The 57,671-nt window shown below is 72.2% G+C and carries 33 protein-coding genes (1 of these 33 running past the window's edge); 15 read left to right on the top strand and 18 right to left on the bottom strand.

Annotated elements, in window-relative coordinates; translation table 11 throughout:
* A protein-coding gene (locus Plo01_RS33055; protein ID WP_203894681.1) for a TetR/AcrR family transcriptional regulator C-terminal domain-containing protein crosses the window boundary here: on the bottom strand, nucleotides 1-381 show its 5' portion. Its footprint begins 258 nt before the window's first position; 381 of the gene's 639 nt are visible here — the first part of the coding sequence; it begins with the start codon at nucleotides 379-381; its stop codon lies off the left edge, out of view.
* A gap of 54 nt (nucleotides 382-435) precedes the next feature.
* Here Plo01_RS33055 and Plo01_RS33050 point away from each other — a divergent pair, with 54 nt between their 5' ends.
* The gene (locus tag Plo01_RS33050) at nucleotides 436-1,290 is read left to right on the top strand and encodes an alpha/beta fold hydrolase (protein ID WP_203894680.1); all 855 of its coding nucleotides are present in this window, start codon (nucleotides 436-438) and stop codon (nucleotides 1,288-1,290) included.
* Here the strand turns inward: Plo01_RS33050 and Plo01_RS33045 are convergent.
* The 4 genes from Plo01_RS33045 to Plo01_RS33030 form a co-directional block, all read right to left on the bottom strand.
* Nucleotides 1,228-2,076 carry an ABC transporter permease gene (locus Plo01_RS33045; RefSeq protein WP_203894679.1) on the bottom strand — a complete coding sequence of 283 codons (849 nt, stop codon included), beginning with the start codon at nucleotides 2,074-2,076 and terminating at the stop codon, nucleotides 1,228-1,230. The two genes, Plo01_RS33050 and Plo01_RS33045, sit on opposite strands and share 63 nt — an antisense overlap.
* Nucleotides 2,073-3,107: an ATP-binding cassette domain-containing protein gene (locus Plo01_RS33040; protein WP_203894678.1), complete on the bottom strand. Its 1,035-nt coding sequence runs from the start codon at nucleotides 3,105-3,107 to the stop codon at nucleotides 2,073-2,075. The genes Plo01_RS33045 and Plo01_RS33040 overlap by 4 nt, the downstream gene beginning before the upstream one ends.
* A gap of 45 nt (nucleotides 3,108-3,152) precedes the next feature.
* Nucleotides 3,153-3,995, bottom strand: coding sequence for a helix-turn-helix domain-containing protein (locus Plo01_RS33035; protein ID WP_203894677.1), 843 nt, complete (start codon nucleotides 3,993-3,995; stop codon nucleotides 3,153-3,155).
* A gap of 458 nt (nucleotides 3,996-4,453) precedes the next feature.
* Nucleotides 4,454-5,803, bottom strand: a complete 1,350-nt coding sequence (locus Plo01_RS33030) for a serine hydrolase domain-containing protein (RefSeq protein WP_203894676.1) — start codon at nucleotides 5,801-5,803, stop codon at nucleotides 4,454-4,456.
* A 111-nt stretch (nucleotides 5,804-5,914) separates the two neighbouring features.
* Between Plo01_RS33030 and Plo01_RS33025 the strand changes: the two genes are divergently transcribed.
* Together Plo01_RS33025 and Plo01_RS33020 are read left to right on the top strand one after the other, a co-directional pair.
* On the top strand, nucleotides 5,915-6,463 hold the full coding sequence (locus tag Plo01_RS33025; protein WP_203894675.1) for a TspO/MBR family protein: 549 nt from the start codon (nucleotides 5,915-5,917) through the stop codon (nucleotides 6,461-6,463).
* Nucleotides 6,464-6,467: 4 nt separating this feature from the next.
* Nucleotides 6,468-7,949, top strand: coding sequence for an amidohydrolase family protein (locus Plo01_RS33020; protein ID WP_203894674.1), 1,482 nt, complete (start codon nucleotides 6,468-6,470; stop codon nucleotides 7,947-7,949).
* A gap of 5 nt (nucleotides 7,950-7,954) precedes the next feature.
* Here the strand turns inward: Plo01_RS33020 and Plo01_RS33015 are convergent, their stop codons facing one another.
* The 3 genes from Plo01_RS33015 to Plo01_RS41455 form a co-directional block, all read right to left on the bottom strand.
* Nucleotides 7,955-8,422: a cupin domain-containing protein gene (locus Plo01_RS33015; RefSeq protein ID WP_203894673.1), complete on the bottom strand. Its 468-nt coding sequence runs from the start codon at nucleotides 8,420-8,422 to the stop codon at nucleotides 7,955-7,957.
* A gap of 83 nt (nucleotides 8,423-8,505) precedes the next feature.
* Entirely contained in the window at nucleotides 8,506-8,997 is a 492-nt protein-coding gene (locus Plo01_RS33010; protein ID WP_203894672.1) for a low molecular weight protein-tyrosine-phosphatase, read from the bottom strand.
* 367 nt (nucleotides 8,998-9,364) lie between these two features.
* On the bottom strand, nucleotides 9,365-9,733 hold the full coding sequence (locus tag Plo01_RS41455; protein ID WP_203894671.1) for a hypothetical protein: 369 nt from the start codon (nucleotides 9,731-9,733) through the stop codon (nucleotides 9,365-9,367).
* A gap of 176 nt (nucleotides 9,734-9,909) precedes the next feature.
* Between Plo01_RS41455 and Plo01_RS41450 the strand changes: the two genes are divergently transcribed.
* On the top strand, nucleotides 9,910-10,320 hold the full coding sequence (locus Plo01_RS41450; RefSeq protein ID WP_203894670.1) for a helix-turn-helix domain-containing protein: 411 nt from the start codon (nucleotides 9,910-9,912) through the stop codon (nucleotides 10,318-10,320).
* Here the strand turns inward: Plo01_RS41450 and Plo01_RS32995 are convergent.
* Together Plo01_RS32995 and Plo01_RS32990 are read right to left on the bottom strand one after the other, a co-directional pair.
* Nucleotides 10,262-11,233 carry an alpha/beta hydrolase gene (locus Plo01_RS32995; RefSeq protein WP_203894669.1) on the bottom strand — a complete coding sequence of 324 codons (972 nt, stop codon included), beginning with the start codon at nucleotides 11,231-11,233 and terminating at the stop codon, nucleotides 10,262-10,264. The two genes, Plo01_RS41450 and Plo01_RS32995, sit on opposite strands and share 59 nt — an antisense overlap.
* Nucleotides 11,234-11,415: 182 nt before the next feature.
* Nucleotides 11,416-12,300, bottom strand: a complete 885-nt coding sequence (locus Plo01_RS32990) for a DMT family transporter (protein ID WP_203894668.1) — start codon at nucleotides 12,298-12,300, stop codon at nucleotides 11,416-11,418.
* Nucleotides 12,301-12,435: 135 nt separating this feature from the next.
* Between Plo01_RS32990 and Plo01_RS32985 the strand changes: the two genes are divergently transcribed.
* Entirely contained in the window at nucleotides 12,436-13,881 is a 1,446-nt protein-coding gene (locus Plo01_RS32985; protein WP_239317537.1) for a dihydrolipoyl dehydrogenase family protein, read from the top strand.
* 397 nt (nucleotides 13,882-14,278) lie between these two features.
* Here Plo01_RS32985 and Plo01_RS32980 read toward each other — a convergent pair whose 3' ends face one another.
* Together Plo01_RS32980 and Plo01_RS32975 are read right to left on the bottom strand one after the other, a co-directional pair.
* A complete protein-coding gene (locus Plo01_RS32980; protein ID WP_203894667.1) occupies nucleotides 14,279-16,264 on the bottom strand; it encodes a tetratricopeptide repeat protein in 1,986 nt (661 codons plus the stop codon).
* A 17-nt stretch (nucleotides 16,265-16,281) separates the two neighbouring features.
* Nucleotides 16,282-17,178, bottom strand: coding sequence for an SIR2 family NAD-dependent protein deacylase (locus tag Plo01_RS32975; RefSeq protein WP_203894666.1), 897 nt, complete (start codon nucleotides 17,176-17,178; stop codon nucleotides 16,282-16,284).
* A gap of 541 nt (nucleotides 17,179-17,719) precedes the next feature.
* Here Plo01_RS32975 and fxsT (Plo01_RS32970) point away from each other — a divergent pair.
* Nucleotides 17,720-20,248: an FxSxx-COOH system tetratricopeptide repeat protein gene (gene fxsT / locus Plo01_RS32970; RefSeq protein ID WP_203894665.1), complete on the top strand. Its 2,529-nt coding sequence runs from the start codon at nucleotides 17,720-17,722 to the stop codon at nucleotides 20,246-20,248.
* Here fxsT (Plo01_RS32970) and Plo01_RS32965 read toward each other — a convergent pair.
* Together Plo01_RS32965 and Plo01_RS32960 are read right to left on the bottom strand one after the other, a co-directional pair.
* Nucleotides 20,200-21,561, bottom strand: coding sequence for an HEXXH motif domain-containing protein (locus tag Plo01_RS32965; protein WP_203894664.1), 1,362 nt, complete (start codon nucleotides 21,559-21,561; stop codon nucleotides 20,200-20,202). The two genes, fxsT (Plo01_RS32970) and Plo01_RS32965, sit on opposite strands and share 49 nt — an antisense overlap.
* Complete coding sequence (locus Plo01_RS32960) at nucleotides 21,558-22,796, bottom strand: FxsB family cyclophane-forming radical SAM/SPASM peptide maturase (RefSeq protein ID WP_239317562.1); 1,239 nt, start codon at nucleotides 22,794-22,796, stop codon at nucleotides 21,558-21,560. The genes Plo01_RS32965 and Plo01_RS32960 overlap by 4 nt, the downstream gene beginning before the upstream one ends.
* A gap of 681 nt (nucleotides 22,797-23,477) precedes the next feature.
* Here Plo01_RS32960 and Plo01_RS32955 point away from each other — a divergent pair.
* On the top strand, nucleotides 23,478-26,048 hold the full coding sequence (locus Plo01_RS32955; protein WP_203894663.1) for an FxsB family cyclophane-forming radical SAM/SPASM peptide maturase: 2,571 nt from the start codon (nucleotides 23,478-23,480) through the stop codon (nucleotides 26,046-26,048).
* A gap of 50 nt (nucleotides 26,049-26,098) precedes the next feature.
* Here the strand turns inward: Plo01_RS32955 and fxsT (Plo01_RS32950) are convergent, their stop codons facing one another.
* Nucleotides 26,099-28,666, bottom strand: coding sequence for an FxSxx-COOH system tetratricopeptide repeat protein (gene fxsT, locus Plo01_RS32950; protein ID WP_203894662.1), 2,568 nt, complete (start codon nucleotides 28,664-28,666; stop codon nucleotides 26,099-26,101).
* 262 nt (nucleotides 28,667-28,928) lie between these two features.
* Here fxsT (Plo01_RS32950) and Plo01_RS32945 point away from each other — a divergent pair, with 262 nt between their 5' ends.
* The 4 genes from Plo01_RS32945 to Plo01_RS32930 all read left to right on the top strand — a co-directional run bounded on the left by Plo01_RS32945 (nucleotide 28,929) and on the right by Plo01_RS32930 (nucleotide 33,289).
* A complete protein-coding gene (locus Plo01_RS32945; protein WP_203894661.1) occupies nucleotides 28,929-29,105 on the top strand; it encodes an FxSxx-COOH-like cyclophane-containing RiPP peptide in 177 nt (58 codons plus the stop codon).
* Between the two features lie 76 nt (nucleotides 29,106-29,181).
* Nucleotides 29,182-30,096, top strand: coding sequence for an SIR2 family NAD-dependent protein deacylase (locus Plo01_RS32940; RefSeq protein WP_203894660.1), 915 nt, complete (start codon nucleotides 29,182-29,184; stop codon nucleotides 30,094-30,096).
* 5 nt (nucleotides 30,097-30,101) lie between these two features.
* Entirely contained in the window at nucleotides 30,102-32,090 is a 1,989-nt protein-coding gene (locus tag Plo01_RS32935) for an nSTAND1 domain-containing NTPase (protein WP_203894659.1), read from the top strand.
* Nucleotides 32,091-32,251: 161 nt separating this feature from the next.
* On the top strand, nucleotides 32,252-33,289 hold the full coding sequence (locus Plo01_RS32930; protein WP_203894658.1) for an LLM class F420-dependent oxidoreductase: 1,038 nt from the start codon (nucleotides 32,252-32,254) through the stop codon (nucleotides 33,287-33,289).
* Nucleotides 33,290-33,464: 175 nt separating this feature from the next.
* On the opposite strand, the gene Plo01_RS32925 is transcribed toward Plo01_RS32930, so the two are convergent.
* From Plo01_RS32925 to Plo01_RS32915, 3 genes are read right to left on the bottom strand one after another with little or no spacing between them, the layout of a single operon-like run.
* Entirely contained in the window at nucleotides 33,465-39,020 is a 5,556-nt protein-coding gene (locus tag Plo01_RS32925) for a type I polyketide synthase (RefSeq protein WP_203894657.1), read from the bottom strand.
* Nucleotides 39,017-44,566, bottom strand: coding sequence for a non-ribosomal peptide synthetase (locus Plo01_RS40655; RefSeq protein WP_239317535.1), 5,550 nt, complete (start codon nucleotides 44,564-44,566; stop codon nucleotides 39,017-39,019). Before Plo01_RS40655 ends, Plo01_RS32925 begins: the two co-directional genes overlap by 4 nt.
* 27 nt (nucleotides 44,567-44,593) lie before the next feature.
* Nucleotides 44,594-45,904 (bottom strand): thioesterase II family protein, encoded by a 1,311-nt coding sequence (locus tag Plo01_RS32915; protein ID WP_203894656.1) that lies wholly within the window; start codon nucleotides 45,902-45,904, stop codon nucleotides 44,594-44,596.
* Nucleotides 45,905-46,195: 291 nt separating this feature from the next.
* Between Plo01_RS32915 and Plo01_RS32910 the strand changes: the two genes are divergently transcribed.
* The 4 genes from Plo01_RS32910 to Plo01_RS32895 form a co-directional block, all read left to right on the top strand.
* Nucleotides 46,196-52,948 carry a non-ribosomal peptide synthetase gene (locus Plo01_RS32910; protein WP_239317533.1) on the top strand — a complete coding sequence of 2,251 codons (6,753 nt, stop codon included), beginning with the start codon at nucleotides 46,196-46,198 and terminating at the stop codon, nucleotides 52,946-52,948.
* Nucleotides 52,945-56,124: a non-ribosomal peptide synthetase gene (locus tag Plo01_RS32905; protein ID WP_203894654.1), complete on the top strand. Its 3,180-nt coding sequence runs from the start codon at nucleotides 52,945-52,947 to the stop codon at nucleotides 56,122-56,124. Before Plo01_RS32910 ends, Plo01_RS32905 begins: the two co-directional genes overlap by 4 nt.
* A 51-nt stretch (nucleotides 56,125-56,175) precedes the next feature.
* Nucleotides 56,176-57,069 (top strand): hypothetical protein, encoded by an 894-nt coding sequence (locus Plo01_RS32900; RefSeq protein WP_203894653.1) that lies wholly within the window; start codon nucleotides 56,176-56,178, stop codon nucleotides 57,067-57,069.
* Between the two features lie 120 nt (nucleotides 57,070-57,189).
* On the top strand, nucleotides 57,190-57,671 hold a 482-nt coding region (locus Plo01_RS32895; protein WP_373871746.1), incomplete at its 3' end, for a HAMP domain-containing protein.

Below are 57,671 nucleotides of genomic sequence, written 5' to 3'. Positions count from 1 at the left end.
GGTGAGCATCGCCGCCATCTCCGCGTCGAGGCTCCTGACCACCTCGGGGCCCAGGTCGGTGGCGGTGGCGACGAGCCGGGCGCCGTCGCGGTGGGCCAGGAGCGCCCGCCGGTAGGAGCGGGCCCGGCGGTCCAGCCAGTCCTGCCAGGATTCGCCTTCACGCGGGGGGCCCATCCCTGCCGACAGCACGATGACACCCGCCATGCCGTTCAAAAGCTCCTGCTTGGTACGGAAATGCCAGTACAGGGCGGGTGACTGCACGCCCAGTTCCGCGGCCAGGCGTCGGACCGTCAGCCCTTCCAATCCGGCCTCGTCCAGCAGGCGGAGCGCCGCGTCGACGATGATCTGCCGGGTCAGCCCCGGTCGCCTGTTCTCACCCATCGACTCACCAACTTAGCAGTGATAAATTCCATTTAGCACTGCTAAGGAGGAAGCATGATCGTCGCAACGTCCGCGGACGGCGTGCAGGTCCGGGCGGCGGACGAGGGCCAAGGGCCGGCCGTCGTGGTGCTGCACGGAGGGCTCGACGACGGCTCGCAGTGGAGGAAGGTCGCCGGACGGCTCACGCCCCGGCTGCGGGTCGTGCGCATCCACCGCCGTCAGTACCGGCTGGACCTGACGCCGTCGAGCACGATCGCCCAGGAGGTCGAGGACGTGCGGACCGTCGTGGCCGCCCTCGGCGGCGGGCCGGTGCTGCTCGTCGGACACTCCTCCGGCGGCGTGGTCGCCCTCGAGGCCGCGCTCGCCCTGCCCGGGGCCTTCACCGGGCTGGTCCTCTACGAGCCGCCCGTCGTGGTGGGATCGTCCCTGGGCGGCGCGGCGACCGCGGCGGCCAGGGCCGCTCTGGCGCGCGGGCGCCGGGGCAAGGCACTGGAGATCTTCATCCGGGACGTCGTGCGGCTGCCGCCCTGGCAGGCGTGGCTCGTCGGAGCGGTCACCTGCGTCCATCCGGAGCTGCGGGCCTTCGTGCCCCGCCAGATCGACGACCTGCAGGCCATCGACCAGCTGGGCGAACGCCTGGACGCCTACCGGGCCGTCGGGATCCCCACCGTGCTGCTGGGCGGGGAGACCAGCCCCGCGCACCTGGGCGAACGGCTCGACGCGCTGGCCCGGGTGCTGCCGGCGGCCGAGCGGGTGACCCTCCCCCGGGAGGGCCACGGCGGCCACATGCGCTCCCCCGGCCGGGTGGCCCGGGTCGTGGCGGCCGCCGCGGCCCCCCGGGACCGCTCAGGCCCTGCGGTTGTAGAGCCGGAGCGCGATCGGGGCGAACACGAGCGTCATGCCCCCTGAGAGCGCGAGGACGAGCGCGACGTCCCCGGCGTCGGGCACGCCGTCGAGGAGACCGCGCGCCGCCTCGACGAGAAGCGTCACCGGGTTGACCGCCACGAACTCCCGCACCAGGGCCGGCATGGTCTCCGGCGGCGCGAACGCCGGGCTCACGAAGGTCAGCGGGAAGAGGATCATGGTGGACACCCCCATGACGGCGGCCGGGGTCCGCGCGGTGAGACCGATGATCAGCCAGAGCCAGCTCAGCGCGGAGCAGAAGACCAGCAGCAGCGCGACGGCCCCGGCGACGCCCCCGGGGCCTCCCGGCGCCCGGTATCCGATCAGCGTCGCGATGCCGAGCACGAGCGCGGAGGCGAGGCCGTAGCGCAACGTGTCGCCCAGCAGCGCGCCGGCGAGCGGCGCCGGACGCCAGATCGGCTGCGAGCGGAAACGGTCGAAGGAGCCCCGCTCGATGTCGGTGTTGAGGGTCACGGCTGTGTACATCGTCATGAAGACGACCGTCTGGGCGAGGATCCCCGGCAGCGCGTAGCGCAGATACGCCTCCGGCGATCCGATCATGGCCCCGCCGAACACGTACGTGAACATCAGCGTGAACATGATCGGGAACAGCGTGGCGTCGAGGAGTTGCTCGGGGACGTGCCTGATCTTCAGCAGGGCGCGCCACGCGAAGGTCAGCGTCGCGCGGAGCGCGCCCGCGCCCGTCGCCGGCGGCGGCGCGCCGGCGACGGCGGAGATCAGTCTGGGGTCGAGCTCGAACGCCGGACCTTCGGCGGCCTGGTGGACGCTCACGCCGGCACCTCCTCGCGGCCCGGCGCGGGGCCGTCGGCCGGTTTCCCGGTCAGGGCCAGGAACACCTCGTCGAGACTCGGCTGGGCCAGCGCGTACTCGCCGATGCCGAGCCCGCGTTCGGTGACGGCCGCGAGCGCGCCCGCGACCGCGGCCAGCTCGTCCACCCGCAGGGAGAGCGCGACGGGATCCGGCTCCAGGACGGGGACGGCGCCGAGCATCGCCGCCAGGAGCCGGGCGACCTCCGGGCGGTCGGCGCGATCGGCGACCCGCACGCGCAGCGCGCTCGCACCGACCAGGGCCTTGAGCCGGCCGCTCGTGCCCTCGGCGATGACGCGGCCGTGATTGACGACGGCGATGCGGTCGGCGAGCTGGTCGGCCTCCTCGAGGTACTGGGTGGTCAGCAGAACGGTCGTGCCGGCGCCGACGAGCGCTCGCACGCTCTCCCACACCTGGCCCCGGCTGCGCGGATCCAGGCCGGTCGTCGGCTCGTCGAGCATCAGCAGGTCGGGACGGACGACGAGGGAGCCGGCGATGTCGAGCCGGCGCCGCATGCCGCCGGAGTAGGTCTTCACCTCCCGCCTGGCGGCCGCGGTCAGGTCGAAGGCCTCCAGCAGGTCGGCGGCGCGCTTCCCGGCCGCCCTGCCCCGGTGTCCGCGCAGGCGGGCGAGCAGGGTGAGGTTCTCCAACCCCGTCAGGTCCTCGTCGAGGGAGGCGAACTGCCCGGTCAGCGCGAGACGCGCCCTGACCCGGGCCGCCTCGGCGACGACGTCGTGGCCCAGCACGCGGGCGGTGCCGCCGTCGGGACGGATCAGCGTGGCGATCATCCGGATCAGGGTCGTCTTCCCCGCCCCGTTGGGCCCGAGCACGGAATAGACGCATCCCGCGGGCACCGTGAGATCGACGCCGTCGACCGCCCGGTCGGCGCCGAACGCCTTGACCAGGCCGCGGGTTTCGATCGCCCATATCTCGTGGCCCGTGCCCGGCGGGGTGCGCCCCGGCCGGTGCGCCGGTCTTTCGGTCAGCGATGTCATGAGGGCAGCGTGTCCGAGACCGGAGCCGCCGTCTTGGACGAATGTTCAGGCGGTGCGCGCGGGCGTCCAGGCCATGCTGTCGACCGTCCACAGCGGGTCGGAGGCGATCGCGCCCGGGGTCCGGCCGGTGAACTTGAGCACCTCGCGGTGGAGGTGGGACTGGTCGGAATAGCCGATCTCCGCGGCGACCTCGGCGACGCTGGCGGCCGTGCCGAGCCGCCGGAGCGCCCGGTCGAACCTGACGATCGTCGCCGCCCGCTTCGGCGTGACGCCGATCTGCGACTTGAACCGGTTCCAGAACGTCGTGCGGCTCCAGCCGTACCGGCCGGGCAGATCGCCGATGGGCACCCGCCCGTGGCCGGCCACGATCCGCCGCCACGCGTCGGCCACCTCGGGGTCGATGCGGAACGAGGAACGGCGGTGCCGGGTGAACGCCTCGCGGACCAGCGCGAACCGGTCGTCCCAGGACCGCGCCTCGATCAGCCGCGCGCGCAGCCGGCCGGCGTCGCGTCCCCAGACCTCGGCCAGGTCCAGCGGCGCGCCGTTGAGCTCCGCCGGCGGCACGCCGAGAAGACCCGGCGCCGCCAGCGGATCCACCTGCAGTTCGACGCAGTCGACGGCGCGCCCGGCCATCCGGGTGGCCGCCGGGGAGATGCCGGAGACGATGCCGCCCTCGATGGCGCCGCTCCCGAGGGGTTCGAGGCTGCCCGGGGCGCAGTCGATCACGATCGCGATCGCCGGACCCGGGGGAACGCGCTCCTCGAACGTCCCGCCGGAGCGATCGCGGAAGCCGGCCATCGTGACGCCCGGGATCGCGCGCCCCCCGGCGGGGACCGCCACCTCCCAGGCGCCGTGGCCCCGGGTCGTCGGCACGGTGTCCGCTCGCATGCCCGCGAGCATATCCCCGCCCGCACGTCCCTTCACCGGCCGGGAGCGCTGTACCCGAGGTCGATCGGCGAATCAGCCGTGATCCGCCCATCACAACTCTGTCAGGAGTCGAAACAGCACGGTCGCTCGTGGGCGGGCGAGGAGACACGCGACGACTCCGTCGACGGCCCGAGCGCCCATGCCCGCCGGCTCGTGGCGGACGTGCGGGTGATGCGGCAGCGCTGCCACGACCTCATCCGACAGAGCGGACAGGCGCGCTACAGGGCTGTGACGGTTCGACGTCAGGTCAGACGGACGCTTCAGCGCCTGCTGGAGATCCGGCGTCAGCAGGCTTCGATCGGCTCGCGCGGACGGGGCGCCTCGCGGCCGGGCGGCGGTTCGCGGTCCGGCCCGGCGACGCCGTCAAGCTGACCCCGGCCTGATCACGCTCCGACCGGGGTGCGCCGGAGGTCTGCCGATCATGCGACCTTGGGTGTGGCCCGGACGCCGAAGTGGACGTACGGTGAGCCGTCGGCCAGCTCGTAGAAGACCACCGGGATCCAGCTCGGCTCGTCCTCGGGACGGCCCACGAACGTCGTCTCGTCCACCGGGACGAGCTCGAACTCCATCGGCGGGCGGAGCCCGGCGAGCGCCCCCGTGGCCTCGCTGTGCAGGTGGAGCCGGCCCTCGCGGACCGTCAGCGTCAGCCGGTTCCCGGTGCGCTCGTAGACGCCGGCGTACCGCGCGACGTCCACCTCGACGGACGTGCCGGGCGGGCCCAGCGGCGCCGGGACCTCCAGGCCGAGCAGCTCGGCGAAGAGCTCGGCGGCCAGGGCCTGCTGGAAGGCCGCGGTGTGCCCCCCGTTGGCCAGCACGCACACGACGGTCTCGGCGTCCGGCACCATCCAGAGCATGGCGGCCTGGCCGATGGTGTTGCCGCCGTGGGAGAGGATCCGGCGGCCGCCCCACTCGTCCAGGATCCATCCGATCCCCCACTGCCTGCCCACGGTGTACGGGTTGGGGACGTCCACCTGCGGCTCCCACATCGCCTTCGGGTCGGCGAGCAGCGCCGTGCCGAGGTGGGCGCGGGCGAAGGCGACGACGTCGGCGGGGCTCGAGCAGATCAGCCCGGCCGGGCCGACGGAGCGCATCAGCCCCCACATCGAGGTGGGCTCGCCGTCGAAGTGGCCGGTGGCGGCGCGGAAGCGGATCACGTCCTCCGGCAGGGTCCAGGTGTGGGTCAGGCCGAGCGGTTCGATGATCTGCTCGCGCAGCGCGGCGTCCCACACCTTCCCGGTCAGGCGCTCGATGACGCGGCCGGCGATGACGAACCCGGAGTTGCCGTACGACTGGGTGACGCCGAGCGGGTGGTTGCGGGTGAGGTCCGCGCAGGCCGCGACGTACTTCTCCACGCAGTCGTCGCCGCGGCCGGTGTCGAGGAACAGGTCGCCGTCGATCCCGGAGGTGTGCGACAGCAGGTGCCGGAGCGTGACCTGCCGGGTCAGTTCGGCGTCGGCGACCCGGAACTCCGGCAGGATCTCGGCCACCAGAGTGTCCAGGGTGAGCCTGCCCTGCTCCACCAGGAGCATGATCTGGGTCGCGGTCCACACCTTGGTGATCGACCCGATCTGGAACAGCGAGTCCGTGGTGGCCTCGACCCCTGTCGCGGTGCTGAGCACCCCGGCGGCGAACTCGTGGACCTGTCCCCCGTGCAGGAAGGCGAGGTTCGCACCCGGGATCTCGAACTCGGTGATCAACTCGGCGAGCCTGGCCTGCCAACGGGCGGGGTCAGCCGCTCCGGTTCCCTTTCCAGCGGTCGTTCCGGCCACGCGGGACTCCTCTCCTCCGGTCCGATCTCCCCTTGGACCCGGCTATGAGAACGATCATCCATTGGGACGGGGAGGAAGGGAACCCGCCGTTTTCCGGGGTAGGGGCGAGCCATGGAGACCACGACCCCGGCCGTCCCCCACGGGGACGCCCGCACGGAGACCGCGGAGAATCCCCGCCGGAAGACCCGCCCCAAGACCCTCGCCACGACGCTGCTCGCCGTGACCGCGACCGCCGTCACCGGGAGCCTGGCGACCAGGAGCGTCTCCTCCCTGTGGTACCGGAGGCTGCGCAAGCCGTCCTGGCAGCCGCCTTCCCCGGTGTTCGGCCTCGTGTGGACCCCGCTGTACGGCCTGATCGCCGTGGGTGCGGCCCGCGCCCTGGACCGCCGGGAGGGCGCCGCCCGCACGGCGTTCGCCGGCCGGTTCGCGGCCAATCTCGTCCTCAACGCCGGATGGAGCCTGGCCTTCTTCGGGGCCCGCTCCCCCCGGCTGGCGCTCGGCGAGATCTTCCTGCTCAACGCCTCGAACGCGGCGCTGATCCGGCAGGCGTGGCGCACCGACAGGACCGCCGGGGCGATCCTGCTGCCCTACGGCGCGTGGACGCTGTTCGCCACCGCCCTCAACACCGCGATCGTCCGCCGCAACCCCGCCGGCGGCTGACCCCGTGGAGGAAACCCCGCAGACGCACGATCTGGTGTTCGCCGGCGCCCGGGTGCTCGACCCGGAGACGGGCCTGGACGCGGTCGCGAACGTCGGCGTCACGGGCGGCGTCATCGCCGCGGTGAGCACCGGCCCGCTGACGGGGCGGCGCACCGCCGACGTGAGCGGGCTCGCGCTCGCTCCGGGCTGGATCGACCTGCACAGTCACGCGGGCGGCGTCGCGGGCCACCGCCTGCAGGCGCTCGACGGCGTGACCACGGCGCTGGAACTGGAGGCCGGGGCCGCCCCGGTCGCCGAGGCGTACGCAGTCGCCGCAGCCGAAGGCCGTCCCCTCAACTACGGCTTCTCCGCCTCCTGGGGCCAGACCAGGATGACGGCCGTCGGCGGCCTCCCCCTCGGCGGCGGCATCGCCGTCGCGCTGCGCAACCTGGGAAACCCGGCCTGGCAGCGCGAGGCGTCCGCGCGCGAGCTCGGCGCGCTGTTCGACCTCCTCCGGCGGGAGCTCGCGGACGGCGCGCTCGGCATCGGCGTGCTGGCCGGCTACGCCCCGCGCGTCGCGCCCGAGGAGTATCTCGCCGTGGCCGCGATGGCCGCGGAGGCCGGGGTCCCGGTCTACACCCACGCCCGCGACCTCGTCGAGCAGACGCCGGACATCCCGATCGACGGGGCCGAGGAGCTGGTCCGGGCCGCCTCCGCCACCGGCGCCCACATGCACTACTGCCACGTCAACAGCACGTCCCTGCGCCGGCTGGACCGGGTGCTCGGGCTCGTGGACGCGGTCCGCGCCGAGGGCGCCCGGGTCTCGACCGAGGCCTACCCGTACGGCGCGGGAATGACCGGCATCGGCGCCTCCTTCCTCGCCCCCGAACGGCTGCCCGCCCGGGGGCTGGAGCCCCGCTCGATCGTCTACGCGCCGACCGGGGAGCGGGTGGCGGACGCCGCGCGCCTGCGCGAGCTGCGGGCCGCCGACCCCGGCGGACTGGCGATCGTGCACTTCTTCGACGAGGACGACCCCGGCGACATGGCCTTCGTCGACCGGGCGCTGCTGGCCCCGGAGACGGTCGTCGGATCCGACGCGATGCCGTTGACCTGGACGGGCGGACGCCCCGACGAGACGGCCTGGCCGCTGCCGCCCGGGGTCGTCACCCACCCGCGCACGGCGGGCGCCTTCTCCAAGGTCCTGCGCCGGTACGTGCGGGAGACCGGGGCGCTGACCCTGCTGGAGGCCGTACGGCGGTGCAGCCTGGCCCCCGCGCTGGTGCTCCAGGACGCGGTGCCCGCGATGCGCCGCAAGGGCCGTGTCCGGCCGGGCTGCGACGCGGATCTGGTGGTCTTCGACCCGGACGCGGTCAGCGACCAGGCGACCTACGCCGCCAGCACCCGGCCCTCGACCGGCTACGTCCACGTCCTGGTCGGCGGCGAGCACGTGGTCAGGGACGGCGAGCCGGTCCTCGGCGCGTTCCCCGGCCGCCCGATCAGGCGCTAGGAAGATCAGTACGACGTGGTGCGATAGCGGGCGCGGAACTCGGCCAGCAGCTCGTCGGTCACCTCCGCGCCCGCGGCCACGGCGGCGTGCACCTCACGGAAATACCCCTCGTATCCCGCGGGGGTGTACAGGCACAGGCCGCGTACCGTACCCGCGCTCGCGTTGCGGAACCCGTGCGGTGTGCCGCGCACCGCAGACAGCAGGTGCCCCGGCCCCGCGGTCACCTCCCCGTCGCCGTCGTGCAGGGTCAGTTCGCCTTCCAGGACGTAGAAGTACTCATCGTGCCCGCGGTGGACATGCGGCCGGGCCCCGACGACGCCCGGGGCCAGGGTGAACTCCTCGAACGCGAACCGGCCGCCGGTGTGCTCACCGGTCAGCCGGAAGAAGTGCTCCACTCCCGCGACATCGATCAGCTCGCCGTCCTCGGGGCGGCGCAGCAGCGGACGAGAACCCGTTTCCCTCGGCTTGATCATCGCTGCATTCTGGCAGAGCGACGGCCGGGGCCCCTTCACCGGATGCTCCCGGCGCCGCGGCCGAGGTCGTCCCGTCAGGATCCTCAAGGCGTTCCCGGCGCCGCCAGGTTCTTGCGGATCTCCGCCAGCAGGCCGGGGACGGCGGCCTCGACCAGGTCGCGGACGTGCTCGAAGTCGGCCTTGCCGCCGTAGTACGGATCGGGCACGTCCAGATCGTCGGCCTCGGCGTCCGGGTCGAACTCGCGGAGCAGGCGGACCTTCTCCCTGGCCTCCCCGTCGGGCGCCATCCCGCGCAGGTCCCGGTAGTGGCCCCGGTCGAGGGCGATGATCAGGTCGTAACGGTCGAACCACAGCGCCTGGAACTGCTGGGCGGCGTGCGCGGAGGTGTAGCCGTAGCGGCGCAGGGTCGCGACCGTGCGATGGTCGGCCGCGTCGCCGATGTGCCACCCGCCGGTTCCCGAGCTGTCCACCTCGACGTCCAGCCCCTCCTCGTCGACGTGCCGCCGGAGGATGTGCTCCGCCATCGGCGATCGGCAGATGTTCCCCGTGCATACAAAGGTCACCCGGTAGCTCATGCGCTCAAGTTTCCCGTATCGGCCGGTGCCGGGATGCCACGCGGGCTTCACCCGTCGCGCGGGCTTCCTATCGTGGAGCGATGCAGGAACTGTTGCTGCGCCTGTCGGCCCTGGACGCCGACGCCGAGGGGGCCGTCCGCGTCATCGCCTACTTCGACTCGCTGGTGCGGGACCGGGTGAGCGTCCCCGGGCTGCTGCGGGCGACGGCGCGGCTGGCCCGCTGCCGGGCGGGCCTGTCCGACGCGGCGACCGGGACGCACCTGAGTGTGTCGCCCACCGGTGCCGTGGACCGCTCCGCCCCTCCGCCCGCGGCGCCCCGGCGGACGCTCGGCTCGGACCTCGGCACGGCCTGGGTGGAGCACTTCGATCAGACCGGTGGCCTCGGGGAGATCCTGCTGGACCGCTTCGCCCAGGCGGCGGAGGTCGTTCTGGAGCGGGCCGCCGCCCGGTCCGGGCCGGGAGACGACCCCGCCCTGGTCGAGCTGGCCCTGTCGGCGGCCGCCGGGGAGGCCGAGCGGAGCCGGGCCCTGCGGCTGCTCGGCTTCGGGCCCGCGATCCGGCTGCGGGTGCTGGCCGTACCGGACGGGGAGCGCGGCGCGGCCGGAGGCGGGGACGCGGCCGGGCACGACGGCGCGACCGGAGGCAACGGCGCGACCGGGGGCGACGGCGCGGAGGGACTCGTCGCCCTCCTGCGCGCCGCGGGCCACCACGTCCAGGCGGCCAGGCTGGGTGACACGACCGCGATCGTGATCGCGCCCCCGGACCTGCCCGGCCTGCCCGCCGGACAGCGGGCCGGGGTGGGACCCGCGGTGGCCGGCGCGGACGCGGCGGACTCCTGGGCCCGGGCGCGGACCGCGCTCCGCTTCACCGGCCCGGGCCCGGCCGACCGGGTGGTGGACTGGGCCGGTCTCGGTGCCCTCGCGCTGTTCGCCGAGCACGTCCCGGACGAGGCGATCGCCGCACTCCCGGACGTGCGGGCCGTCGAGGAGCTCGCCCGCCTGCCGTACGGGGCGGAGGCGCTGGAGGCGGTGCGGGCCCTGTGCGCGGAGGGCTCGATCCCGCCGGGCGGCCGCCGCCGTCCACCTGCACCACAGCTCGCTGGCCGGGCGCGTCGCCCGGGCCGAGGCGGTCCTCGGCTTCTCCCTGGCCGACCCCGCGGGCCGGCTCCGCGCTCACCTGGCGCTGCGGCTGGCGCTGCTGCGGTCCCCCGTCCGCGCGGCGCCCGGGACCGCCTCCGCCTCCTGGCCCGGGGCGGGGACGGGGGTCAGCGCAGCAGCGCCCGGCGCAGGACGGCGATCCGCTCGGCGGCGGCCCGGCGGCTGATCGCGGCGTCGGGCACCATGACGTCGAAGCCGTGGAAGGCGCCCGGGAAGAGGTGGAACTCGGTCGACACGCCCGCCCGGGCCAGCCGCAGGGCGTACTCCACGCACTCGTCCCTGAAGACCTCCAGCTCGCCGACGTCGACGTAGGCCGGCGGGAGGCCGGACAGGTCGGTCGCGCGGGCGGGGGCCGCGTACGGCGAGACGTCGTCGGCGCCCATCCGCTCGCCCAGCAGGCAGCCCCAGCCGAACAGGTTGGCGGCCCGCTTCCAGACCACCGCGTCGGTGAACTCGTGGCTGGACGGCGTGGTGTTGCGGTCGTCCAGCATCGGGCAGATCAGGAGCTGGAAGGCGACCGCGGGGCCGCCCCGGTCGCGGGCCAGCAGGACGGTGCCCGCGGCCAGCCCGCCCCCGGCGCTGATCCCGCCCACCGCGATGCGGTCCGGGTCGATCCCGAGCTCGGCGGCGTTCTTCGCGGTCCACACCAGCCCGGCGTAGCAGTCCTCGACCGGGGCGGGATCGGGGTGCTCCGGCGCCAGGCGGTACTCCACGGAGACGACCACGCATCCGACCTCCAGGGCGTAGACGCACGCCCTGGCGTCGTCGTCCTCGACGGTGCCGATGATCATGCCGCCGCCGTGGATCCAGTACAGGCCCGGCGCACCTTCCTCCAGCCCGGCCGGACGGTAGATCCGCAGCCGGACGTCGGGGGCTCCCTCGGGCCCCGGAACCGTCCGGTCCTCGACCGCGACCCGGTCGTCCGGCACGGACGGGGCGATGGCGGCGCGCACGGCCGCCATCTGGGCGCGGATGTCCGGCACGTCCTCCGGCCGGACGGCGGCGAAGTCGGCCAGCGCGGGACCGAGGTGCGCGGCGACCGCGCCGAGCTCGGGATCGATGTTGGGATGCAGCGCCATTCCGTCCGCCTTCCGGGGTCTTGCACGATCTTCGGGGGGCTCCGGCGGGGCGCCGTCGTCGGGCCGCCGTCCGGTGACCCGATCCTCCGCGAGCGCGAACCTCACCCACAACCGCGATCCGGCGGCGATGAGGGCGGATCCGCCCGCCGGACGGCGGGCCGCCCCGGTCAGAGCGGCGGTGCTCACTTCCGGCGGGAGACGGCCACCCCGGCCAGGCAGAGCAGGCCGCCGGCGAAGGTCAGCCAGCCGGGGACCTCGCCCAGCACCACCCAGGACATCAGCACCACCAGGGCCGGGACGATGTAGGTGGTCGCGCCCATCTTCCCGGCGGTCGTGCGAGCGAGCGCGTAGGCCCAGGTGGTGAAGGCCAGGGCGGTGGGGAAGACGCCCAGGTAGGCGACGTTCAGCAGCGCGGGCAGCGGGGCGGCGGCCGCCTCCTGGACCAGTTGCCCGGCGAACGGCAGGCAGGCCGCCGTACCGATGAGGCAGCTGAAGGCGGTGACCTGCAGCGCCGAGGCGTGCCGGAGCGCGGGCTTCTGGCAGATGACGCCCGCGGCGTACGACACGGCCGCCGCCAGGCACAGCAGCACGCCCAGGATCGACGACCGGCCGCCGTCGGACATGGAGATCCCCACCACGACGGCGCCCGCGAACGACACCGCCATCCCGGTCATCAGGTTGCGCGGGAACCCCTCCTTCAGCAGCCAGCCGCCCAGGAGCGCGATCAGCACCGGCCCGACGTTCACGACCATCGCCGCGGTCCCCGCGTCCACCTCCCGCTCGCCCCAGTTCAGGACGACCATGTAGAGGCCGAACCAGAGCACCCCCGCCCCGGCGATCCCCGGCCACGCCGCCCGCGGCGGCCACCCCTCCCGCCGTACCAGCAGGATCGCGCCGAGTACGGCCGAGCCCGCCAGCAACCGCCCCAGGGCCAGCGCGCCGGGAGAGAAGTGCGGCACGGCGGCGCGGATGGAGACGAAGGCCGACGCCCACAGCACCACCGTGACCCCCGCGGCGGCGAGCGCGCGACGGTCGGTACGGGATTCCACCAAAGTGTTCTGGTCCATGAGCGGCACCCTAGAGGCGGCGCCCTTCGGCTCACACCGAATTATCCCGTCCCTCCCCCGCCACTCCCCATCGCGCCGCGTTGCGACAGGGTGCCCAGAGCGGCAGGATCGAATCCTGCGGTTTCAGGATCTTCGATGAGCAAACGGGTCTTTCTCCGGGAGGCAGTGGTGTCGGACGAGTTCGACGTGATCGTGATCGGTGCCGGACCCGCCGGGGAGAACGTCGCGGGCCGGGCCGTACGGGGTGGGCTCAGCGCCGCCGTCGTGGAGGAGAACCTGGCGGGCGGCGAGTGCTCCTACTGGGCGTGCGTGCCCAGCAAGGCGCTGCTGCGCCCGGTCGACCTGGCCGGCGAGGTCGGACGGGTGCCCGGGATGAGCCTCGGCCCGATCGACGCCGCCGCGGTGCTGGCCCGGCGCGACGAGGCCGTCTCCCACATGGACGACGCCGGCCAGGTCGAGTGGATCACCGGGCTGCCCGCGGAGTTCGTCCGGGGACGCGGGCGGCTGGACGGTCCCAAGCGGGTCCGGGTGTCCCTGCCGGACGGCTCCGAGCGGCTGCTGACGGCCCGGCACGCCGTCGTCCTGGCCACCGGGAGCCGCGCGGTCGTCCCGCCGGTCCCCGGCCTGGCCGAGGCCGAGCCGTGGACCAGCCGCGAGGTGACCGCCGCCAAGGCCGTGCCCGGACGGCTGGCGGTGATCGGCGGCGGCGTGGTGGCCTGCGAGATGGCCCAGGCCATGCACGGGCTCGGCGCGGCCGAGACCACGGTCCTGGTGCGCGGCGGGGGACTGCTGGAGCGGATGGAGCCGTTCGCCGGGCAGCTGGTGGCCGAGTCGTTCGCCGCCTCGGGCATCACCGTGCGCACCGGGGTGGAGGTCGTCCGGGTGGAGCGCCCCGAGCGTGGCGGTCCGGTCACCGTCCACCTGTCCGAGGGCCCGCCGGTCGAGGCCGACGAGCTGCTGGTGGCCACCGGCCGCCGCCCCGCCACCGCCGGCGTCGGGCTGGAGTCGGTCGGACTGCCCGTCGGCAAGCCCGTGCAGGTCGACGACAGCATGCGCGCGACCGGCGTCGAGGACGGCTGGCTGTACGCCGTGGGTGACGTCAACGGCCGCGACCTGATCACCCACATGGGCAAGTACCAGGCGCGGGTGTGCGGGGACGTCATCGCGGCGCGGGCCCGGGGCGAGAAGGACGACCGCCCCGGGCTGCGCGACGTGGCCGGCGGGTACGGCGCGCCGCAGGTGGTCTTCACCGACCCGCAGGTGTGCGCGGTCGGCCGCACCGAGGCCCAGGCCCGGTCGGAGGGCTTCAACGTGCGCGCGGTCGAATACGACCTGGGCTCGGTGACCGGCGCCTACCTTCTCGGTGACGGCTACCGGGGCCGGGCCAAGGCCGTGGTGGACGAGGACCGCAAGGTGCTGCTGGGGGTGACCTTCGCCGGTCCGGGCGCGGCGGAGCTGCTGCACGCGGCGACGATCGCGGTCACCGCCGAGGTGCCGCTGGAGCGGCTCTGGCACGCGGTCCCGTCGTTCCCGACGGTCAGCGAGGTCTGGCTCCGCCTGCTGGAGACCTACGGGCTGTGATCGGACAACCACCGACTTGTCTGAACCTGCGCCGCCCCTTCGGATACTCCCCGACGAGTCTGAGAGCTGATCATAAGCCGTCCCGGACTGGGTAAACGACAAACATAGCGCGACGACCCTCCGCCTCTCTGATCTCGCTTTCGTTCATTGAGAGGAGCAGAAGTGACCCAGCGGATCCCGAACATGCTGCGGCGGTACGTCTATGAGAGGACCAGCCACCGATGAACGAGGCGATAATCCGGTGGGCAGATCAGTACTCGGCTACGGCGGATCACTCGGGGATGCCCCGCTCAGCGGCCCAGACCACAGCCACTCGAACGGATCCGTTCAAATAGCATATCCTCCCATCTGCAGGCCAGCCGGCGGCGAGGCCGACTACGCTCAGGAGATCGCGTGATCATGACGGTCGGATCAGACGGTTCGCCTCCGCCGCCAGATGAGCGGGAAGCGTCGGCGCCATCGCCGTCTTCGCCTGTCCAGCCAGCTTGGCGGCCCCTTCCGGGTCACCATCCAGTGCTCTGATCCGGGCGGCGTAGAGCAGCACCGGACCGTGATCTCCCGCCTCGGCCAGCACTCCCGCGATCTCCCGTTTCGCTTCGGGGAAACGTCCCAGGGAAGCCAGCGCGAGAGCGTACGCCGCCCGGGTTGAGGGCCGTTGCAGCGGCCGGACCCGCGCGAAGTCACGCAACGCGGCGTCGGCCTGACCGAGATGGGTCAGAATTTCAGCCCGTGCCCTCAGCGCCTCCAGCGCGTTCCCCTCCTTGCCCAGCACGTCGTTGAGAACATCCTGGGCCGCGTCGGGGTGTCCGTCGTACCACAGCGCCCAGGCGAGCTCGATCTGGATATTCATGTCATCAGAGAGGTGGCTGATCGCGGAGACCAGTTCCCGGACCGCCACCGAAGGTTTTCCCTGGGCCAGGCGGAGGCGGCCGATCCCGGCGAGTAACCGGCCGACGGCCGAGGTGGCTCCCAGCGTCTCGAACAGGACCGCGGCGTCACGGTAGTGGGTTATCGCCTTGTCGAAATTCTCACGCCGGTGTGCGACATTTCCGAGGAAAGACTGGATCTCCGCGTGGAGCCAGGTGTTGTCACCACATCGTGCCAGCGCTTCCTCGGCTTGTTTCTCCGCCAGCACGAATTCCCCGTCACGGAGCGCGAGTTCGGCGGCGCGCAGGTGCTCGCTCGGGGCTATCCGGTTCTCGGCCTGCTCGACAGCTTGCTCTTTCTGGAGGATCGGCGCGATGAGCCGCTCGTGGGACAGTTCACACCATCGAGTGCCTGCTTTGACCTCTTCGCGGAGGATGTGGCGTTCCACAAGGGCGCGAATCACGTAGTTCTGTTCGCCCGCCGTCAGCGTCTCACCTTGATAGACGGTCTCACACGTGCCGAACTCCGTGATGAAGTTCCGGCGCAACCATTCTCTCAGTCGCTCGGTATCACCGCCCAGGCAATCACGGGCCACCTCCGCGATCATATGTTCGACGAAGTCGGTGAGAGAACGGTCCGCGTTCGCAAACTGGAGGACGTGCTCGGACGTGATGATCCGCACATCGGAGGGCAGGGATCGCCACATGGTGGAACAGACGACCTGGAGCTGCACGGGTTCGACCATCTTGGTGTCCGCGAAAACCTCCTGACCGAGCACTCCGCCTAACTTGATCACGCGCAGGCCCTCCACCAGCTTCTCCGCTGCGCCCTCGGCGAACACCCGCCCGCTGCCGTCGATCGGCCCCTTGGTCGCCAGCACCGCCGCAGGTGTTTCCAGGGGAGCCAGCGGGAATCTTCCTCGAGCTATTCCCGCCAGCTTGGGCTCGTGCGGGAGAATCGCGGCCAGGTAATCTTCCCGGATCGACACGAGAAGCCTGAGGTGCGGGTCGCCGTCCAATGCCTCGACCAGTTGGCTGATGAACCACTCGCGGTACGAGTGGCGGTGCGCGAAGCCACCGAACAATTCCTCCGCCTGGTCGATCGCGGCCATGGTGAGCACCGGGTCACCGTACGGATCCTCACGCCGCGGCCTTCTCCGCAGAAACTCGCGGAGCGTCAGACCCGCCAGCCGGGTGGGGATCTCCTCCGGGGACCAGGACGACAGCAGGGCGAACACGTGCGGATTGTGGTCGGACAGCGCAGCAGTCGGGAACGGTGAGCCGTGGGAGACCCGGCCGATCGGCAGAATGTCCACCCGGGTGGGGTCGAGCAGCGGCAGCACACCCGCCTGAATGAGCGACGTCTTCCCCACCCCGGACGGCCCGTAGAGAACGGTCAGCCGGTTGGCGTGCCACAGATCGCAGACCTCGTGGGACTCCCTGGCCCGTCCGAAGAATCGGGAGGCGTCCTCCCGGCGGAACGCCCTCAGCCCCACATACGGCTGAGCCGTCCCCACGTAAACATTGTCCGGATTCACTGAACCGACCCCATCCGTCGTCGCAGTTCCCCGCAGAACTGCTCGGAAGACCCCCAGAAGACGGAGATCTGCCAACCCTCGTAATACCTCGCCAGGTGATGCTTCACCTCGCGAAGGTTCGCTTTCCTGGGATCGGGCGTGGGCTCGAGCTGGATGCTCACGTGCCTGCGCCGGTTGATTCCCGGTACCGCTCTCAGCAATCCCCGGAACAGGACGCGGAAAGTCCAATCCTTCAGGCTGTAGCCGACGAACAACAGGGATCGCTTGGTCAGCGCCGCCAGGATGGAAGGAGGCAACATCTGCTTGCGGCCAGCGCTGTCAAGTGCGAGGTTGGTGAGGAACTCCAGATAGTCATCCTCGGCGACCACGATCGACACCGGATCACGAAGGCTGCCGTGCAGGTGATAGACAAGAGGCCGGTCCGCCTGTGGATTCCAGCCGTCCTCCCGGCTGAAGAGGTCCCCGGCATAGGGCACGTCCGCGTTCCAGGGGCAGAGCGCCGGGTTCGGGCGTTTTCCCACGGCCTTCAGTGATTGAACGATGAAATCGTCGTAGTTCGTGGTCAGGTAGACGGGGAGCGGAAAATTCGCGAGCAGGCCGTGCGGCTCCAGGAGATCCTGGAAGTCCGGCAGGCCCGAAGCACCCAGCTCGCTGCAGATCATGTTCTTGACGTACACGGCGTCGCCGTATTTTATCAACGCGAATTGCGCCACCCGGGGAAGCTCGTGGTCGTCGCCGTAGGGGTAACCCCATTTCTTCGCCAGCCGCCGGCTGAGTGCACTTCCAGCGGGGAGGGTACCCGTGCATGCGCCGGGTCCGAGAAAAGGCGTGCAGTCTCCGCTCTCCAACTGGTGGAGCAACCTCTCCCAGTCGGCGTCCACCATGTCATGCATGCACGGCACCACCTCACCAGCCGAGGGTCCAGAAGATCATGAACTGGATGCCGTACACACCCGGTGACGAGGCCAGCCTCGCTTGGAGGCGATGCCTCGCCCAGCCCATCGACGCGATAGGCCCGAGCGGGCATCGCATCCGCGCTTTTCCGATTCGGCGACCCTTCTGAGAGGAGGATCAATCCTCAGAAAGAACTCGAGAATCCCGCACTCGGAATCTGGTGCGCCTCCGACTGGTGAATCAGCTCTTCCAGCACCTTGCGCAGCTGCGCACTGTCAATTCCTTCGAGGTCTTTCAGTGACGGATCATGTCGCTCGACCGCAGAATTCACTTGAGCCCCCTGAGTCACAACCTGTCGGCCCTTTCGGTCATCCAAAAAGGCAGCAAAGCAACCACCCCTGCAGGAATCCACTCATGTCCACGCGCTCCGCGATTTTCTATCATCCGGACCGTCGAATCAACATCTAATGTGATAGCAGGGGTTTTCGGCACCGCCCGGCGGAGGTCACAGTGACGGAGCCTTCACAAGCGACGCATTCGATGCGGGACCGGCAGCCAGAGGTGTGGGAGAAAGTCCCACCGCGTAACCGGAACTTCACCGGCCGTGAGGAGCTTCTCGGCAGGCTACGTCACAAAGCCAATACGGTGACAGCCGTCGTCCCGCAGCCCCAGGCGCTCCAAGGCCTGGGCGGTGTCGGCAAGACCCATCTCGCCGTCGAGTACGCCTGGCGTTACCGGTCGCACTACGATCTCGTCTGGTGGATCCCCTCCGACCAGCGTGTTCTGGTCCCGTCGGCACTCGCGGCGATGGCGCCTCACCTCGGGCTGCCCCCGGCCTCCGCTACGGGTGTGGAGGAGGCGGCCGACGCGGTACGCAGGGCGTTGGAGAGCGGCGAGCCGTACCGCAAGTGGTTGCTGATCTTCGACAACGCCGAGGAGCCCGGCCAGATCGAGGAGTTCATCCCCCGGGGCCCCGGCCACGTCCTGATCACCTCGCGTAACCCCCACTGGGAGAACCACTTCGAGACCCTCCAGGTCGACGTGTTCGACCGGGAGGAGAGCCTGGAGTTCCTCAGGAAACGCCTGCACCGTGATATCCCGGCGAAGGACTCCTCCGTCCTCGCCGACAGGCTGGGAGATCTTCCGCTCGCACTGGAACAGGCCGGCGCGCTGCAGTACGAGACCGGCATGGCGATCGACGAGTACATCGAGCAGCTCGACAGGCAGACACGCAACCTGTTGAGTGCGAACCGGGCGCCGGGATATCCGATGTCGATGACCGCCGCCTGGAGGGTGTCGGTCTCGCTGCTGGAGGATCGCCTACCCGAAGCGATCAAGGTGCTGCGGTGCTGTGCCTTCTTCGGTCCCGAGCCGATCCCCAGAGACGTGTTCCGCAGAGGCAACCAAGTCCTGCTCCGGGAGGACGGCCCCGGCGCCTCCCAGCTCGCCGCGGTTCTGTCCGATCCCATCATGCTGAGCAAGACACTGGGCGAACTGCGGCGCTTCGCCCTGGCCCGGATCGACCCCGAGACCCGGACGATCCAAGTCCACCGCCTCGTCCAGGCACTGCTCCGCGACGATCTGCCCGAGGAGGAGCGGGCCAAGGCCCGCCACGAGGTTCATCTGCTGCTGGCGGGCGCCGCCCCGGCCTCTCCCGAGACCACCGGCAAGTGGAGTGAGTTCAACGAACTGGTGGCGCACATCATCCCTTCCGGGCTGGCGGAGTGCACCGATCCGAGAGTCCGCGAGTTCGCTCTGAACAGCGTCCGCTACCTCTACCAGGCGGGGAGTTACCAGCCCGCCCTCGGCTTCGTGGACGAGTTCATCGGCAGGTGGACGGCGGCCGACGGGCCAAGGCACAAGGATGTCCTGGTGGCGCGGGTGCATCGTGGCAACATCCTGCGGGGGCTCGGCCGGTACACCGAGGACTACGAGAGCACCGGCAAGACCTTGCGGGAAATGCGGGACGCCCTCGGGCCCGAGCACCCCGAGACCCTGTGGGCGGCCGCCGGCTACGGGGGCTCCCTGCGTGCCCGCGGTGAGTTCCTCCCCGCCCGGGAACTGGATGAGGAAACCCTGGCGGCTCATGAGCGGCTTTTCGGGCGGGAGAACCCGATGACCCTGCGCGCCCTGCACAATTTCGCCCTTGATTACGCCCTCACCAGTGACTACGCGCGCTCGCGGGACCTGCACCGAGACGCGTACCGGGGGCAGAGCAACGTGCGGGAGGGCGTCAGTGAGAACGCGTTCCTGCTGTCGTTGAACGGACTGGCCAGGTCCGTACGGCTCTCCGGTGACTACAAAGAAGCCTGTGACCTGGGAGACGAGGCTTACGAGTACGGCCTTCAGCGGTTGTCCCCCGACCACCCCACCACCCTGCACGCTGCCCGGGACCTGTCTATCGCGCGACGCAGGGCGGGCAACCTCGCCGAGGCCCTGGAACTCGCCCGCGAGACCCACGTCCGGCTCAAGCGGATCCTGGGGGACGGCCACCCCGACACGATGGCCGCCGCGATCAACGTCTCCAACACCCTGCGCACCGCTGGGGAGACCGACGAGGCATTCATGATCGCGGAGGGGACCGTACGCCGCTATCCCGAGGTGTTCGGCGAGGAGCACCCCTTCACCCATGCCTGCCGGATCAACCTGGCGATCCTGTACCGGCTGCGAGGGGACGCCGACCGTGCCCGGACCATCGATGAGGCGGCCTTGGAACGCCTGGCAGCCCAACTGAGCCGGAGACACCACTACTCGCTGACCTGTGCCGTCAACCTCGCCACGGATCTCGCCACGCTGGGAGAACCGGCCCGGGCGCGGGAAATCGGTGAGGAAACTCTGGAGAGGCTCCGCAAGGTCTTCGGTCCTGACCATCATCTGACGCTCATCTGCACCTCCAATCTCATCCTCGACCTGAGGGCAGTGGGCGCCGATGAGGAGGCCGACCTGCTCCACTCCGACACGAGGCGCCGTTTCGACCCGCCCGGGGGATCCGCGACGGATCCCCCCGACCTCGTCGCGGTCTACGAGGGGCGGCGCGTCGACTGCGACTTCGATCCGCCGCCGATCTGACCCCGTACAGCCCCAGCATGAGCGCTGTGGCGGAGCCACTCCTCCCGGTGCCAGGCGGCCTCCCGGTGAGCCTGCCCGGCCGCCGCGAGGTCCACCGGTTCCTGGAACAGGGACTCCAGCGCGCACCTCACTCCGGTGACGAACTCCCGGCCCCGCTCCGTCAGGCTCCCGCTCTCCAGGAGCGTGCCGGTGACCAGGTGAGCCCCCTCACGCCACCGGACCAGTTCGACCTGTCCCCGGAACGCCGCGGCCCCCCGCTCGGCACCGATCTGGCGACGCCAGAAATCCGCCACGCCCAGGAACGCGTACACCCCCTGCAACAGCCCGTAGGCGGGACGGGGGTCGGGTCTCCACGGGGCGTAATAACGCCGCCCGTCGTCCGGCCGGGTCAGGGCCACCATGTCGGTCAGCGCCCTGAGCTTCGCGTGCTGGATCTCATGCGCGAATGTGGCCGCGAAGCCGAGGCTGTGCCGGGGTGCGGAGAGCGCGATCGTCCCGAACGTCTCACTCGCACTCGCGCTCTTCTGGCCGAAGATCGGTTGCTTGATCGGGGTGAGTACGCGGATCGCCGCGGTGACCTCCTCCGCGACGGTCCAGTGGTTGTCTGCCAGGATGCGCCAGGCGCCGTTCAGACGTGACTGCCAGGTACGGCGCTGCTGGAGTGTCATCCGTGTTTCCACCTCACCGCCATTCGGCCACCGGTAGGGGTCGAGGTCGTCGACGACCAAGGTGAAGCCCGGGACCACCGGGAGCCCGTGCAGAGCCCGCCAGCCGGTCCCATCTCCGGACGGGTCCACCCGGACCACGGATCCGCCGATGCCGAGGACGGCTCCGGCCCCGTCCGGCCGGACGGCGACATCGGCGGCACCGTCGAGGCCGGAGGGGAGAGTCACCTCTCCCAGTGATGGCAGCATGAGCGTCCTCCCCCTGACCGGTATGCGCACTTCGCAGGCCTTCTGTGCCCTGATCGCGGCCGCCACGGCCAGGGTGCCCAGCCGCCCCGGGTCCTCCTCCGCGGGCGTTCCCCCGCGCAGCGACCGGTAGGCACGCCACGCCCACGCCCCCGCGGCGGGATGTCTCAGCACGTCGTCGACCGCCGGGGGTTCCAGTTCCACCAGAAGGCGGTAGGTACGAGCTGCCAGCTCGGCGTGGGGGTGATCGGTCTCTCTCGACTCCTCGACGACGCCGCGCACCAGCATCATGGTCTTGATCCGCTGCCAGGCTCGCAGTTCTTCGACCGCCTCGGCCCCTCCCCCGCCCGCTGCCAGCTCGGTGAACGTCTTGTCGGAGACCTGGCGCGGTATGAGCTTCATCGGCTCCCCTTCAGACGGCTGATGTCGCGGAGTACTCTCGCGCGGATGTGCGTGATGAGCCGGTGGAGGTCGGGGCAGTAGACCGACGGTCCCAGGAAGCCCCCGGTGGTGCTGTAACGATGGGCGTACAGGCCCCCGCCGCAGACGGAGACGATGTCGCAGCCACGGCACACCGGTGAGAGCGCACGCTCCCCTATCTGCCGCGCCACGATCGCGGGATGCCGGAGGACCGCGTCGAACGAGTCGCGCAGGATGTGCATCCGGGTTGCGGCGGCCCCGGGGTAGCTGGACTTCAGGATGTCCGACTGCTCGATGCTGCCGTCGGTCTCGATGACGGCCATCCTCACCGGTGACAGCCCCACCGTCTCGGTGCGGGAGTCCTGCCCCAGCAGCAGGCGCATGATCTCTGTGAAGAACCGGATCTCCGTCTCCTGCGACGGAGATCCGTACCACCGGTCGAAGATCGGAATCAGCCAGTCGGCGTACGGCGTGGCGGACGAGTCCGGATCTCGGAAGGGCGGGGGCGTGACCCAGTTGCCGTGCGGAAGTAGGAAGTCGATCGCCGGGGGATCGAAAGCGAGAAGCGCCTCGTAGGTCGCCAGCGGGTCGTTGCGGATGTCGATAGTGCAGAGCAGCCCGCTGAACAGGTGGTGGAAGGGGCCGGAGGCCAGGCGGCGGAGCGAGGCCGAGACCGCCGTGTGGCTTCCCTTCCCGTTGAAGAACCTCCGATGCCGGTCCTGCGCCTGTTCGTCACCGTCCAGACTCACCCCCACCCGGATCTCCAGGTGCTCGAAGAGCCGCAGGAACGCCTCGTCGAGGCGGAGCCCGTTGGTCTGTATGCTCACTCGGACGCGTGTTCCGACGTCGGCGACCTCGGTCCTGATCACGCGTACGGCGTAGGAGATGAAGTCCGGCCCGGCCAGCAGCGGCTCCCCGCCATGCAAGATCACTTCCACCTCAGCCAGTTCATGCACAGCGGCGTGTTCGGCGATACGCCGCGCCGTACAGTCCACGGTCGTCTCGGACATGCGGCGGGGCTGCGTTCTCCAGGACTGGTCGACCATTTCGTACATGTAGCAGTAGTCACAGGAAAGATCGCAGTTACTGTGAATCTTCAGAACGAACTGGCAAAAAGAGAGAGGCCTCCATCCCGAGGTAAGAAGGCCATCTACATCAAGCGTGGCCGGAAACGCGTTTCCGGGCGGCAGATTTTCAAGTTCAGGATCATCGAGCAACGGTGCCACACCCCCTCTTTGACCAGTGTCTCCCCCTACATCCTGAGATCAGGGACGGAATGCCGGACAGTTTCCCACTCAGCCCTTTCATGGCCATCGGGGAGACACAACGTGATCAGCAGGTAGACGACCTCAAGGGGGCCCGTGAACACACTGCCCTTGGCATCCGTATGCTGCGATGGCCACGTCGAGCGCTAGACAGAAATCAGTGAGGTTGGCGTGCCGATCGCCACCAGACCCACCAACCGATCCGAACTACCCGCATCGCCTCACGCGATCACCAGAGGCGCCACCACCAAGATCGCAATTAAACGACACAAGTGTGTGAGAACCGCCATCGACAGACTGCAGCGGCCACAAGGGTTCCGGATAAACCAATACAAAGCAAGACTTCACCATTGAAAAAATCACCAGGCCATCCAGATAAGGGATGTCCATAAAGCTATTTTTGGACGCCACATAGTTCGCCTCAGGGGTCCAACGAGCATGCCCCTACCCCTGATGCACTACTCTCATTCGCACGGTTTCCCTGAGCCGCTAGGCTCCGATGCCGTTACCTCGTCGTGCCCTCGGCGCGATACACCCGCTGGATACACCCATTAGTGTAGACTTGCTCGTTTTTCCTCTTCTGTGCTCCCTTTTCGGGCGTGCCATTAACACGGTTCCACACGGAGGCTGATAGTGCACGAGTGGCCGTCGACGCTCAATGTCGGCGAGCTGATGGCCGGCGGGTGGCAGCCGACCCCGTTCCGGCAGTTCATCCTGAAGATTCACAGCCGCTGCGACCTGGCCTGCACATATTGCTACGTGTATGAAATGGCAGACTCCAGCTGGCAGACCCGCCCGAAACGGATGTCGCCGCAGACCGTGACCGCTGCAGTCGCCCGGATCGCCGAGCATGCCCGCGCCCACGAGCTCGATGAGATCGAGATCATCCTGCATGGCGGCGAACCACTGCTCGCCGGTCGGGAGGCGATCCGTGACATCGTCACCCTGACCCGTGCGGCGGTGGGCGGGGGCACCCGGGTCAAGGTGAGCTTACAGACCAACGCCACACTGCTCGATCGCTCCTACCTCGAGCTCTTCAGCGAGCTGGACGTCCGGGTCGGGGTGAGCCTCGACGGCGACGGGACGATGCACGACCGCAGTCGCCGCCGCGCGAACGGCCAGGGCAGCCACTCCGCCGTCGTGAAGGCCCTCGACCTGCTGACCTCGCCTCCCTACCGCCACCTCTTCGCCGGCCTCCTGTGCACCGCCGACCTCAGGAACGACCCTCTCGGCGCCTATGAGGCGCTCCTCGGGTTCGATCCGCCCGCGATCGACTTCCTGCTCCCCCACGGCAACTGGTCGGCGCCCCCTCCCGGCCTGGATCCGGCCGCCGAGGCGACGCCGTACGCCGACTGGCTGATCCCGATCTTCGACAGCTGGTACGGCGCGCCTCGCGCACCCACCCGGATCCGGATGTTCAGCGAGATCGTCCACCTCCTGCTGGGAGGCGCGTCCGCGACCGAGCAGGTCGGACTCTCTCCCGCCGGCATGGTGGTAGTGGAGACCGACGGCGCCATCGAGCAGTCCGATTTCTTGAAGTCCGCCTATGAAGGAGCGCCCGAGACCGGGCTGCACGTGACGCGCGACTCCTTCGACGACGCCCTGCTCCTGCCCTCGGTCGCCGCTCGCCAGATCGGCCCTCTGGCCCTGTCGGAGACCTGCCGGCGCTGTCCCGTCTCGGCGGTCTGCGGAGGCGGCCTGTACGCCCATCGTTACCGCGAGGGCAACGGTTTCGCGAATCCCTCGGTCTACTGCCGGGACCTTCTCCGTCTCATCACCCACATCAAACACACCGTCGAGGCGGACCTGGCGGCGCGGGCCGAAGCGCGTCGAACCCGGCTCCCGTCTCAAGCACGCCCTCAGCGCCGACCTGTCGGCACAGATCAAGGAACGTCGATGAACCTGCGTGAGCACCGTATCTCCAGGAAGGTGTTCCTGGAACTGGCCTCGGGCGGAGGCGGCGCCCACGCCGTCGCCCAGCTCGCCACCGCGCAGCGCAGCAAGCATGTGCTCCTCGTGCGCGGCGTGCTGGAGACCGCGCGGACGGCCGGTCATCCACAGGCCACCACCGCGCGGCGGGCCTACGACCTGCTCGCCGCCATTCAGCGGCGGCACCCCGAGGCCGTGGACACCGTCCTGCGTCACCCTTCGGTGGGGGCCTGGGCCCGGCACACGATCACCGCGCTCAGGACCGGCCGTGAGGACGCGGCACCGGCCCAGCTCGCGGCTCTGGCTGCGGCTGCGGCGATCCGGTCCCGCACGACGTGCGAGATCGACGTTCCCGCGGTCGAAGGCATAGTGACGTTGCCGTCGCTGGGTCAGGCTGTCCTGGCGCCGACCGTCTCGGAGGCGACGGTGCAGTGCTTCGACGACGGCGCGGACGTCACGGCGGACAGCATGCTGGTCCGGGTCCCCCGTGACCCGCGCCAGGACGCACCCGGGTGGAGAGGCCTGCGGACCCTGTCCACCGAGAGCGGCGGTGCGCCGCTCCACCTGATCATCGATGACCTCGATCCCTACCGCATGCCCGAGACGCCGAACATAGGCGAACGGCTCACCACCCGGGAGGCCGAACGCTGGCAGTCGACCCTGGACGGGGCCTGGGAACTGCTCGTACGGCACCACCAGGCGGTGGCCGAGGAGGTCGCCACCGCGATCAGCGTGCTCACCCCGCTGACGCCTCCCGCGCAGGGTCAGTCCAGCGCGACCTCCCGGGAGACGTTCGGCTGCGTCGCGCTGTCCACCCCGCCGGACGTTCCCACCCTCGCGGTCACGCTGACGCACGAGACACAGCACGCCAAGCTGTCGGCCCTGCTCGACATCGTCCCGCTGGCCAAGCCCGACGACGGCTCCCGTTACTACGCTCCGTGGCGGCCCGATCCGCGTCCGGTCCCCGGTCTGCTCCAGGGCGCCTACGCCTACCTCAGCGTGACCGACTTCTGGAGACGCCAGCGGCACCTGGAGACGGGCGAGGCCGCAGTGGAGGCCGGCGCCGAATTCTCCCGGTGGCGTGAGGCCGCACGGCTGGTGACCGGCACCCTCATCGACAGCGGCCGGCTGACCGACGAGGGCATGGTCTTCGCCTCCGAGATGGCCAGGCGGCTCGACCACTGGGCGCACGAGACGGTGCCGCCCGATGCCCGCGAGCTGGCCCGCGAGCGCGCCGACCGCCATCTGACCCGGTGGCGCGAGACGAACGGCTGACGACGAACGGCCGACGGAATCCGGCCTCCCGGAACGCCCTCCGGAGACGTTCAGAGTGCGGGCGGGTCGAAGTCGAAGTCGAGCCGCTCGCGCGCCCGCGCCGCCCGGGCGTCGGGGTGGTCCTCACCCAGCACCTCCCGGTAGCGGTTGATGGTGTCGTCCTCCAGAGCTTCGGCCCGATCCACCTCGCCGCCCGCTCGCAGGTCCACCACCAGGTTCGCGGCCGAGGCCAGCGTCAGCGGATGGTCCTCTCCCAGGAGGCTGCGCAGTTTGTCCAGGGTGTCCTCGCCGAGCCTCCGCGCCTCGTCGTTGTCTCCCAGCGTGGCGTAGTCGCTGGCCAGATTGATGGCGCAGGTCAGGGAGTAGTGGTGGTCGCGGCCGAGTCCGCTGTCGAACCCGTCCAGGGACTTCTGGTCGAGGCGGCGGGCCTCCTCGACGTCGCCGTTGACCCGCAGGAGCAGGGCGAGGTTCATGTCGCAGCCGTGCTTGAAGGGATGGTCCGCCCCGAAGACCCGCTCATATCGATCAGCGGTGTCCCGCAGCAGCTCCAGCGCCTCGGCCACCCGGCCCATGGTGCGCAGCGTGTTGGCCAGGCAGAGAGCGGTGGCCAGCGTGTCGGGGTGGTCGGGACCGAACAGGCGCTCCTCACGGTCGAACGTCTGCTCTGCGATCTCGAACGCCTCGTCGATCAGTCCGGCCCGCCGTTTGGCGATGGAGAGGTCCTTGGCCGTCCGCAGCGTCCAGGGATGGTCGGCGCCCAGTTCCAGCAGGCCGAACTCGTGGGCGTCCTCGCCCACGTCACAGGCCTCGAGGTAGTTGCCCCTCAGCCGTACGATGCGGGCCAGGCCGTTCCAGGCGATGAGCTTCGCCTGCTGATTGGACTCCCGGCTCCGGGAGTATCTGCTGAAAGCCTCGTTCTGGAGCTCGAAGGCTTGCGCGTAGTCACCGACCAGCAGGTAGTCGACGGCGAGGTTGTTCATGGCACGCAGTGTCCCGGCGTCGTCCTCTCCGAACTTCTCCCGGTGCAGGGCCAGCGATCTCCGGTCGTGCTCCAGGGCCGCGGCGAAGTCGCCGCGCGTCCGGAAGTCCGCACCGTGGCTGTTGGTGAGGAGGACGGTCTCCTCGTGTCTCGGCCCGAGGACCGTCTGCATCCGGGACAGGGTCTCCTGATTGATCTCGAAAGCCTCCGCGTAGGCACCGAGTTCACGCAGGACGATGCCGAGCTGCCCCTGCGCCAGGAGCACCGACTCGTCGTCGGCTCCGCTGACGACCTCCCACTCCCCGAGGAGTTCCTGGATGAGGTCGCGCGCGGACCGGTAGTCGCCCGAGGAGTAGAGGTAGCGCACCATGTTGAGGGCGAAGCGGCGGACGGAGGGCTCCTGGCACCGCTTCACCCGGGCAGGGGTCACGTGACCGAGCAGCGCCCCGTAGCGGGGCCAGCTCTCGGCGTCGTCCGGCCGGTGCTTCGCCACCGCGGCCGTCAGCAGGAGATGCACCTCGTGCCGGAACGCCGGGCGGTCCTCCTCTCCCACCTCGTCACGCAGGAGGGCCTGGACGAGCCGGTGGACCTGGATGGTCCGGCTCCCCGAGTCGATGCGGGCGAGGGCGTAGCGGCCCAGTTCTCTGATCGCCTTGCTCAGCTGGAGCGCGTTGCCCAGCAGTTCCTTGAGGCGCGACTGGGCCATGAACTCCTCGTCGAGCGTCCCGAAGACGTCTCGCGGGATGGGCTCGGGCCCGAAGAACGCGCAGCAGCGCAGGAGATCCACCGCTTCGGGCAGCTTCGCCGCCAGCTGGGACACCGACAACGACCACGCGGCCGTCATCGACAGCGGGTAGTCCGAGGGTTTGCTGGCATCGAGCAGCTGGCCCGCGTGCTCGTCCAGGAGCCGCAGGTACTCGTCCACCGACATGCCCGTCTCGGCGTGGAGCGCCCCGGCCTGCTCGAGCGCCAGCGGCAGGTCCCCCAGCTTCTCGGCCAGCCGGTCCGCGTCCTCGGTGCTGATGCCCTTGACGACCCTCCTCTGCAGGAACGCGATGCTCTCGGGCCGGGTGAAGACGTCGACGGGAACGGTGCCGACCTCTCCCTGCCAGGCGTGGTTGCGGGAAGTGATCAGCACGTGTCCCGGGCCGTGCGGAATCATGCCTTCCAGGCTCTCGGGCTGCTCGGCGTTGTCGAAGATGAGCAGCCATCTGGAGTAGGGCTCTCCCCTGCGCAACGCGTCCAGCACGCTCATGGCGGCGTCCTCGATGCCCGCGGAGCTGGCCGAGGGCAGCCCGAGACGCGGCGCGAGACTCGCCAGGGCCGCACGCACGAGCATCGGCTGGTCCGCCGGGATCCACCACACCAGGTCGTATTCGTGCTGGAACCGGTAGGCGTACTCGATGGCGACCTGCGTCTTGCCGACTCCTCCGTACCCCTGGAGAGCCCCGATGCCTTCGGAGATCAGGGAACCCTGCAGGGAGACGACCGCCGTGACGTCGGAGGTGACCCCCGCGCGCAGTTTCTCCAGGAGATCCTCCCTCCCGGTGAAGTTCCTGTTCCGCTGCGGCACCTTGCCCCAGACCTGAGGCTGCGCCGTCAGTGCCCGGGAGGAGTCCGACGATGGGGAAATCGGCATGCGACCGCCTCCGCTCGCTCGATTCGAGATCATCTTAAACTCCCGGCCGCGAAAGCGCATGGGTCACGACGCCAGATTCCCGTGCGGCTTCCACGTGACCACAAACCACGCAAACCCTTCCTCTTCTCCTGGTTGAGACACGAAACTCCACAGTTAGGAGGAGGTGGCACGGTGGAAAGAAAGCGAGTACGATAACGCGCGCGCCGCCATTCAAAGGCTCCGCGCCTTTTAGAACGCCTATGCCACAGTGCGGGGGAGCCACATGAGCGAGGAGTCTCGCACCGGTGCCGACGAGTACAAGAGCGGCTTGATTGACGTAAGCGCCTACACTCTTGATGATCTCGACAACATTTCCGAGTCGAGCCTTGACGTCGCATTGGCACGATTGCTTGACGCTCAGGACGTCGGCCCCGTGGCAGGCTTCTCCTCAGCCTTGTAAATCTTGACTCCGGCGCCACCGGTGTGGGACATAGAGTGTTATAAGGGATCCATTTCTCGACACTCAGGGTGGCACGGTGGACGAGGAGGACTGGCGGAGGTTGGTCGACCAACTCCACAAAGGTGAGTGCACGCCCTTCCTCGGTGCGGGAGCCAGTCTGACACTTCCCACCGGCACCACGCTGAGCAAGATCTTCGCGGCCCGCTACGGTTATCCGTTCACCGACGACCACAACCTCGCTCGCGTCATGCAGTACACCGAGTCGGTCGTCCGGGATCCGGTGTACCTCAAGGGAAAGGTCTGCGACGAGCTCCAGTCGTACCGGCGGCCGTCCCCGCACGATCCCGCCAACCCTCATGCCCTGCTGGCGAAGTTTCCCCTGCAGACGTTTCTCACCACGAACTACGACGACTTCCTCGTCGAAGCCCTCAACGCGATGGGCAAGCAGCCGCACAGCGCCATCTCCCCCTGGCAGATGGACACGACCGGCGGCAAGAAACCGCGCACCACCGCCTCCCACTGGCACCGGGACGCGACCGACGAGGTCGGTCTCCCGGAGCCCACCGCGGACCGGCCCCTCGTCTATCACCTGCACGGCTCCTGGCACCAGCCCTCCTCACTGGTGCTGACCGAGTCCGACTACCTCACCTACCTCGTCAACATGGTCGACGCGGCGGCGAACGACGGCAAGCACCCGCTGCCGATTCCGGTCCTCCGGGCGATGACGTTCCACCCGCTGCTCTTCATCGGCTACAGCCTGCAGGACTGGACGTTCCGGGTGCTCTTCCACGGCCTGGCGCGCAGCACCCCGCGCAGCAACCAGCGCAGGCACGTCAGCGTGCAGATGATGCCGGAGGTCAGCGTCTCGCCGGGCGACGCGGCCGACAAGGCGAGGCGATACCTGACCCACTATCTCAACGGCTGGAACATCTCGATCTTCCTCGGCACCGCGTCGGAGTTCTGTGAGCAAATCCGGCGCAGAATGGGGTGAGCGCCGTGGCGACCGCGACACGCAGGGAAGACAGGGCGATCCAGCCGTACGTCGGGCTGCGCCCTTACGAGCAGAGCGAGCATCCGCTGTTCTTCGGACGCGCGCAGGAGTCCCGCGACATCGCCACCGTCTGGCAGGCCACCGGTCTCACCGTGCTGTACGGTGCGTCGGGGGTGGGCAAGACCTCCCTGCTGAACGCGGGGATCCTGCCCCGCATCGACAGCGAGCGCGCCGACGTGCTGCCGGTGGCCCGGGTGGCACCAGGAGGGATCACCGTGCTCTCGCCGCGGGTTCCCGGCAATCCCTACATCCTGGCGCTGTTGTCGGCCTGGTCGCCGGAGGAGCCGCTGTCCTCCGTGGTCGGGCTGACGGTCAGCGAGTTCCTGTACCGCCGTCCGAAGCGAGCCGACCAGTACGGTGACCCGGTCCCCATCCTGGCCGCCATCGACCAGGCCGAGGAACTGTTCAGCGGCCCGGTCCAGCGGGAGACGGAGCGGGAGGACCTGCTGAAACAGCTGGCGCAGGCGGTGGAGGACCACGACGGGCTGCATCTGCTCCTGTCCCTGCGCGAAGAGCACGTGGCCGCGGTCCTGCCGTACGAGCGCCCGCTGGGCCACGGCTCGCGGACGCGGTTCCACCTGCGTCCGCTCAAGCGCGCCGCCGCGCTCGACGCCGCGACCAAGCCTCTGGAGTACACCGCCCGCTCCTTCGCGCCCGGCGCCGCCGAGCTGCTCATCGACGATCTGCGCACCGTGGAGATCGTCGACGACGAGGGACGCGTCACCGAAATCGAGCTGGACGTGGTCGAACCCGTACAGCTCCAGATCGTCTGCTCCTCGCTGTGGGAGTCCCTGCCGCCGGAGCTCACCGAGATCACCGAGGAGCACGTCCACCTGCATGTGGACGTCGACCGGTTCCTCACCGGTTTCTGCAAGGACGTCCTCACCCGTGTCGCAGCAGAGCAGGGTGTTCCGGTGACCGAGATCCAGTACTGGCTGCGCAACAACTTCGTGACCGAGCACGGGACGCGTCACATCGTCAACGAAGGGCTCCAGAAGACGGCCGGCATGCCGAACGCCGTGGCCAGGGCGCTGGAGGACTGCCATCTCCTCAAGGCGGAGCACCGCCTGGGCACCCGCTGGTACGAGCTGCAGCACGATCGCCTGATCGCCGCGGTGCGCCAGCCGGAACGCCCCGCCACCTACCTGGTGGACGCGCGGGCGGCGCTGGCGCGCCAGGACTGGGAGACGGCGGGCAAGCTCGCGGACGAGGCGATCCGCGCGGCGGAGTTCGACGAGGTGTGGGTCCAGGCCGAGGCGCAGGAGATCCTGGGCAAGGCCGCGGCCGCGCGAGGCGAGATCGTGACCGCCCGGCATCTGTTCAGGAAAGCCGCCGAGACCTTCTCGATGCTTCAGCAGTTCGACGGGGTGGCCCGGGCGCTGACCGCGGACGGGCTGCTCTGGCTGGCACAGCGTGATTACGCCATGGCCGTGGAGGTGCTCAAATCGGCGCTCAGCTGGGCGCCCAACGACCCGCCCACCCAGCTGGCCCTCGGACAGGCTCTCTGGCGGCTGGGACAGCCGCGTGCCGCTCTCACCTTCCTCAACGGCACCCTGGCGCTCGCGGACCGGCCGCCGGCCGAGGCCCTCGCCCTGCGCGGAGAGATCCACGCGGACATGGACATGGCCTCGGAGGCTCTGCGGGATCTGAACCGGGTGCGGGAGAACCAGGAGCCCGGCACGGTCGCGGCGCGGGCGCTGGCGCTCGCCCTGGCGGGACGGTTCGACGCGGCCGAGCAGGAGATGCTCGACGCCCTCGCCGCGGAGTCCGGCAGCGGGCCGGTCATGCTCCGGGCCGCCCGCGTCAACGCCCTGCTCGGCCGGGAGGCCAAGGCCGCGGAGCTGGTCTCACGGGCACTCGGCGCGCTCGACCCGGCGCTCCCGCCGCACCTGCGCAAGCAGGGCGAGGAACTGGCCCGGCGGCTGTCGGCGTGACACGTGCCACCCCGTCACTAAATACGACATTTCGGAAAATACGTCTATTCCACAATAAATCCCGCTTATCGATATACACACCCTTTATTGGGATATGCCCTGTGCGAGACGCCTGCTTCCGGAGATGATGCGATCACGATCGGAACGAGCGAGGAGGCGTCGTGCGTCTGGGATTCAGCATCGGCACCCTGGGGCCCGTCGCGGCGGGGCCGGACGAGCAGCTGAGGCTGGCCCGGGAGGCGGAGCGGCTGGGGTACGAGTCGCTCTGGGCCTCCGAGGGGTACGGCGCCGACCCGGCGACCACGCTGGCCTGGCTGGCGGCCGGGACCGGGCGCATCGAGCTGGGCAGCGGGATCATCCAGATCTCCGGCCGCACCGCCGTGGCGACCGCCATGGCGGCGGCGACGATCGACCGCCTGTCCGGCGGCCGGTTCCGGCTGGGCCTGGGCGTCTCCGGCCCGCAGGTGACGGAGGGGTGGCACGGGCGCCGCTACGAGCGGCCCCTGGCCCACCTGCGCGACTACGTGCGGGTCGTCCGTACCGCGCTGGCCCGGGAGCCCGTGCGCCACTCCGGGCCCACCCTGGAGCTGCCCCTGCCGGACAGCCGCGGCAAGGCGCTGACCCTGGCCATCGAGCCGGTACGGCAGCCGCTCCCGATCCACCTGGCGGCGATGGGCCCCAAGGCGATCTCGCTCGCCGGGGAGATCGCCGACGGGTGGCTGCCGATCCACTTCCCGCCCGAGCACGTGGCGGAGTCCCTGACGCACCTGCGCGCGGGCGCCCGCCTGGCCGGGCGCGATCCCGCCGAGGTGGCCGTCACCCCGATGGTGATGGCGATGGTGGACGACGACGCCGACTACGCCCGGGACATGGTCCGCCCGATGCTGGCGCTGTACCTGGGCGGCATGGGCAGCAGGGAGGTCAACTTCTACAACCGGCTGGCGCACCGCCTGGGGTTCGCCGACGCGGCGGCCCGCGTCCAGGACGCCTACCTCGACGGCGGGATGGGCGATGCGATGGAGGAGCTGCCCGACGACGTGGTGGACGCGCTGACGCTCTGCGGCACCCCGGACCGGGTGCGCGAGCGGCTGGACGCCTACCGGAAGGCGGGGGCGACGACCCTCATCGCCGGGTTGAACGCCCCCAGCCTTGACGACCGCCTCGAACAGCTCGGCTGGCTGGCGGAGCTCGCCTCCTGACCCACGCCTCGGGACCGCCTCCCGAGCCGCTTCCGGGTTCCGGGGAACGCCGCGCAGAGCGTCTCCCGGAACCCGGAAGAGCCGGAACCCGAGCCCGAGCCCGGGCTGAGCCCGAGCTGAGCCCGAGCCGGAGCCGAACCCGGGGGCGGGACCCGCCGGGCTCAGCTCCCCGTGCTCAGTTCGTCGAGACGGTGCGGGGCTGGCGGGTGATGCCCGTCATCGGGGCCTCGTCCTTCGCGGCGGCGTTCCCGCGCATCTCCTCGACCAGGGCCGCCATGCCCGTCACCGTGGGGACCTGGAACAGAGTGCGCATCGGCAGCCTGACCCCGGCCTTCTTCCGCAGCAGCGCGATGAGCTGGACCGCGACGAGCGAGTTCCCGCCGAGTTCGAAGAAGTCGTCCTCCACGCCGACCCGGCCCGCGCCGAGAACCTCGCCCCAGAGACCGGCGAGCATGCTCTCGGTCTCGTTGCGGGGCGCGACGTAGCCGTCCGCGTTCCCGGCGGCGTCGCCGGCCGCCAGGTCGAGCTGCTCGGCGACGCTCTCCTGGGTCAGCTCGCGCACGCCCGCCACGAACTCCGCCAGGTCGGTCGCGTTGACGACCACCTGCGTCCCGAACTCCCCGGAGCCCGTGGCCAGCAGGCGGCGGAAGGCGTCGGCCCCGGCGTCGGGCGAGATCCCGCGCCGGGTCCCCTCCAGGTCCACCGCCGCCCCGGCCGCGGCGGACTCCTCGGCCACGACGGGCTGCTCGGACGTCTCCTTGGCGCCCTCGCCGACCGTCGCGGCGACGGCACCCCTGTCGACCCGGCGGAGCACGAAGTCGGAGATCTCGGCGAGCACGCGGCCGTCGTCGTCGTAGAGCGCCAGGTCGACGGCGAGGATCTCGCCTCCCCCGGTGTCGCGGTGCCGGGCGTGACTCCAGATCCGCTCCGCGAGGGGCGCGTGCACGGTGATCCGGCCGTAGCCGAGCGGCAGATAGGAGTGCTCGCCGGAGGCGCTGACGAACGCGGTCGCCTCGTCGAGCAGGGCGGGGTGGAGCCCGAACCGGCCGAGCTCGGCCGCGGTCTCGGGAGCCGCCTCCAGCCGGGCGAGCTCCTCTTCCCGCCCCAGGTGCACGGCGCGCAGGCTCCGCCACCGGGGCCCGAAGGCGACCAGGCCGGACGCGGAGGCGAACAGGTCCGCCGCGCCGTCGCGGGAGCCGTACGGGAAGCGTCCGCGCAGCTCGGCCAGGTCGGCGGTCTGCGCGTCCGACGGGACCCACGCCGCGCCGCCCCTGGCGTGCGAGCGGGTCGTCCCGCCGACGACGCTGACCACCTCGAAGTCCACACCGTCCCCGCCGGGCGAGAACAGCACCCGCAGTTCGGCCGCGGCGCCCTCGGCGACCGCCAGCGGCGCGACGAAGGCGACGTCGCGCAGCTCGACGGCGTGGCCGGGTCCCGGGGCGGGCACGGTCGTCTCGAAGGCGTGGCGGACCGTCTCCAGGTAGCCGGTGCCGGGCAGCACCGGTTCCCCGGCGACGCGGTGCTCGGCCAGCAGCCAGTGGGTGTCCGGGGAGACCGTCCCGGACACCCAGGGCAGCCGGTCGTCGGATTCGTGCCGGTGGGTGAGCACGGGGTGGTCCAGCGGGGTGACCCGGTCGCCGCGCTGCAGCGCCCGGAAGGCCACCGGCGCGGCGACCTCGGCGGCCATGCCGACCTCCAGCCAGGCGCCCCAGTTGACCGAGAGGACCCGGCCGGGCCAGGTCTGCGCGTAGGCGTCGAGGAAGTTGTTGGCGGCGCAGTAGTCGACCTGGCCGAAGCCGCCCGCCACCGCGGTCACCGAGGAGCACAGCACCACGAAGTCCAGGTCCAGGTCGCCGAACGCCTCGCGGAGCGCGATCGTGCCGGCCAGCTTGGGCGCCATCACCCGTTCGGCCTCCGCCCGCTCCTTGACCTCGGCCATGCCGCCGCCGGGCAGGCCCGCGGCGTGCACGATGCCGTCGATCCGGCCGAACCGCGCAAGCGCCTCCTCACGGGTGCGGCGCATGTCCGCCGGGTCGGTCACGTCGGCGGCCAGCACGAGCACTTCGGCCCCGGCCTCCTCCATCCGGCGGACCGCCGCGACCGCCCGGGCGGTCCGGTCCGTCCCGCCGCCGAGCGCGTCCCACTCCTGCCGCGGGGGCAGGCCCGATCTGCCGAGCAGGACCAGCCGCGCCCGGACGCGCCGCGCCAGGTCCTCGGCCAGGGTGACGCCGATCCCGCCGAGGCCGCCGGTGACGAGGTAGACGCCGCCCTCGCGCAGCCCGGCGGGCGGGCCGTCCCGGTCGGGCCGGGCGGTCACCGGCACCGGCTCGTAGCCGCGGACCCAGCGCCGCCCGGAGCGCAGCACCACCGGCGAGGGCGGCGTGCCCTCCTCGGGCGCGTCGAGTTCGGGATCGCGGGCCAGCTCGGCCAGGACGGGGCCGAACGCGTACGGCGCCGCGGGCCCGCCGGGGTCGCCGGGGTCGCCCGTTCCGGGCCGTCCGGCCTCCAGGTCGATGTGGCGGACCGACAACCAGGGCGCCTCCAGCGGGACGACCTTGGCGATCCCGGCCACCGTCGCGTGCTCGGGACGGGTCAGGTCGGGGCCGAGCACGCCCTGCGTCCCGGCGGTCAGCACGTCCAGGTGCACACCGGACTCCCGGTCGGCCGCCGACAGCGCCTGGACCAGGGTGAGCAGGCTGAAGAAGCCGAGGTCCTGGGCGGTCAGGGTCTCGGCCGCGTCGCGGGCGGGCGCGCCGTCGAGCGCCCAGGCGTGGACGATCCGTCCCGGCGCGCCGGTCTCGGCGATCAGCGCCTCGTAGTCCTCGCGGACCCCGGGGCGGATCGTGAACCCGCCGTCCGCGCGGCCGTACTCCCGGCCGGGGGCGACGGTCAGCACCTCGGTGCCGGCCGCGCGCAGCGCCGCCGCCAGCGGGGCGGCGGACGGCCCGGCGAAGAGGAGGCAGCGGTCCGGCCCGTGCGCGGCGGCCGGCGGGACGGGCTCCTGCCGCCAGGCGGGGAGACTGAACCACTCGTCCACGGGGAGCGCGCCGGTGCGCGGCGGCAGCGGGTAGACCAGCTGCGGGTCGGGCAGGATCGGCACCCAGTGGTGGGAGCGCTCGAAGGGGTAGCCGGGCAGCGGGACGCGCCGCCCGGGGATGTCCGGGGCGCCGGTGTCGAGCGGGATCCCCGCGGTCCACAGCGCGCCCGCGGCGGCGTAGAGCACCTCGGCGTCGGTCTTGGGGTCCGCCGGACCGGGCAGGCTGGCCAGCGGCGCGGGCGCGCCCTGCGGCAGCTGGGTGCGGGCCAGCCCGGCCAGCTGGCGGCCGGGACCGCACTCGACGAGCCGCCACTCCCCCTCCGTCAGGAGGGTCGCCACGCAGTCGCCGAACCGGACCGCCTCCCGCAGGTGGCGGGTCCAGTAGGCGGGGTCGGCGGCCTCCTCGGCGGTGATCCAGGCGCCGGTGACGTTGGACAGGAAGGGCAGGGCGGGGACGCCCCGGGGGGTCGCGGCGACGATCCGGTGGAACTCGGCGAGGATCGGCTCCATCATGGCCGAGTGGAAGGCGTGCGAGGTGCGCAGCATCGTGCGTCCCACCCCCTGCTCCGCCAGCCGTTCGGCGTACTCCTCGACCAGGCCGGTCGGTCCGGCCACGACGCAGGTCCCGGGCCCGTTGACGGTGGCGACCGACAGCCCGCCGGGCAGGCTCCCCCGGACCTCGGCCTCGTCCAGGCGGACGGCGAGCATCGAGCCCGGAGGCATGCTCTGCATCAGCCTGCCGCGGGCGGCGACCAGGCGCAGCGCGCCGGGCAGGTCGAAGACCCCGGCGACGGTCGCCGCGACGTACTCGCCGATGCTGTGGCCGATCATCCCGTCCGGTTCGACGCCCCAGGAGCGCCAGAGGCGGGTGAGCGCGTATTCGATCGTGAACAGGGCGGGCTGGGTGAGGGCGGTCTGCCGGAGCCGCTCGTCGGCGGCCTCCCGCTCGCCGTCCGCGGGGAAGAGCAGGTCGCGCAGGTCGAGGCCGAGCTCGTCGCGGAGGAGGGCGGCGCACTCGTCCACGGCCTCCCGGAAGACCGGCTCGGTGCGGTAGAGCCCGGCGCCCATCCCGGCGTACTGCGCGCCCTGGCCGGAGAAGAGCCACGCCACGCGCGGGGCCGTGCCGGCCGTGCCCCGGATCAGGCGGCGGGGGTCGGCGAGCGCGGCGGCCGCGTCGGCGACGTCGGTGGCGGCCACCGCGGCGCGGTGCTTCATCTGCTTGCGCCCGGTGCGCAGGGTGAAGGCGACGTCGGCCAGGTCCAGGTCCGCCGCGCCCGCCAGCCGGTCGGCGAGCCGGCCGGCCATGGCCTCCAGCGCGGAGGAGGTGCGGGCCGACAGCTGGAGCAGGTGGACCGGGCGCTCCGGCCGGGGGGCGGGGTCCACGGGCGGGGCCTGTTCGAGTACGGCGTGCGCGTTGGTGCCGCCGATGCCGAAGGAGCTGACGCCCGCCCGGCGCGGGAGGTCGCCGGTCTCCCACTTGGTGAGGGCCGACACGACGTGGAAGGGGTTCTCGCCGAAGCCGATCCGGGGGTTGGGGCGCTCGTAGTTGAGGTTGGGCGGGATCATGCCGTGCTCGATCGACAGGACCGTCTTGATGAACCCGGCGATGCCCGCGGCGGGGCCGAGGTGCCCGATGTTGGTCTTGACCGAGCCGATCCCGCACCAGCCGGTCTCGTCGGTGTCCCTGGAGAACACGCTCGACAGGGCCGCCACCTCGATCGGGTCGCCCAGGGAGGTGCCGGTGCCGTGCGCCTCCACGTAGGTGACGGTGCGGGGGTCGACGCCGGCCAGGTCGAGGGCCTGGGAGACCGCGACGGCCTGCCCCTCGACGCTCGGCGCGGAGAAGCCCATCTTGGTGGCGCCGTCATTGTTGATCGCGTTGCCGACCACGATGGCCCGGATGTGGTCGCCGTCGGCGAGGGCGTCGGAGAGCCGCTTGAGTACGGCGACGCCTCCGCCGCCGCCCCAGATGGTGCCCGCCGCGGAGGCGTCGAACGCCCGGCAGTGCCCGTCGGGGGCGTAGATGCCGTCCTGGTGGTACTGGTAGCCCCACTCGGGCGGCATCTCGATCGACACGCCGCCGCTGAGCGCCGTGTCGCACTCGCCGGACCGCAGCGCCTCGCAGGCCACGTGGATGGCCACGAGGGACGAGGAGCAGGCGGTGTGCAGGGTCAGGCTGGGACCGCGCAGGTCGAGCTTGTAGGAGACGAAGGTGGACAGGTAGTCGGAGTGGTTGCCCGTGTAGATGGCCAGGTTGCCGACGGAGGCGTGCGTCTTGCGGTCCCTGCGGATGAACATCCACTGGTACTCGTCGGAGCCGATCGCCCCGTAGACGCCGATCGCCCCGGGGTAACGCGCGGGGTCGTAGCCGGCGTCCTCCAGCGCGCTGTGGGACAGCTCCAGGAACATCCGCTGCTGCGGGTCGCGCACCTGCGCCTCACGCGGCGACATGCCGAAGAAGGCGGCGTCCAGCGCCCCGTAGTCGTCGGCGATGGACGCCGCGCGCACGAAGTTCGGATCGTCGAGGAGATAGTCGGGCACGCCGAGCGCGGCCTGTTCCTCACGGGTGTAGAACCTGACCGACTCCACGCCGTCGATGAGGTTGCGCCAGAACGACGGGACGTCCGGGGCGCCCGGCATCCTGCAGGCGAGCCCGACGACCGCGATCGGCTCGACCGCATATTCCTCGGTCATTCCTCATTCTCCTGTCTCCCGGCCGGATACGGCCGGCGGGATGGTGCCCTGTGGGACGGGGTCCGGGCCTGCCTCGCGGCGATCCGCCGGGAGGCCCGCTCCGGGCCCTGGGTGCGCTCCGCGCCGTCGAGGTGCGCGGCGAGAGCGCGGACTGTGGGGAAACGGAACAGGTCCACGATGGGTACGGCGCGGCCGAGCAGCGCGGACAGGCGGGCCTGGACCTCGGCGGTGGCGAGCGAGTGCCCGCCGATCTCGAAGAAGTTCTCTCCGGCGGAGATCCTCGGCAGCCCGAGCACCTCCCGCCAGACGCCGGCGACGAGGCGTTCGACGGCGCCGGCCGGCTCGTCGGCGCGCGTGCCGGCCGGGCGGGGCGCGGGCTCGGGCAGCGCGGCCCGGTCGACCTTCCCGTTCGGGGTGAGGGGCAGCGCGGGCAGCAGGATCACGTCGGCGGGCAGGGCGTGGGCGGGCAGCCGCTCACCGAGGTGGCGGCGGAGGTCGGCCGCCCGCACGCCCGGCCCGGCGGGGACGGCGTAGGCGCGCAGCACCGGCCCGCCCGGCCGGTCGGCGGCGGCCGCCGCGGCGGCCCGGACCTCCGGGTATTCCAGGAGGGCGCCCTCGATCTCACCCAGCTCGACGCGGTAGCCGCGGATCTTGACCTGCCCGTCGCCTCTTCCGGCGAGCACCACCCGCCCCGCGGGGTCGTACCGGCCCAGGTCTCCCGTCCGGTACCGGCCTGTCTCCCCGTCCGCCTCCACGGTGAAGCGCTCCTCGGTGAGCCGCTCGTCGAGGTAGCCCTCGGCCAGCCGGCGGCTCCGGATCACCACCTCGCCCAGCTCCCCCACGGCGGCCGGCAGGCCGTTCCCGCCGAGCACGAGCAGTTCCGCGCCGCCGACCCCGTGCCCGACCGGGACGGGGTCGCCGTGATCGGCGTGGCCGTCGTGGTCGGGCGAGGCGCCCTGGTCACCGGGGATGTCATAGCCGCCGGGGATGCCGTAGCCGCCGGGGGTTCCGTGGTCGTTGCGGAGTGGGCGGGTGCCGTGGCCTACGCGGTTGTCATGGACGTCACGGACATCGTGGACGTCACGGACGTCACGGGTGTCGCCCGTGATCTCGAAGACCGCCTGGATCTGGGGCGTCTCGGTGGTTCCGTAGGCGTTCGCCAGGCGCGCGCCGGGCGCGACCCGCCGGAACCGGGCGGCCTGCGCCCAGGTGAGCCGGTCCCCGCCGAACACGGCCAGCCGCAGGTCCGGCAGCCGGATCCCGGCGGCGGCGACGATCATGGCCAGCTGCGGGGTGAGGTGGGCGACGGTGACGGCGCGGTCACGCAGCCACGTGGCCAGGCGGGCGGGGTCGCGGATGTCCTCCTGGCCCGGCACGTGGAGCAGGCCGCCCAGGACGAGCGGGGTGAAGGCGTCGCGGAGCAGGGGGTCGTGCGCGAGCCCGGCGAGCAGGGCGAACCGGTCCTGTCCGGTCAGGCCGTACGCGCCGGGATACCAGTGGAGGAAGTCGGCGAGCGGTCCCTCCGCCGCCCGCACGGGCTTGGGATCGCCCGTGCTGCCGGAGGTGAAGGCGAGGTAGCCGCGCTCCCCCGCCGGGACGGCCGGCCCGGATCCCGTGCCCGGTGACGGTCCGGATCCCCTACCCGATGCGGGCGGCCCGGATTTCCCGGACTCCCGCCCGGTGTCCGCGCCCGGTCCCGTCGTCGGAGTCCCTTCCGGCGGGAAGATCCGCACCGGCGGGAGTCCGGCCAGTTCGGGCGGCGGGGCCGTACCGGGGCAGCACAGCAGCGCGCGGGCGTCCACGGCCGCCGCCTGGGCGGCCAGCCGGGCGGGAGGGAGGGCCGGATCGAGCACGGCCCAGCGGGTTCCGGCGGCCAGCACCCCGAGCAGCAGGGCGGGCAGCTCGCACCGGCGGTCGGCCAGGACCGCGACGGCCTGGCCGGGGGCGGCCACGGCGGCGGTGGCGGCGGCGGTCCGCGTCACCAGGGCGGCCAGCTCGCCGTAGGTCAGCTCGCCGCCCGCTCCGGTGACCGCGACCCGGTCCGGGTGCTCGGCCGCCCTCGCCAGAACGCGTTCCACGACGCCCTCGACGCCCGCGGCGGCCGGACGGGCCGGGGACCCGGCCGCGGCGCCGGCATCGGAGCCGGCGGACGGGACGGGCACGTCGCCGGGCAGACGGATGCCCGGCGGGCGCATCGGCGCGAGCCGTACCGGCGACTCCGGGGTGGCGACCAGTTCGCCGAGCAGACGGACGTATCCGGCCAGCAGTGCCTCGATCCGCTCCGGCTGGAACAGCCGGGGGTTGTACACGGCCTGGAACGCGTAGCCCCCGCCACGCTCGCCGACGTAGAGCGTGAGGTCGAACAGGGAGCCGGGCAGCCCGGGCGGGAGCGGGCGGGCGATGATCCCGGGCAGGTCCAGGGCGGGTCCGGTGAGGTCGTACATGTTGAACAGGACCTGGATCAGCGGGTTGCGCGACAGGTCGCGCCCGGCGCCCAGCCGGTCGACGAGGCGTTCCAGGCGGACGTCCAGGTGGGCGAGGACGTCCGACAGCTCACGGCGGCAGGCGGTGACGTGGTCGGTGAACGCCGCGTCGTCCGTGACCGCCAGCCGTACCGGGAGCACCTGGACGAGGCAGCCGATGAGCGGTTCGAAGGCGGGATCCCGGCGGTCGGCGACCGGCGTCCCGACGACCATCTCGGCCTGGCCGGTCAACCTCCGCATGACCTGGGCGAACGCCGCGAGCATCACGGCGTACGGCGTCGCGCCCAGCCGGGCGGCGAGCGCGCGGATCCGTGCGCCGGTCTCCGCGTCCGCCCCGGCCCGGGCCGACGCGCCCTCGAAGGTCTGCACGGCGGGTCGCGGGAGATCGCGCGGCAGATCCAGGACGGCGGGCGCCCCGGCGAGACGGTCCGCCCACCAGCCGAGGGAGGCGGCGTCCTCCCGCCCGGCGAGCCAGGCGGCGTAGTCGCCGAAGGCGGTGACGAGCGGGTCCAGAGGCTCGCCGCGGTAGGCGCGCGCCAGGTCGGAGCAGAGCACGTCCTGCGACCAGCCGTCGAACACGATGTGGTGGGCCGTGACGGTGAGCACGTGATCGTCCGGCGCGAGCCGGAGCAGCCGCGCCCGCCACAGCGGCCCCGCCGCGAGATCGAAGGACGTGCGGGCCTCCGCCTCCAGCCACGCCGCGACCCCGTCCGGCACGTCGCCGTCCAGATCTGCCCCGGTCCGCACCCCGGAGTCACCGTCGAACCCCGCACCGGCCCTCGTCCCCGGGATTCCGCCGTCCGGCCCCGCCCCGGGGTCACCGTCGAACCCCGCACCGGCCCTCGTCTCCGGGACTCCATCGTCCGGACGCGTCACACCGTCCGGGGAGAGGGCTGCCAGGTCGTCGATCGGCAGCGCGACCTCGCCCGGAGGATCGACGGCCACGCGCGGGACGCCCGCGGACTCCTCGATCCGCCAGCGGAGCACCTCGTGCCGGGCGGCGACCGCCGCCAGCGCCGCGCGCAGGGCCGTGGTGTCGAGCGGGCCGGTCAGCCGCTGGGCCATCGCGATGTTGTGCACGGGGGTGCCGGGGGCCAGGCGCTCCACGAACCACATCCGCCGCTGGGTGGCGGAGAGCTCGGGCACGGCCCCGGCCGGGACGGCCGCCACCGGCGGGGCCTGCTCCGCCCGGCGGGCGATGCCCTCGACGGTGCGTCCGGCCAGCACGTCCTCGACGGCGATCTCCCGGCGCAGCGCGGCGCGGAGTCCGGCGACCAGGTGCATGGCGAGCAGGGAGTGACCGCCCGCGGCGAAGAAGTCGTCGTCGAGACCGGGTTCGCGCACCTCGAACGTCCTCGCCCAGACGGCGGCGACCGCCTTCTCGATCTCGCTCAGGGGAGCCCGCCCCCGGCCGGACAGCTCTCCGGCCGAGGTCCCGGGCCCCGGCTCCGCGGCCGGGCGGTCGTCCCCGCCGCCCGAGGCACGGAGGCGGTCCAGGTCCACCTTGCCCGCCACGGTCAGCGGCAGCAGCGGCAGGCGGACCACCCGGGTGGGGACCATGTAGGCCGGGAGTCTGGCCAGGCAGTGGTCGCGGACCCCGTCGGGGCCGGGGGCGGACTCGGGCGCCAGGTAGGCGGTCAGCTCGGCCAGCCCACCGGGTCCCGCGGCCAGGTCCACCACCGCGTGGCGGACGTCCGGGTGGGCGCGGAGCACCGACTCGATCTCTCCGATCTCCACCCGCTGGCCCTGCACCTTGACCTGCCGGTCCAGCCGTCCGAGGAATCCGATCCGCCCGTCCGGCTCCAACACGACGCGGTCGCCGGTCCGGTAGAGCCGGGAGCCGGGCGGGCCGTAGGGGTCGGCGACGAACCGTTCGGCCGTCGGGCCGGGCCGGTCGAGGTAGCCCCGGGCGAGCTGGGGACCGCCGATGCACAGCTCCCCGGGCGTGCCCGGCGGGCAGGGGGCGAGCCGGTCGTCGAGGATGTGCGCGGTGCAGCCGGGCAGCGCTCGGCCGATCGGCAGCGGCCGGTCCCAGGCGCCGGTCAGCTCGCCGCCGACCACGCAGACCGTGGTCTCGGTGGGGCCGTACCAGTTGTGGAATCGCCGCAGTCCCGGCCGTGCCCAGCGGGCCACCTGCTCGGGGCCCGCCGGTTCCCCCGCGGTGAGCAGGTCGCGCAGCGAGGGCAGCCGGTCCGGGTCGAGCAGCGGGAGCAGGGCGGGCGGGATCGTCCCCCAGGTGACCTCGTGGCGTTCCAGGAACCGCTGGAGCCGGACCGGATCGACCCGGTCCCCGTCCGGGACGAACATCACCGAGCCGCCCCTGGCCAGCGGGGCGAAGACGTCGAGCACCGACACGTCGAACCCGAGCGCGGCGAAGCCGATGCTGCGGCACGAGGAGTCGAGGCCGAACAGCTCGCCGGCCATCCGGACGAAGGACACGGCGGCGGCGTGGGCGACCACGACGCCCTTGGGCCGTCCGGTGGATCCGGAGGTGTACAGGACGTAGGCGGCGTGCCCGGGGAGGGGCCCGGGAGGGTCACCGGGCGATCCGGCCGGACTGCCGGAGGCGGCTGAAGCCGCCGACCCCCCTGCGCCGCCAGGACCGTCCGGAACAACCGGAACGCCCGCGCCAGGAACGACCGGATCGGCCGTGCCGGCTGATCCGGCGGTGCGCGCTCCCAGCAGCCGCAGCGGGCGCCCCGGGCGCATCCCGGCCAGCAGCTCGTGTCCGGCGGCGTCGGCGACGACCGTGCCGATTCCGGCGTCCTCGATGATCGTCAACAGCCTGGCGGGCGGATGCGACGGGTCCAGCGGCACGTAGGCCCCGCCCGCCATCATCACCCCCAGCACCGATACGAGGAGGTCGGGCGTGCGGCGTCCGCAGACTCCGACCCGGGTCTCCGGGCGGACGCCCGCCTCGCGCAGGCGGGCGGCCAGCGCGCCCGCGGCGTCCGTCAGCTCGCGGTAGGTCAGCGTCCGGTCCCACTGCCGGACGGCCGGCGCGTCCGGCGTGCGGATGCTCTGTTCCATGACGAGGTCGTGCAGGAGCTGCCCCGAGGTCATCCGCCCACCCTTTTTCTCACCGCTCCCTCATCGTCCGGTCCACAGGTGGGCTCTCAGCCGCATCCGGTCGCGCGGCGTCGCGATCGCCGCGATCGCCTCGCCCAGCGGCGTGGGCAGGGACAGGTGGGTGATCCACCAGCCGTCGCCCACGTGCCACGGACCCGGGGCGGCCAGGTCCGGGAACCCGGTCCCGGCCAGGTCCCGCGCGCCCGCCTGGAGCAGCGCCCGCCGGGCCGTCCCGGCGCGGAGCGCCAGCCAGGGCCGGTCCTCCTCGGCCGCGTCCGCTATCTGCTCCCACTCCCCCGGCCCGAGCCCGGCTCCGGAGGGGGGTTCCCACGGCTCCCCGGCGCCGTCGTCCGGCGCCCGCGTCTCCAGCCGCGCCACGGCCACCCCGACGGCGCCGTCCCGGACGACCGCCTCGGCCACCAGGCCGTCCGCCCGGTCCGCGGACCGGGAGAGCCGTTCCGCTCCGTCGCCGGGCGGCCTCCGGGAGTCGTCCGCGGGCCCGTCCGCATCGCCGGGAGCCGCCACGGAACGGTCCCCGCCGGGGGACACGCGCAGGTGGATCTCGTCGTCCTCCATGGACGGAGATCCCGCGTCCGGGTCCGGCCGCCCGGAGAGGTCCTCGGCGATCAGCCGGGCGAGGTCCGCGGGCGCGTCCTTGAGGAAGAAGTGGCCGCCGCGCAGGGTGCGCAGGCCGAATCCGGCGCGGGTGTGCCTGGCCCAGCCGAGCATGTCGGCCGGCGGCACCTCGCCGTCGTCGAGGCCCGCGAACGCCACCACGGGGATCTCCAGCGGCGGCCCGGGCGCGTAGCGGTAGCTCTTGATCCAGGCGAAGTCCGCCCGCAGCACGGGCAGGAGCAGTTCCCGCAGCTCCGGAAGGTCCCTGAGCTCCGCCGGGGCGCCCGCGCGCCGGATGAGCTGGTCCACGAACGCGTCGTCGGGCAGGTCCGCCGCGGCGGCCAGCGGCACCCGCCGGTCCGGAGGGTGGGCGGCCGCGGCGTAGAGCCGCAAGGGTGGGGGCAGTCCTCTCCGGCGCAGCTCGCGGGCGACCTCGAAGGCGATTCGCGCGCCCATGCTGTGCCCGTAGAGGGCGTACGGCCGCCCCGTGCGCGGGGCGATCTCGTCCACGATCTCCGGCACCGAGAACTCCGGTGGCTCGGTGATCCGGTTCTCCCTCCCGGGGAGCTGGAGGGGGACTATTTCCACGGTGTCCGAAACGCCGCGGAGACCGTGGTAGGCGCCGGCCGCTCCTCCCGCGTAGGGAAGGCAGAACAGCGTGGGGTGAACGGGCGGCGAGGGGGATGGTCGCGTCATCGAGAGGGGCTCGATCGCCATCTGACGGGCGCTCCTCTGCGGGGCCGTGCTGCATCGGACGGTTCAGAGAGAGACAGGCTGAAAGGGAAGCGGGTTCAGAGGGATTTAATCCATACGACAAATCACCTTATATCTACCGGTCCAAGGCAGCGTCAACACAGATTAAGACCGAAAAATATTCATAATTTCGGACATCCCAATCTATAAGTCATTCATTTATGACATCCTTTCGATCTCGACTCAGCACGGGCGGATATGCATGAATGTCCTTCATCCGATGTAACGCGCCGCCCACCCGAAAGTGAGCCAGGTGTGACATCCTCGCCCGGTCTGTCCTCGAGCAACGTCCAGCTCTCCGACGCCAAGCGAGCCCTCCTCGAACAGCGCCTGCGCCGCCGCGCCTCCGGACGGGTTCCCACCGTCCCGGTGCGGCCCCCGGGACGGCCCGTCCCGCTCTCGTTCGGGCAGGAGCGGCTGTGGTTCATGGACCAGTTCGCCCCCGGGAACGCCGCCTACACGATCCCGATCTCCCTCCGGCTGCGCGGTCCCCTCGACCCCGGCCGGCTGGAGCTCGCCCTGCGCGCCGCCGTGGCCCGGCACGAGAGCCTGCGGATGCGTTTCCCCGCCGACGAGGACGGCCGCCCGTACGTCGTCGTCGACGAGGAGGCCGAGGTCGAACTGCGCCGCGCCGCCGCCGGGAGTGAGGCCGCCGCCACGGAGATCCTGACCGCCGAGATGGCCCGCCCCTTCGACCTGGCCGCGGACCCGCCGATCCGCGCGACCCTCGTCCGGATCGCCGAGGACGACCACGCGCTGCTGGTGACCGTCCACCACATCGTGGCCGACGGCTGGTCCGTCGAGATCCTCACCGACGAGCTGCGCGCGCTCTACGGCGGCGCCGACCTGCCCGACCTGGAGGTCCAGTACGGCGACTTCGCCCTCTGGCAGCGTGAGCGGCCGGTCGCCGAGGCGGACCTGGACTACTGGCGCGAGCGGCTGGCCGGGGTCCCGCCGCTGGAGCTGCCCGCCGACGGCAGGCGCGCCGCCGAGCAGACCTACGCCGGCGCCTCCCACGGCTTCCTCCTGGACCGTGAGCTGGTGGACGCGGTGGGCGCGCTCGCCCGGCAGGAGGGCGCGACCCTCCACATGGCGACGCTCGCGGCCTACCAGGCCCTGCTCGGCCGCTGGTCGGGCCAGGACGACTTCGCGGTCGGCTCCCCGGTGGGAGGACGCCCGCGCCGCGAGCTGGAGGGCGTCGTCGGCCTGTTCATCAACGTCCTGGCGATCCGGGCCGACCTGGGCGGCGACCCGTCCTTCCGGGAGCTGCTGGACCGGGTCCGGCGGAGCACCACGGACGCCTACGCCCACCAGGAGCTCCCCTTCGAACGGCTGGTCGGGGAGCTCGGGATCGTCCGGGACGTCTCCCGGCCGCCGGTCTTCCAGGTCGGGCTCGCCTTCCAGAGCTACCACGGCGCGCAGCGGCCGGCCTGGCCGGACCTGACCGTCGAGCCGTTCACCCTCGACGCCCCCGCCGCCCGCTTCGACCTGGAGCTCTTCCTGGAGGAGGAGCCGGAGGGGCTGCGCGGGACCTTCGTCTACAACCGCGACCTGTTCGGCCCGGACACCGTCGCGGGCCTGGTCTCGCACTTCGAGACCCTGCTGCGCGCGGCGGCCGCGGCGCCGGAGACCCGGGTCTCGGAGCTGGAGATCCTCCCGCCCGCCGAGCGGGAGCGGATCCTCGCGCACGCCGCCGGGCCGTGCGAGCCGTACGGCGGGGACGCCACCCTCGGCTCGCTGTTCGAGGCGCAGGCGGCGCGCACCCCGGACGCCGTGGCGGTGGAGTTCGAGGACGTCCGGCTGACCTACGCCGAGCTGGACGGGTGGGCCAACCGGCTGGCCCACCGGCTGCGGGAGCTGGGCGTCGGTCCCGGCTCGCGGGTCGCGATCTGCGCCGAGCGCTCGCCCGAACTGGTCGCGGGACTGCTGGGCACGCTGAAGGCGGGCGGGGCCTACGTGCCGCTGGACCCCGACTACCCGGCCGACCGGCTGGCCTTCATGCTCTCCGACGCCGGGGCCGCGGTCCTGCTCGTCCAGGAGGCCGTCAGGGACCGCCTGCCGCCGACCGGCGCGCGGACCGGGCCGTCCGGCGCGTCACCGGACACCGCCTCGCCGGACGACGCCTCACCCGGCCTCCCGCCGGACGGCCCGGTCGCCGTGTCGCTGGACGCCCCCCTCACCGGCTACCCCGCCACCCCTCCGCAGCCCGCGGCCGCCTCCTCCGACATCGCCTACATGATCTACACCTCGGGCTCGACGGGCCGGCCGAAGGGCGTGCCCAACACCCACGCGGGCATCGGCAACCGGCTCGACTGGATGCAGCGCGCCTACCGCCTGTCGGGCGACGACGTGGTGATGCAGAAGACCCCGGCCGGGTTCGACGTGTCGGTGTGGGAGTTCTTCTGGCCGCTCGTCACCGGGGCCAGGCTCCTGCTGGCCCGGCCCGGGGGGCACCGCGACACCGCCTACCTGCGCGACCTGATCACCGGGCGGGGCGTCACGACGATGCACTTCGTGCCGTCGATGCTGGCGGCCTTCCTCGCCGAGGAGGACATCGAGCGCTGCTCCTCGCTGCGGCGGGTGGTGTGCAGCGGCGAGGAGCTGCCCCCGCACGTGGCCGACCGGTTCTTCGCCCGGCTGCCGCAGGTGGAGCTGTACAACCTGTACGGCCCGACGGAGGCGGCCGTGGACGTCACCCTGTGGCGGTGCGAGCCCGGCGACGCCACGGTGCCCATCGGGCGCCCGGTGCAGAACACCGCCCTGTACGTCCTGGACCGGCACCTGCGGCCGGTCCCCTACGGCGTGCCGGGCGAGCTGCACATCGGCGGGGTCCAGCTGGCCACCGGCTACCACGACCGCCCCGCGCTGACCGCCGAGCGCTTCGTGCCCGACCCCTTCGGCCCGCCGGGTGCGCGCCTGTACAAGACGGGGGACCTGGTACGGCTCCGCCGCGACGGGGCGATCGTCTTCCTCGGCCGGATCGACACCCAGGTCAAGATCCGGGGCCAGCGCATCGAGCTGGGCGAGATCGAGGCGGTCCTGCGCGAGCAGCCGGGCGTGGGCGAGGCGGTGGTGACCGTCCGGGAGGACGGCGCCCCCGGCGACAGGCGGCTGGTCGCCTACGTCGTGCCCGGCGGCGCGGGCGCGGCGGGCCCCGGCGATGCGGGCGACGCGAGTACGGCGGGCTCCGGCACGGGCCCCGGCGCGGGCTCCGATCATCCGGCGTTCGACACGGCGGCGCTGCGGGCGGCGCTCAAGGCCGCCCTGCCCGACGCGATGGTGCCCTCCGCGATCGTCGCGCTGGAGACGCTGCCGCTGAGCCCCAACGGCAAGCTGGACCGGGCGGCTCTACCGGCGCCGCCGCGGCCCGGGGAGACCGGCGGGCGGGGCGCCGAACCGGCCACGCCCGCCGAGCGCGCCATCGCGGAGGTCTGGCGGGAACTGCTGGACGTGGAGAGCGTCGGGGCCGACGACGACTTCTTCGAGCTCGGCGGCCACTCCCTGGTGGCCATCCAGGTGGTCACCCGCCTGCGCAAGGCGCTGCCGGACCTGAGGGGAGGGCGCGCGATCGGGGTCATGGACCTGTTCAAGAACCCGACGGTGCGCGCCCTGGCGGAGCTGGTGGAGCGGCCGGACGCGCCGCAGGGGCCCCGCTCCCTGCTGTACGAGCTGACCCGGCCGGGCCCGCGGCGGAGCATCACCTACGTCTGCATCCCGTACGGCGGCGGCCAGGCCATGGTCTTCCAGCCGCTGGCGGACGCGCTGCCCGAGGAGTGCGCGCTGTACGCCATGGCCTTCCCCGGGCACGACCCCGGCCTGCCGGACGAGGAGACCAAGCCGCTGGACGAGATCGCCGACCAGTGCGTCACGGAGATCCTGGAGGGCATCGACGGCCCGCTGGCGATCTACGGCCACTGCGGCATCGGCGGCGCGCTCGCCGTGGAGGTGGCCCGGCGGCTGGAGGCGCGCGGCCGGGAGCTGGAGGCCGTCTACATCGGCGCCATCTTCCCGTTCGCCCGGCCCACCGGCCGCTTCGCCGGACCCCTGGGCCGGCTGCTGCGGACGGACCGGCTCCGCGGCGACCGGGCCTACGAGAACCGGATGAAGTCGATGGGCAACGACGTCTCCGGCCTCGACGAGGAGCAGATCAGGTTCATGGTGCGCAACCAGCGCCAGGACACCCTGATCGCCGAGGAGAGCTTCACCCGGCTGCTGCAGGAGGAGATCACCCCGCTCCGCGCGCCGGTCGTCTCGGTGGTGGGCGAGCAGGACCCCGCGACGGACTACTACGGCGAGCGCTACAAGGAGTGGCACTTCCTCAGCCCGGAGACGGCACTGGTCATCCTCGACGAGGCCGGGCACTACTTCCTGAAGTACCGGGCGGAGGACCTGGCGGAGATCCTGACCAACACCCACATCGCGATGGGGTACGGTGCCGCGCACACCCTCGACCGGACCTCCCGGGGCCCCGCCGCGGGCTGGTGGATCGAGGAGACCTCCGTCCTGCCCCGCGAGACCCCGGAGTCCGGGGCGGAGGAGCTCGCGGGCGCCGCCCCGGGCTCGGCGGAGACCCGCGCGGGCGGGGACGGCGTCTCGGCGGGAGTCCGCGCGGGCGGCCGTACGACACCGGGAACCCGCATCCGAGAGCGCCCGCCGCGCCGCCCGGCCGGGGGCCGTCCCGCGCCCGAGCCCAGCATGCGTCGGTTCATGGTCGTCGCCCTGGCCCAGCTGGTCTCGATGACCGGGACCGCGATAACGGACTTCGCGATCCCCGTCTGGATCTATCTGACGACCGGGTCGCTGGTGGACTTCGCGCTGTTCACCGCACTGTCGATCATGCCGGGCGTGGTGGCCGCGCCGCTGATCGGCGCGCTGGTGGACCGGGCGGGCAAACGCCGGATGATGGTCACGGGCGCCTGCCTGGCGGGCGGGGTCCAGCTCGCCCTGGGCCTGCTGCTGTGGACCGGGAACCTGGAGATCTGGCACCTCTACCCGCTGACGGCCTGCCTGTCGATCGCCCTGATCTTCCAGCGCCTGGCCTTCACCACCGCGCTCCCCCAGCTGGTGCCCAAGCAGTACCTGGGCCACGCGGCCGGTGTCGTGCAGATGGTGATGGGCACCTCGCAGTTCGTCGCGCCGCTGGTGGCCGTGGCGCTGCTGTCCTCGATCGGCCTGAACGGCATCCTCGTCGTCGACGTGGCGAGCTTCGGGGTGCTGCTGGCGGTGCTCGCGCTCGTCCGCTTCCCCGCCACGATGGCGCACGTGCGCCGGGAGACGCTGACGGCGGAGATCGCCAACGGGTTCCGGATGTCGTTCGGCAACCGGTACCTGCGGGCCGCCCTGCTGTACTTCGCGGCGCTGAACGTGATGCTGGCGGCGCTGTTGCTGTCGATCTCCCCGCTGGTGCTGTCCTTCGCCCCGCTCTCCACCGCCGGGCAGATCTCCTTCGCCGGCGGCGTGGGCGCCACCCTGGGCGGCCTGGCGGTCGCGCTGTGGGGCGGCCCGCGCCGGCGCCGGATGCGCGGGGTGCTCCTGGCCACGCTGCTGCTGAGCTTCTTCGCGGTCGTCACCGGCCTGCACGCCTCCCCCCTGGTCGTGGGCGCCGGCGCCTTCGGCCTGTGGTTCAGCCTGTCGATCGTCAACGGCGTCTTCATGACGATCGTGCACGTGAAGGTGCCGCAGCGCTTCCACGGCCGGGTCATGGCGGTCAACCAGATGATCTCCTGGTCCACGCTGCCGCTGGGCATGGCCGTGGTCGCGCCGCTGGGCGAGCGCCTGCTGGAGCCGCTGCTGGCCCCGGGGGGCGCGCTGGCCCCGACTGTGGGCGCCGTGATCGGCGTGGGCGAGGGCCGGGGCATCGCCTTCATGTACATCGTGCTCGGCCTCGGCATCGCCGTGCACGTGCTCGTCTCGATGCGGATCCCCGTGCTGGCCCGGTTCGACGACGAGGTCCCCGAGGCCACGCCCGACGACCTGGTCGGCGCCCAGGCCCTGCGCGAGCGCGCGGGCAACCGCGTCAGCCTGGCCTGGAGCGCGCCCGCCTTCGCCAAGGCGCTCACCATGCCGCTGTCCGCAGAGAAGGCAGGCGAGCTGCTGGGAGCCGAGGTCGAGCGGGTCGTGCTGCGCACCGGCGGGGAGATCAGCGCGGTCTACGAGGTCCGCTGCGCCGACCGGAGCCTGCCGCACCCGGACCTGATCGTGAAGATCTACCCCGACCTGTTCACCGCCCGGCTCCACAAGGAGATGCTCGTCTACGACCTGCTGCGCGGCAGCGGCGTCCCGGCGCCCGCCGTGGTCAAGTGGGACGACTCCAAGCGCGACCTGCCCCGCGCCTACCTGGTCATGACGAAGATGGAGGGACGCCCGCTGTCGGAGGTGTCCGGCTCCCTGCCCGAAGCGGCGATCGCGGGCCTGTACCGCGAGATGGGGGCCGCGCTGCGCGCCCTGCACGGGGTGGAGCTGCGGGAGTTCGGCCCGGTCGACGGGGTGCGCGAGCCTTCCAACGAGGCCTACCTGGGCGGGCAGCTCGACCTGCGGACGGCCCAGTTCGCCGAGTTCGGCGGCGATCCGGACCTGCACGCCGAGATCGTGGAGTACGTCGCCGCCCGCCGGCACCTGCTGGCCCGCTGCCGTACGCCCGTCCTGTGCCACCACGACTTCCACGAGCGGAACGTGATGGTCGCCGAACGCGACGGATCGTGGCACATGACCGGCGTCATCGACATGGAGAACGCCCTCGGCGGCGACCCGCTCATGGACCTGGCCAAGACCGACTACTTCGCCGTCCGGGGCGATCCCGTGCGCCGCCGGGAGCTGCTGGCGGGGTACGGCGAGCTGCCCGACGACTGGGCCGGGCGCGTCGCCCTCTACCGGCTCTACCACGCTCTGGACCAGTGGGGCTGGCTGGCCACCATCGGCGAGACCGACGCGCTGGCCCCCATCACCGGTGAGATCCGCGACTGTCTGAAGGATTCCGCGATGAAGGACTCCGTGAAGGAGGGCCGTTGACCGGCGACGTCTTCCCCGCCTCGTTCGCCCAGGAGAGGATCTGGTTCCTCACCGGCCTCCATCCCGATCTCGGGATCTACAACATCGCGGGCTGCTCCTCCCTGCCGTGGATGCGCCCGGTGGACCCCGAGCTGCTGGAACGCGCGCTCGGCCTGCTGGTGCGCCGGCACGAGCCGCTGCGCACCGCGTTCGCCCTCCAGGAGGGGCGGGTCGTCCAGGTGGTCGCCGCCGACGCCCCGGTGGTCCTCGCCCGCGACGACGTCTCGGGCGCGGCCGACCCGCGGGCGGAGTTCGACCGGATCGCCGCCGAGGAGGCGTCCGCCCCCTTCGCCCTCGACCGGGCCCCGCTCTGGCGCGCCCGGCTGGTGCACCTGGGCCCGGGCGGGACGGATGCTCCCGGCGGGGAGGGTGCTCCGGGTGGAGGCGGCGCGGCGGATGACGACGAGTGGCGGCTGCTCTTCATCGCCCATCACACGATCTACGACGCCTGGTCCGCGCAGATCCTCAGCGAGGAGCTGGCCGAGATCTGCACGGCGCTGCGCGAGGGGCGCCCGCCGCGCCTGCCGGAGCTGGCGATCCAGTACGCCGACTACACCATCTGGCAGCGCGACCGGCTCACCGGCGGGGCGCTCAAGGCCGACCTGGACTACTGGCGGGAGAAGCTGGCCGGGAGCGTCCCGGTGGAGCTGCCCGCCGACCGGCCCCGCCCGGCCGAGTTCGGCTACGCGGGCGCCACCGTCGGCTTCTCCGTGCCGGACGGCACGGCCGGGCGGGTCGCCGATCTCGCCAGGCGGACGGGCACCACGCCGTTCATGGTCCTGCTCACCGCCTTCTCGGCGCTGCTGGCCCGCTGGACGGGCCGGTCCGACGTCGTCGTGGGCTCCCCGGTGGCCGGCCGCGAGCTGCCGGAGCTGAACTCGCTGATCGGCATGTTCGTCAACATCCTGCCGCTCCGCGTCGACCTGGCCGGCGATCCGGCGTTCGGCGAGGCGCTGGAGCGGGTGCGCGCCACCGTGATGGAGGCCCTCGACCACCAGGAGGTGCCGTTCGCCACGCTGGTGGAGACGCTCCGGCCGCCGCGCGACCCCGGCCGGACCCCGCTCTACCAGATCGGGTTCAACCAGCTCCCGATCGACGCGCGCGGCCGCCAGCTGGCCACCGGGACGGCCAAGACGGACCTCACCCTGGAGGTGCAGAGCCCCGACGGCGGCATGAGCGGCTGGGTCGAGTACAGCACCGACCTGTTCGAGGAGGAGACCGTCCGCCGCCTCGTCTCCGGTTTCCTGACCCTGCTGGAGGCGGCCCTCGGCGACCCCGATCTTCCGGTCTCCCGGCTCCCCCTGATGAGGGAGGAGGAGCGCTCCCTGGCGCTGGCCGCCGGGCGCGGCCCGGCCACGCCGTACCCGGAGCGCCCGCTGCACGAGCTGGTCGCCGAGCAGGCGGCGCGGACGCCGGACGCCCCCGCGGTCGTGGCGGGCGGCGGGTCCGGGACGGTGACGCTGACCTACGCCCGGCTGGAGGAGCGCGCCGACGCCCTGGCCCGGCGGCTGCGCCAGCGCGGGGTCCGCGCGCGGACGCCGGTGGCGGTGTGCCTGCCGCGGGACCCCGACCTGATCGTGGCGCTGCTGGCGGTGCTGAAGGCCGGGGGCTGCTATGTGCCGCTGGACCCGGAGTACCCGGCCGAGCGGCTCGGGTTCATGCTCGCCGACTCGGGCGCCGCGCTGCTGCTGACCCGCTCGGCGCTCGTGGAGCGCCTGCCGAGCGACCATCCGCCGGCGATCCTGCTGGACGCGCTCCTGTCCGGGGACCTCCCGCCGCTGCCCCCGGAGAAAACCTCCCCCGACGCCCTCGCCTACGTGATCTACACCTCCGGGTCGACGGGCCGGCCCAAGGGGGTGATGGTCCCGCACCGGGGTGTGGTGAACCTGGTCACCGGCCTGGGCTTCACCCCCGCCGAGCGGATGCTGCTGCTGACCTCGCTCTCCTTCGACATCGCCGCGCTGGAGATCTTCGGGCCGCTGCTGGCGGGCGGGACCGTGGTGCTCGCCCCGCCGTACGGGACGGGCGGGCTCGGCGCGCTGGTCACCGAGGCAGGGGTGACCACGGTGCAGGCGCCGCCCTCGGTCCTGACGGAGATCGCCGGCCACCTGCCCGCCGGGCTGCCCCGGATCTTCAGCGGCGGCGAGCCGCTCCCGGCGCACCTGGCCGGGCGGCTCCGCGAGATCGCCGGCGAGGTGTGGAACCTCTACGGGCCGACGGAGACGACGATCTGGTCGACGGCCTGCCGGGTGCCCGGGGAGGCCGGGACCGTGTCCATCGGCCCGCCGGTGGCCAACACCGTCGCCCTCGTCCTGGACGCGGCGCTGGAGCCGGTCCCACCGGGGGTGGCGGGCGAGCTGTACCTGGGCGGCGACGGCGTGGCCCGCGGCTACCACGGCCGTCCCGGCCTCACCGCCGAACGCTTCGTCGCCGACCCCTTCGGGCACGGCGCCCGGCTCTACCGGACCGGCGACCTGGTACGGCGGACGCCCGACGGCGCGCTGGAGTTCCTGGGCCGCGTCGACGACCAGGTCAAGGTGCGGGGCGTACGGATCGAGCTGGGCGAGGTGGAGGCGGCGCTGGCGGCCCATCCGGGCGTGCGCCGGGCGGTCGCGGCGGTGCGGGACGACGCCCCCGGGGGCCGGGCGCTGGTCGCCTACCTCGACACGGGCGGCGCCGTGATCCCCGCCGGGGAACTGCGGGCGTTCCTGCAGAACCGGCTGCCCGCCACGATGCTGCCCAGCCTGTACGTGCCGGTCGGCGACTTCCCCCGGCTCCCCAACGGCAAGCTCGACCGCTCCGCCCTGCCCGCCCCGCACACGGGCGGCGAGACGGCCCCGGCGGCCGGACCGTCCACCGCGAGCGAGGAGCTGGTGCACGAGATCTGGTGCGAGGTCCTGGGCCGGGCCGATCTGGGGATCGACGACGACTTCTTCGACGTCGGCGGCCACTCGCTGCTCGGCACCAAGGTCGTCGCCCGGATCTGTTCCGAGGTCGGGATCGACCTGCCGATGAACATCCTGTTCGGCACCCGCTCGATCCGCCTGCTCGCGGCGGCCGTCGAGGAACACCTGGCCGCCGAGATCGACCGGCTCCCCGAGGAGGAGGTGGAGGCGCTGATCGACGGGCGTGCCTGACCGGCCCGTCCCGGACGCCATGAGACCCGGATCCGGGGGTAGACGGGTCCCATGGCGTCTTCCTCACCTCACCCGGTCCCCGGACCGCACCCGGTCCCCGCGCCGCAGCCGGTCTCCTCGCCCCGGCCGCCCTCCGCACCGGGGCGGGCCGCCGCGCCCCGCCGGGGCGGGATCCTGTACACGCTGGCCCGCGGCGTCGCGGTGCTGCGCCGCGGGCGCGCCCTGCACACCCGCGGGCGGTCCTTCCTCGCGACCTTCCGGGTCATCGACCATCCCGACATCTATCTCGGCATCCCCGTCCTCGACGAGCCGGGTGAGCACGAGGTGCCGGTGCGTCTGTCGAAGGGGGCGTCCCTGCCGGGACGGCTGCCCGACGCGCTCGGCCTGGCGATCCGGCTGCCCTGCGACTCCGCTCCCCGCGGCAGCCTCGACCTGCTGCTGACCACGACCGGGTGGCCGAGGTCCGTGCCCTTCCCCAGCACCGGGTTCACCTCCGGCGTCTTCTCCACCCTGGTCTCCTACCGGCACGCGGCCGGGCGGCTGCGCTTCCTGGCCGTCTCGGCGGACCGCGGCCGGGCGGTCTCCCCCGACCCCGGCGGGCTCGTCCCGGCCGTCGAGGCCGCGCCGCTCCGGTACGCCCTGGGCATCGAAGGGTTCCACCACCGGCCCCTGGCGTTCTTGAGCGTGCACACCCCGCTCCCCGAGGCGGAGGAGATGGCGTTCGATCCGGTGGTCAACAGCCATCCGGCCCTGCAGCTGCACGGCCCGCTCCGGTGGGCGCGCGCGGTCGGCTACGCGGGCTCGCGGCTCGGGCGCGGACACTCCGGCCACGCCGACTCACACCCCGGGCGCGAGCATCCCGGCTACACCGACTCACAGCGCGGGCACCCCGGGCGCGAACCCTCGCAATTGGGGCGTGAGCGCACGAATACCGAGCGTAGGTGACCAACTGAAGGCACAAATTTCAAGAAAACAAACAAGTCCACCAACCGTCAGGCCACCTCCGCAGGCCCCGAGTCATACCATTGCGTGACCTATCCAGGTTGTAGAGATGCGATGGTGCACATGACTGAGACCGCCAACGCGGCGAAGCGCACTTCTACGAAGGCCGGAGGCGTGGAGGAGCTCGACCTGCGCCAGCTCCTGGCCGGCCTCACAGCCGTGCGTGACGGTGATTTCGGGACCCGCCTGCCCGACGAGGGCGACGGGCTGCTGAAAGAGATCGCCACCGTGTTCAACGGCATGGTGGACCAGCTCTCCCTGTTCACCTCCGAGGTGACCCGCGTGGCCCGCGAGGTCGGCACCGAGGGCCAGCTCGGCGGCCAGGCCGACGTCCCCGGCGTCTCCGGCACCTGGAAGGACCTCACCGACTCGGTGAACGCCATGGCGGGCAACCTCACCGACCAGGTGCGCGACATCGCGCAGGTGGCGACCGCGGTGGCCACCGGCGACCTCTCCCGGAAGATCACCGTGGACGTCCGCGGCGAGATCCTGGAGCTGAAGAACACGCTGAACACCATGGTGGACCAGCTGTCGTCCTTCGCCGC

Source organism: Planobispora longispora (assembly GCF_016863135.1).
Classification (GTDB): Bacteria; Actinomycetota; Actinomycetes; order Streptosporangiales; family Streptosporangiaceae; genus Planobispora; species Planobispora longispora.
The sequence above is the reverse complement of the archived record's forward strand: the minus strand, read 5'-3'. Positions and strand labels throughout refer to the sequence as shown.

Bases quoted from the DNA above. Each gene is read 5' to 3' on its own strand.
- Plo01_RS32975 (WP_203894666.1), bottom strand. From the start codon at position 17,178: ATGCATGACATGGTGGACGCCGACTGGGAGAGGTTGCTCCACCAGTTG.
- Plo01_RS33015 (WP_203894673.1), bottom strand. From the start codon at position 8,422: ATGATCAAGCCGAGGGAAACGGGTTCTCGTCCGCTGCTGCGCCGCCCC.
- Plo01_RS32915 (WP_203894656.1), bottom strand. From the start codon at position 45,904: ATGGCGATCGAGCCCCTCTCGATGACGCGACCATCCCCCTCGCCGCCC.
- Plo01_RS33040 (WP_203894678.1), bottom strand. From the start codon at position 3,107: ATGACATCGCTGACCGAAAGACCGGCGCACCGGCCGGGGCGCACCCCG.
- Plo01_RS32985 (WP_239317537.1), top strand. From the start codon at position 12,436: ATGAGCAAACGGGTCTTTCTCCGGGAGGCAGTGGTGTCGGACGAGTTC.
- Plo01_RS32965 (WP_203894664.1), bottom strand. From the start codon at position 21,561: ATGAAGCTCATACCGCGCCAGGTCTCCGACAAGACGTTCACCGAGCTG.
- Plo01_RS32925 (WP_203894657.1), bottom strand. From the start codon at position 39,020: ATGACCGAGGAATATGCGGTCGAGCCGATCGCGGTCGTCGGGCTCGCC.
- fxsT (WP_203894665.1), top strand. From the start codon at position 17,720: ATGCGGGACCGGCAGCCAGAGGTGTGGGAGAAAGTCCCACCGCGTAAC.
- Plo01_RS32995 (WP_203894669.1), bottom strand. From the start codon at position 11,233: ATGGCGCTGCATCCCAACATCGATCCCGAGCTCGGCGCGGTCGCCGCG.
- Plo01_RS33010 (WP_203894672.1), bottom strand. From the start codon at position 8,997: ATGAGCTACCGGGTGACCTTTGTATGCACGGGGAACATCTGCCGATCG.
- Plo01_RS33035 (WP_203894677.1), bottom strand. From the start codon at position 3,995: ATGCGAGCGGACACCGTGCCGACGACCCGGGGCCACGGCGCCTGGGAG.
- Plo01_RS33025 (WP_203894675.1), top strand. From the start codon at position 5,915: ATGGAGACCACGACCCCGGCCGTCCCCCACGGGGACGCCCGCACGGAG.
- fxsT (WP_203894662.1), bottom strand. From the start codon at position 28,666: ATGCCGATTTCCCCATCGTCGGACTCCTCCCGGGCACTGACGGCGCAG.
- Plo01_RS33050 (WP_203894680.1), top strand. From the start codon at position 436: ATGATCGTCGCAACGTCCGCGGACGGCGTGCAGGTCCGGGCGGCGGAC.
- Plo01_RS40655 (WP_239317535.1), bottom strand. From the start codon at position 44,566: ATGACCTCGGGGCAGCTCCTGCACGACCTCGTCATGGAACAGAGCATC.
- Plo01_RS32945 (WP_203894661.1), top strand. From the start codon at position 28,929: ATGAGCGAGGAGTCTCGCACCGGTGCCGACGAGTACAAGAGCGGCTTG.
- Plo01_RS32990 (WP_203894668.1), bottom strand. From the start codon at position 12,300: ATGGACCAGAACACTTTGGTGGAATCCCGTACCGACCGTCGCGCGCTC.
- Plo01_RS32900 (WP_203894653.1), top strand. From the start codon at position 56,176: ATGGCGTCTTCCTCACCTCACCCGGTCCCCGGACCGCACCCGGTCCCC.